Consider the following 41,324-nt stretch of genomic DNA (forward strand, 5'->3'; position numbering starts at 1 on the left):
ACAGCTTGACGCCAGCAACGGGCGCCAGGACCACACGGTTTTGCCGTACGCTTATCCACGCCGTCGTCGAGGCGTAAACCAGCGTCCACCGCAACCCGTCCAACGTCCGTGACGACGGCCGACGCCCTTCTGAGTAGGACGGGATGGCGATAGATGCGCACTGATTTGGGCCGGTCGACAACAGAAATATTTTTGATTTACAGAAATTTTCTTCTTGACACGATTTCTGAAACTCAGAATTGATTTGCCCGTCGGGTTGATTTGTCGCACCTTACCTGCCGTAGCGATATGGCACAGCGCGATGAGCGACATTCGAGTGCGAGTTCTCCGACGTCACGCGCTCATATACCGGCACAGGTGCCGTGCGCTGCGCGTGGTCATGAACTTTCAATGTTCAGCGTAGGCCGGATCATCCGGCATGCGACATCTGATCACAATTTGTGAAGCTCGGTCTCGCCCGAAAGGCGATCGCCCGCAATTCCCGTGGCGAGGGGGCCGTCGGCCCATTTGGCCGCCTCCATCCTCAGCGGATCGAGTTTATCGCAGAACACGCATTTCAGTTCGGCCCTGCCGCTCAAGCCGGAGGTGCGGACCATTCTTTTTCCGCAGCGCAAACACCGCGTCACCCGATCCATCTTCTGACTCCTGTTGCACCCGGTAATTCCGCTGGGGAACTTTCGTTCCAATCGGAGGTTCCCTTCTGAGGGGCGTCAGGAGAGTGCCATGCAAACGGCGATTGACCGTGTGATGAAGACCTACGGGATGATGGTCAATCTCACTTCGGAGCAGGAACGGCAGGCCAGGGACGAAGTCGCCCGATTTCTCGAAAGCAAGCGCTTCGATGAACGCACGCTGGCCGTTGAGGGCCTCAAATATCTGAGAGCCCGTTCCTCAAGGCGACGCGAACGGATCTAGTTCAGGACGGCGTCGAGTAACTCGTCTGGCAGATAGGGTTTCATCAGGAAGCGCGTATCCTGCGGAATGTAAGGTGGGCCGCGTCCGGACACCATCACCACGTTCAAAAGAGGGAACTTACGTTTGGCGTACTGCGCCAGTTCGACGCCGGACATATCGCCCGCGAGATTTATGTCCGTTACCAGGGCTCGCAGTTCAGTGCCGGTCGCAACCAGCACGAGTTCGGCAGCCTCCGCGCTCGCGCACTCGACCACTTCGAGGCCTTGCTCTTTCAGCAGGTCAGCCAAGAACGCCCGCTGCAACGGGTCGTCTTCCACAACAAGAGCAATAAAATTCATCATGGCGGCCTCTTGGATTATCCAATCCCGGAAAGCCGTTATTGTTCAACCGGCCCTCGCTGGCCACCCGACCGGCCGTGATGGTGCTGGCTTAAGGGTTTCCCGATGTATCGCGGTTTTGTTCGACCGCCCTTATCGCCACGTTGGTAAGCCGCATGCGACTGCGTACACCTGCGCGCCAGGCGTCCGCGATGGCGTTTGCGGCCACGGTCTGCGTCTCCCGGAATTCGACGGCCTGGTCGGTGCGAATGAGATAGTCCATCGCGATATTGAGCGCGTCATCCATCACATTGTCGAATTCGCCAAACCGCCAAGGGTACATGGGACGAACCTGAACCGGAGATACCCTCATTCTTGAAGGTCACCACGCGTCGTGCCGGACGCCGGGCTGTCGATTTTCTCCAGCCTTTCGGCGTCGGCGTCGTACTGTTTGGACAAGTCTTTCAGTTTCACGGAGGCCTCAAGGTCGCTGATCGTGAGCGCGAGGCGGCCTGCTCGTCGGGCCTGTTCTCTGAGATCTTCGCTTTGCTTGCTCATCTGAGCTTACCCCGAGAGTCCGGTAACCGACACACGTGTCATTCGTTCCGGGGCGGCCGCATCTTCTGTTTTTGGGGGAGCGAAAACCGGTACCCAAGGAAACGGCCCCAGTGGGAGGCGGCTAATGGCTGGGGCCGTCATTCCGCATCGGACGCAAATCAGCGGTAATCGCCCGATGGATTGAATCAAGTTGCATCGGAAATGTTGGTTCCACATCACGACGGCCTGTTTTGGTTCCGGGAACACTGCCCGTCCCCCTCCTGTTGATTCGCTGGGCAGCAAGATTGATGCTGCCATGTGGACCTCGCTACTGGCGCTCTCCGCCGCCGCCATTGTCCTCGCGGCAATCGTGGTCGTTGGCCTGTTCCGGCTTGTGGCCTTGAAGCGGCCCGTCGACCTGAAGGCCCCGTCCCAAGCAGACGAATGGGCCTGCTCGCACGAACTGCAGACACCTAAATAGGTCAGCCGCCCTGCTGGATTCCATCGACCTTCGGGTTCCATTTACCGCGCGGTTTCCCGCGCGCTGTTGCGCCGATGCGACAATTGATTAATCGATCTCATGCTACCTCTCGGACGGCTCGGGCCGCACGTGACGTGCGATTTCTTGGTTTGTGACTCGCAGGGGAGCACCATGGAATGAACCGTTGCTTGCGTTCACTGTCCTGTCTTCTCGCCGCAACCGCGCTCGCGCTGTTCGCACCCGAGGCGACGGCGCGGACCAATCCCAAACAGCAACCCGCCAAGAAAACGCACGATGCGAAGAAAACGCTCGATGCGAAAAAGGATGCTGGTTCGCAACGCAACGCCGCGGTCGAAAAGCGCCGCCACGCGAAACTTGTGAAGAACGCGAAACATACCGATGCGCAGAAGAAGTCAAAGCGAGTAAAGGACGCCCCTGCTCCCAAGGAAACTGCCAAGGAAACTGTCAAAGAAACTGTCAAAGAGGCCGCTCCAGCGCTGACCGGCGATCTTGCACTGGTGAAGGAAGCGATCAATCTCGCGCGCAAGGCGAAGACCGACGAGGCGACCGCGACGCGCAACAGGATCGCCGATCCGGCCGCCCAAAAGCTCGTCGAATGGTTCATCCTGCGCCACTCCGAGACCACGGCGAATTTCAGCCGCTATGTCGCCTTCATCGCCGCCAATCCGGAATGGCCGAGCGCGGCGCAGCTGCGCCGGCGGGCGGAAGCGCGGCTGTGGCAGGAGCGCGCCGATGGGGCCAAGCTGCGCGGCTTCACCGGAGAGGCGCCTATCAGCGCCAGGGGCAAACTGGCGCTCGCGCGCGTCAAGCTCAGTGAAGGCGATCGCGACGGCGCGGGCCGGCTGGCGCGCGACGCGTGGCGATCGGACGAATTGTCGGAACGCGTCGAACCCGACGTGCTGGAGCTGTTCGGCGACCTCCTCACCCGCGACGACCACCGCGCGCGCATGAACAAACGCATCGGCGCCAAGGATCTCGCAGGCGCGAAGCGCGCCGCAAAACTCCTTGGCGACGACGACCTGGCGATCGTAAAGGCCTGTGGCGCGGTCAGGGGCAAATCGAACAAGGCCAAGGATGCGCTCGACGACGTCCCGGCCGAGGCGCGCGCCGATCTTGGCTACACGCTGTGCCGGATCCAGTGGATGCTCGCCGAGAAGCGCATTGATGACGCGGCCCGCCTGATGCTGGCAGCGCGGCCCGAGACGATGGCGCTGCAGGACACCGATCAATGGTGGCGCGAGCGGCGTTCGCTCGCCCGCAAGCTGCTCGACGAAGGCAAATTCCTGACCGCCTACCAGGTCATCCAGCCCGCGGCCGCGCCTGCCAACGAGTACTACCGGTCCGATTACCACTTCATGTGCGGCTGGATCGCCCTGCGCTATCTCGATGAACCCATCAGCGCGCGCGAGCATTTCGCCCGCATCGACGAGGGCCAGGCCAATCCCACCGTGATGTCGCGGGCGAATTACTGGCGCGGGCGCGCCGCCGAAACCCTTGGCAACAACGACATGATGCGCGCAAGCTATGAAGCAGCCGCGCGCTACCCGACGGCCTATTACGGCCAGCTCGCGCACGCAAAACTTGGCCGCGACAAGATCGAATTGCGCCCGCCCTCACCGGCTCTCGCGGCGGCCGACACTTCGAGCATCGACGAACGCGTTCGCGCCGCCGACATGCTGTACGAAATCGGCGAGCGCGACGTCGTGCTCTATTTCGTTACCGATCTCGGCGAACAGAGCTCCGACGTCACCCTGCTCGAAGCGCTCGGCGAACTCACCGGCCGCCGCAACGATGCCCGCGCGATGCTGCAGATCGGAAAACCCTCGCTCGGCCGCGGGCTGGCGCTCGACCATTACGCGTTCCCGACCATCGGAATTCCGCCGCACAAGCAGATCGCGCCCGAGATCGAGCACAGCATGATCTATTCGGTGGCGCGCACCGAGAGCGCGTTCGACCAGCGCGACAAGTCTCACGCCAATGCGGTCGGGTTGATGCAGATCACCCCGGAGGCCGGACGCGATACCGCCAAGCGCTTTGGCGTCAAATATGATTGGGACCGGATGGTTTCCGATCCCGTCTACAACACGCAAATGGGCGCCGGCGAACTCAGCGCGCTGCTCAGCGAGTACAAGGGTTCCCACATCATGACCTTCGCCGGCTACAACGCCGGCCGCGGCCGGGTGCGGGACTGGCTCAAGGCGTATGGCGATCCGCGCGACCCCAAGGTCGATCCGGTCGACTGGGTCGAGCGCATTCCGTTCTCCGAGACGCGAAACTATGTCCAGCGCGTGATCGAGAATCTGGCGGTCTACCGCGTCCGCTTCGACAGCGGCACGGCGATGGCGGCGAAGACCGGCGAGCGCGTCGTGACGCAGGAGACCAATGCGGCACCGCTTCCGGCGGCAGCGGCAAGCGCGGCGCAATAAATCTCACCGTCGTCCCGGACAAGCGAAGCGCGATCCGGGACCCATACGCCGTGGCCGATGTTGTTAGAAAAGGAAGATAGAAAAGGAAGATACGACCAGCACGCAAAACAATTGCTGCCGCGGCGTATGGGTCCCGGCTCAAGGCCGGGACGACAGTGAGCCTCAATCCACCTTCACATTCGCGGCCTTGATCATCGGCCACCATTTTGCGATTTCCGCCTGCTGCCAGGCGCCGAGCGCTTCGGGCGTCAGCTTGTCCTTCGGCGTCATTTGCAGGCCGAGGTTTTCGAGCTGCTTGCGCACCGCCGGATCGTTCAATGCCTCGACGGCGGCGGCATTCAGCCTGGTCACGATTTCCTTCGGCGTACCCTTCGGTACCCACAAGCCCGACCACAGCGTCATGTGAAATCCGCCCAGGCCCGCCTCTTCGGCGGTCGGGATGTCGGAGGCGGATTCCGAGCGCTTGGTATCGGTGACGGCGTAGCCGCGAATGTTTCCGGCGCGCACCTGGTTGATCGAATTGGAGAGCTGATCGACGATCATATCGATCTGTCCAGCGACGAGATCGTTCATGGCAGGCCCGGTGCCGCGATACGGCACATATTGCAGCTTGATGCCGGTGACGTTCTCGAAATAGAGCCCGGCGATGTGACTGCCCGATCCGGCGCCGGCGGTGCCGGTCGCCGCCGGCTCAGGCCTCGCCTTGAGCCACGCCAGCAATTCGCTCAGCGATTTCGCGGGCACCGCATTCTTGCTGACGACGATCATGGTGTTGCTCGGCAGCAGCACGACCGGTTCAAGATCGGTGACGAGGTCGTAGCCTAGCTTGTAGATTGCGCCGTTGGCCACGTGGGTGCCGAGATGGCCGAAGCTGATGGTGTAGCCGTCAGGGGCTGACCGTACCGCGCGGCCGACGCCGATCGAGCCGCCGGCGCCGGTGACGTTCTCGATCTGGACGACCTCGCCCAGCGTCGCCTTCATGCGCTCGGCCAGGATTCTCGCCATCACGTCCGACGGGCCGCCGGCGGAGAACGGCACGATGATGGTGATGGGACGCGAGGGGAAATTTTGCGCGACCGCGGTGCCGCCGAACGCCAACACCGCAAGCGCCGCCAGAAATAATCTTCGCATGACAAGGCTCCATCAAAATGGCGCCGCGCGACAATCAGAATTGCGCGTAGTCGATCGGCTGATGACGATCGAGCGTGCGCGTGACCGGCGGCAACGGATACTTAAGCCCTGTCGCGCAATTGAACAGCATCACACGATCATTTTTCGTGACGCGGCCATCGGCAAGGCTTTGCTTGTACGCAGCATAGGTCGCAGCGCCCTCTGGACACAACAAAAAGCCTTCCTCGCGCGCGACTTCGTCCAGCGCAGCAGAAATCTTCTCGTCATCGACCGCAATGGCGAAACCCTTGCTCTCGCGGACCGCGCGCAGGATCAGAAAATCTCCGACCGCCTGCGGCACGCGAATACCCGATGCAATCGTGTGGGCGTCCTCCCAGCGCGGCGCGTGCTCGGTGCCGTTCTCGAAGGCGCGGACCATCGGCGCGCAGCCCGACGCCTGCACCGCCACCATCCGCGGACGTTTTGAGCCGATGAAGCCGATGGCCTCGAGTTCGGCAAACGCCTTCCACATCCCGATCAGGCCGGTGCCGCCGCCGGTCGGATAGAAGATCACGTCGGGCACTTCCCAGCCGAGCTGTTCGGCGAGCTCCAGCCCCATCGTCTTCTTGCCTTCGATCCGGTACGGCTCCTTCAGGGTCGAAGTGTCGAACCAGCCCGCCTTGGCCTTGCCTTCGCCGACGATCTTGCCGCAGTCGTCAATCAGGCCGTTCACCCGATAGACCGTGGCGCCCTGCAGCTCGATCTCGCTGACATTCACCTCCGGCGTATCGGCCGGGCAGAAGATCGTGGTCTTGATGCCGCAGGAGGTGGCGTAGGCGGCGAGCGCAGCACCCGCATTGCCGTTGGTCGGCATCGCCATGTGCTTGATGCCGAGCGCCTTGCCCATCGACACCGCCATCACAAGGCCACGGGCCTTGAACGAACCAGTGGGAAGACGGCCCTCGTCCTTGACGATGATCTCGCCGCCGCCGAGCTTTTTGCCGAGCTTCGGCAGCCGGATCAGCGGCGTCGTGACCTCGCCGAGGCTGACGATGTCGCTGACCTTGCGCACCGGGAGCATCTCGCGGTACCGCCACATGTCGGCCGGCCGCTGCGCCAGCGCGTCCTTGGTCAGCGCCTTCTTGACGCCGGCAAGATCGTAGCGCACCAGCAGCGGCTTGTTGGCTTTCGAGAGATTGTGGATCTGGTCGGCGGGATAATGATCGCCTTCCATCGCGCATTCGAGATGGGTCACGAACGTCGGACGTTCGATGGTCAGGTTGTCGTTATCTTTCACGGATTGATCTCTCGTTTGTTGGACGCGACCGGAAAGATCGTGCCTTACATATTCAGCACGCGGCCATAGGCGTCCAGCACCGCTTCCTTCATCATTTCAGACAGCGTCGGATGCGGGAAGATCGTGTGCATCAGCTCTTCTTCCGTCGTCTCCAGATTCATCGCCACGACGTAGCCCTGGATCAGTTCGGTGACCTCGGCGCCGATCATGTGGGCGCCGAGCAATTGTCCGCTCTTCTTGTCGAAGATCACCTTGACCAGGCCCTGGTCCTCGCCGAGCGCGATCGCCTTGCCGTTGCCGACGAACGGAAAACGCCCGACGCGGATCTCGCGGCCGCTCTCTTTCGCCTTCGCTTCGGTGAGGCCGACGGAGGCGACCTGCGGGTGGCAATAGGTGCAGCCGGGAATGAGGTTCTTGTCCATCGCGTGCGGATGCAAGCCCTTGATCGCCTCGATGCAGACCACGCCCTCATGCTCGGCCTTGTGCGCCAGCATCGGGGGGCCTGCGACATCGCCGATGGCGTAGATGCCGGGCACGTTGGTCTTGCCATAGCCATCGATCACCACGCAGCCGCGATCGGTTTTGACGCCGAGTTTTTCCAGACCGAGGTTTTCGATATTGCCGACGACGCCGACGGCTGAGATCACCCGGTCGACCTCGACCGTCTGCGTCTTGCCCTTGCCGTCGTCGATGGTGGCGATGACGCTGTTGCTCTTCTTCTCGAGTTTTGTGACTTTGGTATTGGTGAGGAGCTTGATGCCCTGCTTCTCGAACGCCTTGTGGGCGAACTTCGATATTTCGGCGTCTTCCACCGGCAGGATCTGCGGCAGCACTTCGACAACCGTTACTTCGGAACCCATGGTGCGGAAGAACGAAGCGAATTCCATTCCGATCGCGCCGGAGCCGACGACAAGAAGCGACTTCGGCATCTTGTCCGGCACCATCGCCTCGAAATAGGTCCACACCAGTTTCTTGTCGGGCTCCAGCCCCGGCAGCACGCGCGGCCGCGCGCCGGTCGCAAGGATGATGTGCTTGGCCTGATAAGCGCCCTCACCCAAGGTACCCTTCGGCGCCTCGACCGCGGATTTCTTCACCGTGACCTTGCCCGGCGCATCGATCGAGGCTTCGCCCCAGATGATCTGCACCTTGTTCTTCTTCATCAGGAAGCCGACGCCGTCATTGAGGCGCTTCGAGACGCCGCGCGAGCGCTGCACCACGGCCTTCGGGTCGTAGGAGACCTTCTCCGCCGACAGCCCGTAATCCTTGGCGTGCTGCATGTAGTGGTAGATTTCCGCCGAGCGTAGGAGCGCCTTGGTCGGGATGCAGCCCCAGTTCAGGCAGATGCCGCCGAGATAGGATTTCTCCACGATCGCGGTCTTGAAGCCGAGCTGCGCCGCGCGGATCGCCGTGACGTAACCGCCGGGGCCGGAGCCGATGATGATGACGTCGAAGGAAGTGTCGGCCATGCGCTCATTCTCATCATTCAACCGGACTATTGGCTTCCGTCATTGCGAGGAGCACTTGCGACGAAGCAATCCATGTTTCCGGTGGTGAAATGGATTGCTTCGCTGCGCTCGCAATGACGGGTTCACACCATCATCATGACGGGGTTTTCAATCAGCATCTTGAAGGCGCCGATCAGTTCGGCGCCGAGCGCGCCGTCGACGGCGCGGTGATCGCAGGACAGCGTCACGCTCATGATGTGGGCGGCTTCGATCTTGCCGGCCCGCACCACCGCGCGCTCCTCGCTGGTGCCGACCGCGAGGATGGTCGCGTGCGGCGGGTTGATCACGGCGGTGAAATCCTTGATGCCGAACATGCCGAGGTTGGAGACGGCCGTGGTGCCGCCCTGGTATTCGTCGGGCTTCAGCTTGCGCGAGCGGGCGCGCGCGGCGAAATCCTTCATCTCGGCCGAGATGGTCGAGAGCGATTTGGTTTCGGCCTTGCGGATGATCGGCGTGATCAGGCCGCCCGGCATCGCCACGGCAACGCCGATGTCGGAATGCTTGTGCTTGAGCATGCCGCTTTCGGTCCAGCTGACGTTGCAATTCGGAATCCGCTGCAGCGCGATCGCCATCGCCTTGATGACGAAGTCGTTGACCGAGAGCTTGTAAAGCGGCTTCTTCTCCTTGTCCTTTGGCGCGGCGGCATTGATCTCCTCGCGCGCGGCGAGCAGTTTTCCGATGTCGCAGTCCATCGTCAGGTAGAAATGCGGCACCGTCTGCACCGACGCCGTCAGGCGCTGGGCGATGGTGCGGCGCATGCCGTCATGCGGCACGACTTCGTAGGAGCCCTCCTCGAACAGCGCAAGGATCTGCTTGTCCGACATCGACGGCGCGACCGAGGGTCCGACGGCGGGAGCCGCGGCCGGCGCCTTGAGGCCCTTGCCGGACTTGGCGTCCGCGACGTCGCGCGCCACGATGCGGCCGTGCGGACCCGAACCGTTGATGCGCCCGAGTTCGATGCCGGCTTCCTTGGCGAGGCGCCGGGCAAGCGGTGACGAAAACACGCGGGCGTGGCCATTGGCTTGAGGGGCCGGCGCGGCCGCTTGTGGCGCAGCGGCTGGCGCTGGTGCGGCGGACTTAGGAGCCGGTGCTGCGGCTGCGGCCGGCGCGGCAGCAGCAGGCGGTGTCGCGGCGGGTGTTGCTTTCGGCGCTGATGCAGCGCCGGCTCCGGCGGCCTTCACATCCTCGCCATCGCCGGCCAGGACCGCGATGATGTCATTGACGGGAACGTCCTGCGTGCCTTCAGGCACCAGGATTTTCGCGATCGTGCCCTCGTCGACGGCTTCGACTTCCATGGTCGCCTTGTCGGTCTCAATCTCAGCGATCACGTCGCCGGACTTGACCTTGTCGCCCTCTTTCTTGAGCCACTTGGCAAGGTTGCCCTTTTCCATCGTCGGCGACAGCGCGGGCATCAAAATGTTGATCGGCATTGTCAGTGACCCTGTTGCGACCGCAGCGTGGTGTTACCCACGTCAGTCGGCCGATTTATCTCGGCTTCGAACATTTCGACGATACGCGCCAGCGCCTCGTCCTCGGTGTGGCCGCTTTCGCGCGCATAGGCCCTCGCCGCATGGCGCGCGATATCGACCAGCAGCAGGCCCCACATATCCGGCTCCTCGAACGCCCGCTGGAACGCGATCGAGAGCCCGCCATCGACCACGAAGGCGCGCAGCACTTCGATCGCGTCATCGCGACCGATGACATCGGGCGGTAAAGGTTGCTCCTTGGGACCGGCCATCGGAGTCTACCGGTATGAAACGGCTTTGGCGGCGGCGACCACCTCGGCGACATTGGGCAGTGCGAGCTTTTCCAAATTCGCCGCATAGGGCATCGGCACGTCCTTGCCCGACACCCGCGCCACCGGCGCATCCAGATAGTCGAAGGCGTGCTCCATGATGCGGGCGGCGATCTCGGCGCCGACGCCGCTCTGCTGCCAGCCCTCCTCCACCGTGACCGCGCGGCCGGTCTTCTTGACCGAGGCGATGATCGTGTCGGTGTCCATCGGGCGCAGCGTGCGCAGGTCGATCACCTCGGCCTCGATGCCTTCTTTTGCCAACTCGTCGGCGGCCTTCAGCGCGTAGCTCATGCCGTTCGACCAGGAGATCAGCGTGACGTGGCCGCCGGAGCGGACGATGCGCGCCTTGCCGATCGGGATCACGTAGTCGTCAAGTTTCGGGACTTCGCCGGTGTGGCCGTACAGCATCTCGTTTTCGAGGAAGATCACCGGGTTGGGATCGCGGATCGCGGCTTTCAGCAAGCCCTTGTAGTCAGCGGCCGAGAACGGCGCGACCACTTTCAATCCCGGAATCTGCGAGTACCAGGCCGAGTAATCCTGGCTGTGCTGGGCGGCGACGCGGGACGCGGCGCCGTTGGGGCCGCGGAACACGATCGAGCAGCCCATCTGGCCGCCGGACATGTACAGCGTCTTGGCCGCCGAATTGATGATCTGGTCGATCGCCTGCATCGCGAAATTGAACGTCATGAATTCGACGATCGGCTTCAGGCCGGACATCGCAGCCCCGACGCCGACGCCGGCAAATCCATGCTCGGTGATCGGCGTATCGATCACGCGCTTGGCGCCGAATTCCTGCAGCAGGCCCTGGGTCACCTTGTAGGCGCCCTGATATTCGGCAACCTCCTCGCCCATGATGAACACGTCGGGGTCGCGCCGCATCTCTTCGGCCATGGCGTCGCGCAGCGCTTCGCGGATGGTCTGGGAAATCATCTCGGTGCCCTCAGGCACTTCCGGATCGGGCTCGGCAGCGGGTGCAGCGGTCGCCTTCGGCGCCGAGATCATCGGCTTGCCTTCGCCGACCGGCGAACGGGACTCTTCGACTTCCTTGGCGACATTGGGCGCCGGAGCTGGTGCTGCGGCCTTGCCGAGATCGGCGGCGCTTTCGCCATCCGCCAAAATGGTCGCGATCGGCGTGTTGACCGCGACGTCGTTGGTGCCTTCCGGGATCAATATCCTGCCGAGCGTACCCTCATCGGTCGCCTCGACTTCCATCGTCGCCTTGTCGGTTTCGATCTCGGCGATGACATCGCCCGACTTGATCGTCTCGCCTTCCTTCTTCAGCCATTTGGCAAGGTTGCCCTTCTCCATGGTTGGCGAAAGCGCAGGCATCAATACTTGAATGGGCATATCAGCTCCCGGGATCACTCTTTAGTTTTGTTCTGCGCTACTTTGGCGGACGCGTATCAACGATAGACGTCGGTCCAGAGCTCGGACGCATCGGGCTCGGGATCGTGCTGGGCGAAATCCGCCGACTCATTGACGATCTCGCGCACTTCGGCGTCGATGTGCTTCAATTCCTGCTCGGTGACCTTGGCCGCCAGCAAGCGATTGCGCACCTGCTCGATCGGATCCTGGTCGTGGCGGACCTTTTCGACCTCCTCGCGGGTCCGGTACTTCGCCGGATCCGACATCGAATGGCCGCGGTAGCGATAGGTCTGCATTTCCAGGATGAACGGCCCCTTGCCGGCGCGGCAATGGGCCACCGCCTTGTCGCCGGCGGCCTTCACCGCACGCACGTCCATGCCGTCGACCTGCTCGCCGGGGATGTTGAAGGAAATGCCGCGCTTGGAGAAATCGGTCTGGGCGGACGAGCGCGTCACCGACGTGCCCATGGCGTAGCGGTTGTTTTCGATGATGTAGATCACCGGCAGCTTCCACAGCTCCGCCATGTTGAAGCTCTCATAGACCTGCCCCTGGTTGGAGGCGCCGTCGCCGAAATAAGCGAGGCTGACGAAATCATTGCCGCGGTAGCGGTTGGCGAAGGCCAAACCCGTCCCGAGCGAAACCTGGGCGCCGACGATGCCGTGGCCGCCGTAGAAATTCTGCTCCTTGCTGAACATGTGCATGGAGCCGCCCTTGCCCTTGGAATAGCCACCCTGGCGTCCGGTCAATTCGGCCATCACGCCCTTGGCTTCCATCCCGCAGGCCAGCATATGCCCGTGGTCGCGGTATCCGGTTATGACCTGATCGCCTTTTTTCAGGGCCATCTGCATGCCGACCACGATGGCTTCCTGGCCGATATAGAGATGGCAGAAACCGCCGATCGCGCCCATGCCGTAGAGCTGGCCGGCCTTTTCCTCGAAGCGGCGGATCAGCAGCATATCCCGCAGGGCTGCCAGTTCCTGCGCCTTGGTGAATTCCGGTGGGGCGCCGAAGCCCTTCTGTTGACCCTTCTCTTTCCCATTTTCCTGCCCTGCTTCCTTGGTGACGGTTTTTTTGGGTACGGCCATGGCAATTCCGGATGAGAGAGAAGATCAGCCTCTCTAACCCAACTCAAACCGCCGTGAAAGGATTGCGTGCGCTGGAGAAAATATTGCTATGCCGCAGTGCAACGCGGCGCGACATTTTTGTAATCGATATCGCGAGATTTTGAAATTTGCGGAATCCGGACGGCCGTCATCCCGGTGTAACAGTCGGGACGCGCGAGCGGCTGAAAGCTAGTTCGGCTTGAGGACCTTGATCAGGTCGCGAGGGTTGGCGTAGTCGAGCTGGAAGCGTGCGCGCTCGTCCAGCATGTCGGGGTCGACCCGGTCTGAGCGGAGCAGCGAAACGCGCTGCTCGCCCTGGGCCCGTTCCCGCTTCAGCCGCGCCAGTTCGGACGTCAGCGCGATGATCTCCTGATCGAGCTCTTGCCGCGCGTTCAGCCCGTATTTGCCGGTATAGGCGTTGACGCCGAAATAGCCGACCATCAGCGCCGCCATCGTGTAGAGGGCGAGCCCGGTCAGTATCGATTTCAGTCGGGTGCGGGAGACCATGACGCCAAGATGCGACGGTCAGGTTAATGGAATGCTAAGATGGTCGACGCGGGGCACAAATGGCACCCCCGTCATTGCGAGCCACCGGGTCGCGCGAATGCGCGCCCGATGACAGGCTCCGCGAAGCAATCCATGGCGCGGCATAACGGACAGATGGATTGCTTCGCTTTGCTCGCAATGACGCTGAGGGTACCGCTTAGCGGTTCTGCTTCTCGATAAAGGCTGCGAATGCATCGATATACTGCTGCAGCGTCTTCTGCAGCGTTTCCTTGGTGAGGGCGCCCTTGTCGTCGAAGGCGTCGCCGACGCCATTCAGGTAGATCTCGGGCTGGCCCAGAATCGGACCGGTGATGCCCGGCAGGATGTTCTGCAGATGCTTGGCCGCGCTGACGCCGCCGAGCGCTCCCGGGGAGTTGCTGACAATGCCGACGGGCTTGCCGATGAACGAGCTCTTGCCATAGGGGCGCGAGCCGACGTCGATGGCGTTCTTCAGGACGCCGGGGATAGAACGGTTATATTCCGGCGTTACGAACAGCACGCCGTTCGACTTCTGCAGTTTTTCGCGGAACGCGAGCCAATCGGCCGGCGGGGCGGCTTCCAGATCCTGATTGAAGAAGGAAATCCCCTCCAGCGTGGTGACGTCGAGCTTCAGCGAAGCCGGCGCGAGCTTGGCCAGGGCATTGGCGATCTTGAGAGAAAAGCTCTCCTTGCGGAGCGAGCCGACGATGGTGACGATGCTGTGAGCCATTGGAATTCCCTTTTGAAGCTGAAGCGCCGGCGCTCACTTACGCCACATCGACACAAGGATGCAAGTGCATGAAATGCGCAATTTCGGAAACGCATCGTTCGCGTAATTGAGGCTAAGTAAAACAGGCCGCCCATACGGACGGCCTGTTTGTCTCTTTGCTGGCGGGAGCCTTATCAGCCCTTGTTCGGATCAGCCCTTGCTCGGATTGATCAGGAATTTCTCGCCGGTGGCGCGCTTGTTGTAGACGTCGATGTTGGCAAGATCGAGCGTCTCCTGCAACGACACCACCTTGGTGTAGTGGCTCGCAAACGTGGTCTTGAGTTCGGAGGCTACGCGCTGGCGCAATTTGCCGATGTCGGCCGGGCCGATCTTTTGCAGGAACGGCGTGAGCAGCCAGCCGCCGACCGCCCAGGTCAAGCCGAACGCGCGGCTCAACTCAGTCGGAGCGGTGTTGAGGCTGCCGTAGATATAGACCTGCTTAAACACATTCGAGCCGTAGCGGCTGTATTCCTTGGCGGTCTTGTTGGCCGCCGCCTCCATGCAAGTGAGGATCTGGCCCGCAAGCTTGCCGCCGCCGATGGCATCGAACGCGATCGTGGCGCCGGTTTCCACCAACGCGTTGGTGAGATCGTCCATGAAGCCGTCGGCGGTGGAATCGACGACATATTTGGCGCCGATCTTGTGCAGGATATCGGCCTGCTCCTTGCTGCGCACGATGTTGACGAGGCCGATGCCGTCCTTGATGCAGATCTTGTTGAGCATCTGGCCGAGATTCGACGCGGCTGCCGTATGCACCAGCGCCTTGTGATTTTCGCGCCGCATGGTCTCGGTCATGCCGAGCGCGGTCAGCGGATTGACGAACCAGGACGCGCCGTCGGCAGCGGTGGTGCCGGCGGGCAGCTCCATCACGTCCCTCACCTTCATGGTGCGGAATTGCGAATACATCGCGCCGCCGATGATCGAGACCGTCTTGCCCATCAGCGCCTTGGCGGCATCGGATGATCCGCTCCGGATCACGGTGCCGGCGCCCTCATTGCCGACTGGCAGCGACTGATCGAGCCGCGCGCCCATCATCCGCATCACCGCTTCCGGCATCTTCGCCGTGACGACGGGCTGGTCCTTGGTGCCCGAGACCTTGGCCGTCGACATGTCGGCGGGGCCGATCAGAAGCCCGAGGTCGGACGGATTGATCGGCGAGGCCTCGACGCGAACCACGACTTCATCGTCGGCCGGTTCTGGAGTCGGGACGCTGGCCAGCGATAGCTCGAGTTCGCCGCTCTTCTTCAATAGCGAACGCAGTTGCAGCCCGGTCTTGCCGTCACTCATGCTTACTTCCTCCCTGCCGGCGGTTCAGCAACCTGTTGCCGATCCGCGCTTTGTGTCAGCGATATGGTCGCGGCCAGCGGTGATGTCCACCGGTATCAGCAATTTCAATCAAATTGCGCGGCGAAGGTAGACCCGAACCAGGGTCGGCCGGCGCGTTGCACTCCGGCAACAGTTCCCGGAAACCGTGCTTCAACAGCCGTTTCCGCCCTTGCACGCCCACATTGTGAGCCGAAACATTAGCGGTGTCGCGTGCTTAGCTGTGAACTGACTCGAGCCTTGGAGGCTGGAATCATGAACCCGCGTCGGCTTGCCACCGAAATGTGGCCCACGCTCGTTTTCACGGGCGGACTTGTGGTGTGGTTTGCCGTCGTCGGTTTGACCGGCACCGAGAAGGTCAACGCGGTGCGCGTTGTGGACCGCCTCGCGCCATCTCTTGCCGCCAACGCCGCCCTGGTGGCCGCACCGCGGGCATCCGCGATGGGCCATCCAGCCGTTACGACAGGCAATCCGATCATCAAGAGTGCTGACGTGGCAAAGGCCGCCGAACTTCTGGCGGAGGTGGCGATCGACGCCCCAGTTGCCCCGGAGAAGAAGCAAACCATCGTCGTAGCGGCGCTGGGCGATCCCGCGGAAATTCTGTCGCCGATAGCCCCAACCGTCCAGGGGTCAACCGCAAGCACAGCTAATCCGGAAGTGGCCGTCGCCGCCACAGCCGCCCCGGACAAGCAGCAAACCATCGTCGTAGCCGCGTTGAGCGATCCGGCGGAAATTCTGCCGCCGGTAGTCCCGACCGTCCAGGGGCCAACCGCAAGCACGGCCAACCCGGAAGTGGCCGTCGCAGCCACAGCCGCCCCGGACAAGCAGCAAACCATCGTCGTGGCCGCGCTGAGCGATCCGGCGGAAATTCTGTCGCTGGAAATCCCGACCATCCCGGCGCCAACCGCAGGCACGGCCGCCGCCGCAACAACGCCCGGCCGCGTCGAGCTTGTCGGCGAATGCCAGGTGGCAGAGGCCTGCATCGACCAATTTCTGTGGGCGCTTTACCAGCGGACGCCCAAGGAGGACACCACCAAGGAGCGTGAGCTCAGGAAAGTGACGATCAAGAGGAAGGGCAAACTGGTGACTGTCACCAGAAGCTTTACCAAGCTCGTCGACAACGATTTCACCTGGAAGGATCCCAAGGCGGCGGAACGAGTCGGCATGCCGATGATGGACTACGTGATCGGCGGCATGGATCGCAGCTTCAAGACGAAGCTGTTTCATACGCTTTACGCCGCCGAGGCCGCCGGACTGAAACCCGGTATCACCAGCGCCTTCCGCGACGACTACCGTCAATCGATCGCAAGCGGCCTGAAGGCGGCAGCCAACCGGTCGTTTCACGGCGGCAGTCTCCGCGGCGGCTATGGCCGCGGGCTTGCCGCCGATATCGTAAGCGTCAATGGCGTCAATCGCGCGCAGCGATGGGCGTCAACCGAAACGCTGTGGAAATGGGTCGATGCGAACGGCAAACAGTTCGGGATCGGCCGACCGTATCTCGCCTTCGACCCACCGCATGTCGGCCCGATCGACGGCCCGGAATATGCGTCCCGCCGCGGCGGAACGAAGGTAGCGGCCGCCAATGTGAAGAAGCGGCAGAAAATCGTTCAAGCCAAGTCCGGCACAGCGAAGCGCCAGGTCGCCGCGAAACCGCCGAGCAGCAAGCCGGCCAGCCGGCTTGCCGCAGCGCGCTAGCTTTACGCCAGCGCCTTCAGCGCTGCCCGCCCCGCGTATTTCGCCTGTGCGCCCAACTGCTGCTCGATGCGCAGCAACTGGTTGTACTTGGCGGTGCGGTCGGAGCGCGCCAAGGATCCGGTTTTGATCTGGCCGCAATTGGTGGCGACCGCGAGGTCGGCGATGGTGGAATCCTCGGTCTCGCCGGAACGGTGCGACATGACAGAGGTGTAGCCGTATTTGTGAGCCAGTTCGACGGCGGAAAGCGTCTCGGTCAGCGTGCCGATCTGGTTGACCTTGATCAGGATCGAATTGGCGCGGCCGTTCTTGATGCCGTCGGCGAGCCTTGTGACGTTGGTGACGAACAGATCGTCGCCGACCAGCTGGCACTTCTTGCCGACGAGGTCGGTCAATTCCTTCCAGCCGTCCATGTCGTCTTCCGACATGCCGTCCTCGATCGTGACGATCGGATAGCGCGCGACGAGATCGGCGAGGTATTTCGCCTGCTCGGAGCGCGAACGGGTCTTGTTCTCGCCGCCATAGACGTAATTGCCGTCCTTGAAGAACTCGGTCGCGGCGCAATCGAGGCCGAGCATGACGTCACTGCCCGCGCTGTAGCCGGCCTTGCCGATCGCGCTGACGACGAATTCGAGCGCGGCATCCGCCGACGGCAGGTTGGGCGCGAAACCGCCCTCGTCACCGACATTGGTGTTGTGGCCGGCCTTCTTCAGTTCGCCCTTCAGCGTGTGGAAGATTTCAGCGCCGCAGCGCAGCGCCTCGGCGAAGGTTGCCGCACCCACCGGCAGGATCATGAATTCCTGGAAGTCGATCGGGTTGTCGGCGTGCACGCCGCCATTGATGATGTTCATCATCGGCACCGGCAGAGTGCGCGCCGAGGTGCCGCCGACATAGCGATAGAGCGGCATGTCGAAGGATTCCGCGGCCGCCTTGGCGCAGGCCAGGGAAACGCCGAGGATGGCGTTGGCACCCAGCCGGCTCTTGTTGGGCGTACCATCGAGATCGATCATGATCTGGTCGATCTGGACCTGTTCCTCGACCGGACGGTCGGCGAGCGCCTCGAAGATTTCGCCGTTGATGGCCTCGACCGCCTTCTGCACACCCTTGCCGAGATAGCGCTTCTTGTCGCCGTCCCGCAGTTCCACCGCCTCATGAGCGCCGGTGGAGGCGCCTGAGGGCACCGCGGCACGGCCGATCGAGCCGTCTTCCAGCACCACATCGACCTCAACGGTGGGATTGCCACGGCTATCGAGGATTTCGCGGCCGATGATGTCGATGATGGCGGTCATGTCTTGCACTTTCCTGGATGGTTCCGGGGCTGGATTTGGGCGCGTCTTACACGGCGCGCAAGCAAATGTGAACGCTTAGTCTGCGTGTTCGCCTGACGGGGCAATGTGGTAAGACTATGCTGTTTCGAGGTTGATCTTCGCGTCCAAACCTTCTCGTTCAAGAACCGGGGTAACGCAATGAATCGCCGCCAGTTTCTCAAGACTTCCGCTGCCGGAATTTTAGCCACGCCTGCGCTTGCGCGCTTTGCGGATGCCCAGGAGAGCCCGTTCCGGGTCAAATATTATCCGGTCGCCGCCGGCATGGGCTCGCGCGACGTCACGCCGGCGCCCGATGGCACGATGTGGTTCTGCGGCCAGCGCAACGGCACGCTGGGGCGGCTCGATCCGCGCGACGGGTCGTACAAGCTGGTCGACCTCGGCAAGGGCGCCGCTCCCCATGGCGTCATCATCGGCCCCGATGGCGCGCCCTGGGTCACCGAAGGCGGGCAGAACGCGATCGCCCGCGTCGATCCTAGCGATCACAAGGTGACGCTGTTTCGCCTGCCCGAGAACGAAGCCTATGCCAACCTCAACACCGCCGTGTTCGACAAGAAGGGCATCTACTGGTTCACCGGCCAGTCCGGCATCTATGGCCGGCTCGACCCGAAATCGGGCGACATGACGGTCTTCAAGTCGCCGCGCGGCCGCGGCACTTACGGCATGACCATCACACCGAAGGGCGACATCTGGTACGCCTCGCTCGCCGGCAATCACATCGCGAAGATCGATCCGGCGACCGGCAATGCCACCGTGGTGGACCCGCCGACGCCCAATCAGGGCGCGCGCCGGGTGTGGTCGGATTCGAAGGGCCGGATCTGGGTCAGCGAATGGAACAGCGGCAACGTGTCGATGCACGATCCTTCTGATGGCTCCTGGAAGGCCTGGAAGCTGCCCGGCGACAATCCGCGCACCTATGCGGTCTATGTCGACGACAAGGACAAGGTCTGGCTCACCGATTTCGGCGCCAATGCGATCGTGCGCTTCGATCCCGTGACCGAGAAGTTCAACGCGTTCCCGAGCGACAAGACCGGCGCGAATGTGCGACAGCTCGACGGCAAGCCCGGCGAAACCTGGGGCGGCGAGTCCGGCAATAACCGCCTGGTCGTGATCCAGACGGTCGCGCCTGCGTGAAATGGTACGCATTCCTGTTGCTGCTGCCGATGCTGGCTGCTGCCCCCGCCTCGGCGGACGAAAACGGCGCGCGGCTGTTCGCGCCATGCCGGGCCTGCCACAGCCTTGATCCCACTGAGCGCGGCCTGCCCGGCCCCAATCTTGCCGGCGTGGCCGGACGTGTGGTCGCCGGCGATCCGGCGTTCGACTATTCGCCGGTGCTGCGCAAGGCGCGCGATGATGGCTTGCGCTGGGACATGCCGCGTCTGGAAAGCTTCCTGGCCGATCCCGCCGAGATGTTTCCGGGGCTGTGGATGTCGATGCGCGGGATCGAGGATACCGCCGAGCGAAAGGCGCTGGTGCGCTTTCTCTCAGATCCCGCCTCGCGCTGACGGTTGACGGCCACGCCTGATACGTCCATGTCAGCGGTCGCAACAGGACGATCATGATGGCCAAAAAATCACTGCAGCTCGGCCGCGCCGTGGAATGGCCCGACAGCCCGGAAAAAGCGACGCTGGACCGCGTGCCCAATCCGCAAAAGGACACCAACTATCTGGTGCGGTTCACGGCGCCCGAATTCACCTCGCTCTGCCCGGTGACGGGACAGCCGGATTTCGCCCATCTGATGATCGATTACGTGCCGGGCCAATGGCTCTTGGAATCCAAATCGCTAAAACTCTATGTCGCTAGTTTTCGGAATCACGGCGCGTTCCATGAGGATTGCACGGTCTCGATCGGCAAACGCATCGCAGCCGAGATCAAGCCGAAATGGTTGCGCATCGGCGGCTATTGGTATCCGCGCGGCGGCATCCCGATCGACGTGTTCTGGCAGACCGGCAAGCTGCCCAAGGGCGTATGGGTCCCCGACCAGGGCGTCGCGCCCTATCGCGGCCGGGGTTGAACCGAACGGCGGGTGATCCCGACCACCGCACATGCAAAAGCCCCTCGCCGCCTTCATCCGACTTGCCGCCGCGCCGTGCGTCCTTCTGATGCTTTCGAATGCCTCAGCGGCACAGCCCTCGCCCGAGGACCGCTACATCGCGGCCCGCGACGCCGCGATCGCGAAAATCACGAAACTGTACGCGGACAAGAAGGACGACGAGGCCTTCAAGGCTGCGGAATCGCTGCGCGCTGATCTGCTGGCGAAGCTCGCGCCGATTGTCGCCGAACCCGGTCGCAAGGGATTCGGAACGGCCAAGCTTAATCTCGATGCCTTGTCCAAAGGCGACATGGGCTTTGGCCTGCTCGACGGCGTGCGCTTCGACGCCGAGTTGGGCGACAACGGCGAGAAGGCCGGCCAGAATGGCCGCGACGGCAAATATGTCGAGCCGAAATCCCATATCATCGTCACGACGCAGTCGATGTTCGAGCGCTGGCTGCGCGCGCACAAGGATTGGTGGGGCAAGAAACTCAAGAACGTGCCGCAACAGATCGGCGCCGCGCTCAAGGACGAAAGCTTCTACACCCAGGCGATCTCGACGGATGCGGCGGTCGTGAACTTCAACGAATTGCCGATCGCCAAACCCGCCTCCGCCACGTCAGCCTTTGCGATGCTGGGCGGGCGAACCCAGGACGCCGTCCCCGAGGCCGCAGACGAGGTGTTCGTTTCAGCGCTGGCCAACGGCAAGGTCTACGTCGCCTATGGATCGATCAAGCCCAAGGTGGAGGTCCCGGCCTGCCTTGCGATCAAGGCGGATTACGACAAGAAGGCCGACAAGGCCGCCGACGATCTGCAGTCCAAGCGGATCGACAGGAAAGCCTACGACAAGCTCGGCGATCTCAGGCAAAAGGGCGAAGACGCCTACAAGAAATGCTTTACCGAGCGCGCGCCGCAGCAGCCGTCATTTGCCGAAGCGACCAGGCAGGCGCAGGCCTTGCTGGCGGAGGCGATGGGAAAATAACGCGAGGCGTCACAGCCAGGGCGTGAACCAATTTATCCTGAGCCGTCGCACGTGCACTCCGGCGTGCATTGCACGCTCAAGTCAGACAGCAAGCCATGCACCTCGTGCAACAAGAGACGTTGCTTCGGCACCTACCTCACTCACGTCCATATGATGTAGCCTGCCCGCAGGAAGCGCCGCGCATCTCAGACGCTGGCGCTGTTGAGGAAACGACATCATGAAATATCTATTCCGCGCTCTTGCAGCGTTCGCGCTTCTGCTGAGCTGCTCAGGCGGCGCGTGGGCACAAGGCTGGCCGAACCGGTCGATCCGCATGGTCGTTCCCTACACGCCGGGCGGCTACACCGATCTGATGGCCCGCCTCGTCGGGCAAAAGATCTCCGAGGCGCTCGGCCAGCCCATCGTCTTCGAGAACAAGCCAGGCGCCAACGCCATCATCGGCACCGACGTCGTCGCCAAGGCCGCGCCCGACGGCTACACGTTCGGCACCGTGATCGCGGCGCATGCGGCAAACGCCACGCTCAATCCAAAGCTGCCCTACGACACGCTGAAGGACTTCAGCTACGTCTCGCTGATGAGCGTCGCACCGCTGATCATGATTGCGCATCCCTCGGTGCCGGCGAACAATTTGAAGGAGCTGATCGCGCTCGCGAAGGCCAAGCCGGGCGAGCTCAATTTTGCGTCGAGCGGCATCGGCGCTGCGGCACATCTCACCATGGAGATGTTCATGAGTCGCACCGGCATCAAAATGCAGCACATTCCCTACAAGGGCACGGCCGGCGCACTGCAGGATACCGTCGGCGGGCAAATCAACGTGATGTTCGACATCGTTGGTCCGCTGATGCCGCAGGTGCGCTCCGGCAACGCCAAGGCGATCGTCGTCACCGCGAAAGAGCGCATTCCGGCGGCGCCCGACGTGCCGACGATGGCGGAACAGGGCGTGCCGGATTTCGTGTCCGGCACCTGGGCCGGAATCATCGCACCGGCGGGCACGCCGAAGGAGATCGTCGACCGCGTCTCCGCCGAGGCCAAGAAGGCGCTCGCCGACCCCGCATTGCAGGCAAAACTGGTCGAACAGGGCATCGTGCCGATGGGCAGCAGCCCGGAGGAATTCCGTGGCTTCGTCACTGAAGAGATCGCGCGCTGGCGCAAGGTGATCACCGATGCGGGAATCAAGATGGAATAGCGAGGGCTCGATACGAAGCTAGCCCGGCCGCGCGTCCGCCGGCCGGGTCTGCTTCAGCAATCGCGCGCAGACAATTCCGAGCGCGACCATGATGGCCGCGGCGGTGAGCAAGGTCGGGACCTTGCCGGCGTGCTGGATGCCGAAACCGTAGGCGATGGGGCCGAGCGTCTGGCCCATGAAAAAGAAGAACGAATGCAGCGACAGCGCCGTCGCTCGCGCTTCCACCGACAGCTCGCTGGCAAACACCTGCAGGCAGCCGTGGATCATGTAAAAGCCCCAGCCCATGAACAGCAAGCTCAAGGCCTGGAGCTTCCATTGCGGTCCCATCGCGACCGCAACGAGTTGCACCGCGACCAGCGTCGCACCGGCGAGCATCATGCCCTTGACGCCGATCCGGGGCAGGAAGCGCGAAATCGTCATGGTGTAGAACAGCCCCCCGACCGCAAAGCCGGCGATCACGATGCCGGCGATCGAGAGCGAGGTCTCGCCGAGTTCGAACAGGAAAGCGGCGATGAAGGGAAACAGGCCGAGCACGCAGCAGCCTTCGATGAACACAGCCGAATAGCAGATGCGCGCGTTCGGGTTGGTGAAGATGGTGCGGTAGCCATGTGCGAGTGCCGAGAGGCTTGTCCGCGGCGGATGCTTCAGATCGGCGCCGCGAAATCCGGCGGCGACCGCAATCGCCGCCAGCACGACCAGCGCGCCGAGGATTGCCAGCACGCCGCGCCAGCCCATAAAATCGCCGATCAATCCGGAGAACGAGGCCCCGAGCAGGTTTCCGGACATCGAGCCCATCAGCGTGCGGCCGATCGCGAGCTGGCGCTTCTCGGGCCCGACGAGATCGCTGGTCAGGCCGAGCGCAATCGGAAACACCCCGCCCGAGCCGATGCCGGCGAGAATGCGCGTTGCAAACAATTCCGGGAACGACGTCGCCATCGCGCCCAGGATGTTGGCAACGCCGAGCAGCACCAGGCAGACGATCATCAGCCGTGCCTTGCCGAACATGTCGGCGGTGGCGCCGAGCACGGGCTGGATGATTGCGAAGGTGAACGCGAACACGGCGGCAAAGCCGGCGGCGGCCGCGATGCTGACGCCGAAATCCTCGGCGACGTGCGGCAAGACCGGATCGAGCGCGCGGGCCGACAGGCTGGCCGCAAAGGTCGCGAGTGCGATGATGTTGAGGGCCGGCGGCAGGCGGTTGGTTGCTGCGGTCACGGCATGGCCCGCGCCATCAGCGCGCCGTGCTGTTGGCAGTTAGGTTTTTGGCGAGCGCATCGAACCCCATCAGGGTCTTCACCAGCGCTTCGAATTCGCGCAGCGGCACCATGTTGGGTCCGTCGCACGGTGCGTTGTCAGGATCGGGGTGGGTTTCGATAAATACGCCGGCAACGCCGGCCGCGACCGCCGCCCGCGCCAGCACTGGCACGAATTCGCGCTCGCCGCCGGATGAGGCGCCCTGCCCGCCCGGCTGCTGCACCGAATGGGTGGCATCGAAAATCACAGGCGCACCTGTGGTGCGCGCCATGATCGGCAGCGCGCGCATGTCAGACACCAGCGTGTTGTAGCCAAAGGACGCGCCGCGCTCGGTGACCAGCACATTAGGATTGCCACCGGCGGTGATCTTGCTGACGACGTTGGCCATGTCCCACGGCGCCAGGAATTGCCCCTTCTTGACGTTGACGACCTTGCCGGTCGCAGCCGCCGCCAGCAGCAGATCGGTCTGCCTGCACAAATATGCCGGGATCTGCAGCACGTCCACCGCCTGCGCCACCTCCGCGCATTGCGCGGATTCGTGCACGTCGGTGAGCACGGGCAGTCCAACCGAAGCGCGTATCTCGGCGAAGATCGGCAAAGCTTGCGCAAGGCCAATGCCTCTCGCAGCGGAGACGCTGGTGCGGTTGGCCTTGTCGAACGAGGTCTTGTAGACGAGCCCGACGCCGAGACGGCCCGCGATTTCCTTCAGCGCGCCCGCCACTTCCAGCGCGTGGCTGCGGCTTTCGAGCTGGCACGGGCCGGCGATGATCGAAATCGGCAAAGCATTGCCGAATTTGACCGGGCCTACCGTCACAATGGGCGCAGCAGAAATGTTCGCGTTCAAGGGCATTTCCTTCTTGCCTGACGCGGACCATGCCGGTCCGCGCCATCAGGATCAACCCTGTTTAACCCCGGAATATCAGGGTTGCACGCCCGGTTACTTTACCGACGAGAACGCCGTCGGCACCAGCAACTGACTGACGATGTTGTCGATGATCTGGCCGTCTTCTTCGCTTTTGGCGCGGCCGGCGATCCAATCGGGATCGGACTGAAATGCCGTCCATTTCTTTTCGCGGTCGGCGAGCGAGTCCCACGCGACGAAATAGGTCAGTTCCTGGTTGGAGGTCCCGATCAGCGTGGTGAAGAAACCGGCCTGCTTGATGCCGTGCTTTTCCCACAGTTTCAGCGTCAGCGTATCGAAGCGCTTCATCAGCGCCGGCAGGCGGCCCGGCAGACAGCGATAGACTCGCATTTCCATGATCATTGGTGGCACTCCCCTGATTGTTGTTCTTGCACGTAACGGAAGCGGTTTGTCGCAACAATCGGCGCGTTCGTCAAAGGCCGCCCGCCACTACACCAGCCGCGACTGCACCACCGCCGCCTGAATGAACGATGCGAACAAGGGATGCGGCTCGAACGGGCGCGATTTCAGTTCGGGGTGGAATTGCACGCCGATGAACCAGGGATGGTCCTCATATTCGACGATCTCCGGCAGCACGCCGTCGGGCGACAGGCCCGAGAAGCGCAGGCCGTGCTGTTCGAGGCGGTCCTTGTAGGCGGTGTTGACCTCGTAGCGGTGGCGGTGGCGTTCCGAAATCTCGGTGGCGCCTCCATAGACTTCCGACACCCGGCTGCCGCGGGTCAGCGCCGCCGGATAGGCGCCGAGCCGCATGGTGCCGCCGAGATCGCCCGCCTTCGACCGCTTCTCAAGTTCGTTGCCGCGCAGCCATTCCGTCATCAGGCCGACCAGCGGTTCCTTGGTCGGACCGAACTCGGTGGAGTTGGCGTCCTCGATGCCGACGAGATTGCGCGCGGCTTCGATGACGGCCATCTGCATGCCGAAGCAGATGCCGAAATACGGCACGTCGCGGACGCGGGCGAACTGCGCCGCGCGGATCTTTCCTTCCGCGCCGCGCTGACCAAAGCCGCCGGGCACCAGGATGCCGTTGACGTGCTCAAGGAACGGCGCCGGATCCTCGTGCTCGAACACCTCGCTCTCGATCCAGTCGAGATTGACTTTCACCTTGTTGGCGATGCCGCCATGCGAAAGCGCCTCGATCAGGGATTTATACGCATCCTTCATGCCGGTGTATTTGCCGACGATGGCGATCGTGACCGCGCCTTCGGGGTTGCGCACCCGCTCGTTGATGTCGTTCCAGCTTTGCATGGCGGGCGGGATCTTCGGCACGATGCCGAACGCGGCCAGCACTTCGTCGTCGAGGCCGGCCTCGTGGTAGGCTTGCGGCACCGCGTAGATGTTGTCGACGTCCCTCGCCTCGATCACGGCACTTTCGCGCACGTTGCAGAACAGGCCGAGCTTGCGGCGCTCTTCCTTGGGGATTTCGCGGTCGGTACGGCACAGCAGGATATCCGGCTGGATGCCGATCGAACGCAGCTCCTTGACCGAGTGCTGGGTCGGTTTGGTCTTCAACTCGCCGGCGCTAGGGATGAACGGCAGCAGCGTCAGGTGAATGTAAACCGCGTGCTCGCGCGGCAATTCGTTCTTGAGCTGACGGATGGCTTCAAAGAACGGCAGCCCCTCGATGTCGCCGACGGTGCCGCCGATCTCGACCAGCACGAAATCATATTCGTCATTGCCCGAGAGGACGAATTCCTTGATCGCGTTGGTGACGTGCGGCACCACCTGGATGGTCGCACCGAGATAATCGCCGCGGCGTTCCTTGGTGATGATGTCCTGATAGATGCGCCCGGTGGTGATGTTGTCGGCCTTGGTGGCCGGACGCCCCGTGAAGCGCTCGTAATGGCCGAGATCGAGATCGGTCTCGGCGCCGTCGTCAGTCACGAACACTTCGCCGTGCTGATACGGCGACATCGTTCCGGGATCGAGGTTGAGATAGGGGTCGAGTTTGCGGAGACGGACCTTGTACCCGCGGGCCTGCAACAGCGCACCGAGTGCCGCTGAAGCCAGACCCTTGCCGAGCGAAGAGACCACGCCGCCGGTGATGAATATGTACCGCGCCATGGGACTCAACCTTTAAGGCCACTGCTCCGATTCGCCAAAACGAATCGCTCGCCAGAGCGAACATTTTGCCGGGCTGTGGGTGACGTGAAAATTAAAGCGATTTCAGAGCATTGATGGGAAGTTCTGATGCAGGACGGTAGTCGCCGTCCTGCATAGCCACCCTGCTTTATTGCGAACGCGGAGCTTGCGGGCCTGACGGCGCCGGCGGGCTCTGCTGTTCGTCGACCTTCTTCAGCGTATCCAGAACGCCGCCGCTGGTCGGCGGCGCGATCGGCGTCCCTCCGGGCTGGGACGGCGTCGCCGGGCCCGTGAGAATCGAGGCGGGCTTGCGATCGAGGCCTGCGGACCAGGCCAAATACAGGCTGGTGACAAAGAAGCCAGCTGCCAGAATCGCGGTCATCCGCGTCAACAGATTGGAGGTTCCGCGGCTCGACATGAAGCCGGCGCCGCCGCCCATGCCAAGGCCGCCGCCTTCGGATTTCTGCAGCAATACCGCGCCGATCAGCACGGCGACGATCATGAGGTGAACGACAATAACGACGGCCTGCATTTCTAACCTTCCGTCACAAGCGATGAGCGCCGGGCTTCGGCTGCACTATTGAGCTTGCGGGTTTTCCTGAAGTTGCGCGGTGTTACACGATCGGACGGGGCATTGTCACCCCCAACAGCTGCTCCGGAGATAATTGCCGCAGGCTTTCCAACAAGCTGCGAAGCAGCACGAAGTCGCGACATTTCGAGCTTGCGAACGGCGGTCGACTTCTCTTATAATGGACATATGGATACTATTATAGACGATTTGAGCGGCCGGCTGGCGCAGCGCCTGCGTCTTGAGCGCGACAGCCGCGGCTGGTCGCTGGCCGATCTCGCCGAACGCTCGGGGGTCTCGAAGGCGACCATCAGCAAGATCGAACGCGCCGAGGTCAGCCCGACCGCGGTGGTGCTGGTCCGGCTCGCAAGCGCTTTCGACCTCACGCTTGCCGGCCTGATGCTGCGCGCCGAGGGCCAGGGCGAGCGCCTTTCGCGTGCCGGCGAACAGCCGGTCTGGCGCGATCCCGAAACCGGCTACCTGCGCACACAGGTATTCAATCGCCCCGATCATCCGCTCGAAGTCATCAGGGTCGAATTACCGGCACGACAGCGCGTGACGCTGCCGGCCTCATCCTACGCCCATATCCGACAGGTGGTCTGGGTACAGGCGGGCGCGCTCGTGATCATCGAGGCCGGTGAACGGCATTTGCTCGGCACCGGCGATTGCCTCGGATTCGGTCCGCCCGCTGAAACGACCTTTGCCAACGAGAGTGCCGCACCCTGCACCTATGTCGTGGCGCTGGCCCGGAGCTAGCAACGATGCCGGAGGTCACCCTCAAGAGCACCGCGATCGAACAAGCGTCCGCCGACAACACTATTGCGGCCGGCCACAATGGCGGCCCACCACTCGACGATAGGCACAGGCCGGAATGGGGTGATGGGGGAATCGGAAATTATTTCTACTGGAAGGCCGCGCACCGCAGGGCGTGGCACAACCCCTCGCCCGGCATCGTCGCCTTTCGCATTCAGAAGGCCGAACGGCTCGGGCTCACTTATGAAGAGTACACGTTGGAAATTCTCGAACGCGGCCGCCATCTCCAGATCGAGGATGTCGAACGGATTGCAGAGATCAAGCAGGCCCGTGCGGCCAGGAAACGAGGCTGAACGACATGCCTGATATCAAAATAAAACCCTTGAGCCCGTCGCCCGATATCCGCGCGAGCCTCAGCGAGATGCTGATCGAGGCGGTGGCCCATGGCGGTTCGGTCAGCTTCATGCACCCGCTGCCGCAGGAGATCGCAAATGCCTTCTGGGAGAAGTCGCTGGCCGCGGCGGCGCGCGGAGAACGGATCATTCTCGGCGCCCTCGACGGCGATCAACTGGTCGGAACGGTAACGCTGGTGCTGGACCTTGCACTCAACCAGCCGCACCGGGCGGAAATCGTCAAGATGATGACGCGGGTCAGCCATCGCGGCCGCGGCGTGGCGAAGGCGCTGCTATACGCGGCCGAGCGCGCCGCCGTCGAACGCGGGCGCTGGCTGCTGGTGCTCGACACCGCCGACGACGAAGGCGCGTCCGGATTATACGAGCGCGTCGGCTTCAAGTTGGCCGGGATCATTCCGGACTACGCGTACAAGCCCCTCGGCGGGATGACGGGCACGATGTTCTACTGGAAGCGCCTACAGGACGCCGCGCCCACCTGAGCTCAACACCCCGCGGCGATCGCCAAAAAATCCGACGCCTTCAAACTGGCGCCGCCGACCAGTGCGCCGTTGACGTTGGCGACCGCCATCAGCTCGGCCGCATTGGATGGCTTGACCGAACCGCCATAGAGAATCCGGATCTTGCCGCCCTCGGCCTTAAATCGGTCAGTGAGAACACCCCGGATAAACGCATGAACTTGCTCGACATCTTTTGCCGTCGGGGTCAGCCCGGTGCCGATCGCCCAGACCGGCTCATAGGCCACCACCAGATTGGCTGACGTCGATCCGTCCGGCAGCGAGCCTTTGAGCTGGCCACCGCAGACGTCCAGCGTCTGCCCGGCGTCGCGCTGGCCCTGCGTTTCGCCGATACAAACGATGGCAGTCAGCCCCGCCCGCCAGGCGGCTTCCGCCTTCTGCCGGACCAGGGCGTCGGTTTCGCCATGGTCGGCGCGGCGCTCGGAATGGCCGACAATGATGGCGCTGGCGCCGGCATCGGCCAGCATTTCAGCCGAAAGATCGCCGGTATGGGCGCCCGAGGCCTTCGGGTGGCAATCCTGGGCGCCGACGGCGAGTTTTGAGCCCTTCGCCTTGTCGGCAAACGTGGCGATCAGGGAGGCCGGCGGGCAGACCAGCAGGTCGGCCTTGGCGGCCACCGCTGCGGCACCTTCGCGCATCGCTTCAAATTCGGCCAGCGAGGACTTGAGGCCGTTCATTTTCCAGTTGCCGGCGATCAGGGGCCGAATGGCGTCGGGCATGTCGATTTTCTCTCGAATATGGGGTCCCCATCCGCTAGCAGAGGCGCGCCACCAGTTCCAGATGCCGGCTCACGTGATCTCTGAGCCCGTTAACCGCTTCAATTGGCGAGGTTACGGGCACGCAACCGAGGTTGCGAGGGCCCGAACCGAGGTTGCGGGGGGGCGACTGCCACTTTATGATGCGATATCAACTCGGGTAGACGCCCTGTTGCGGTATTCCAATCGGAAACCGCCTTGGGTATGACCCGGTTCCCCTCCTACAAAACAAGTTGGACCCATGCTTCGAGGAATACGCAAAGCCTCATCAAACTGGCTCGGCAAGGCCATCATGAGCGTCGTGATGGGCGTGCTGATTCTCAGCTTTGCTGTCTGGGGCATCGCCGACATCTTCAAGGGCTTTGGGCAGTCGACGCTGGCCAAGATCGGCAAGACCGAGATTTCGACCGAGCAATTCCGCCAGATCTACACCGACAAGCTCCAGCAATTGGGCCGTCAGTTCGGCCGTCCGCTGACCCAGGAGCAGGCCCGCATGTTTGGGCTCGATCGTCAGGTGCTGCAGCAGACCATCGCGGAAGCCGCCCTCGACGAGGAGGCGCGGCGCATGGGCCTTGCACAGTCGGATGCCGAGGCCATGCGGGTCATCTACAGCGACCCCGCGTTCAAGGGATTGGGCGGCAATTTCGATCCGGCGCGCTTCCAGGCCGCGATCCGCCAGGCCGGTTACACCGAGCAGCGCTACCTCGCCGAGCGGCGGCGCCTGGGCTTGCGGCGCCAGATCGCGGACACCGTCACGGCCGGGCTCGAGCCGCCGAAGCTCATGATCGATGCCTTGACCCGGTACCAGAACGAGCAGCGCTCGGTCGATTACATCAAACTCGACGCCGCGCAGGCCGGCACCATCGACACGCCCTCGCCCGAGACGCTCGCCGCCTATTTCGAAGACCACAAGACCCAGTTCCGCGCACCCGAATTTCGCAAACTGTCGTTCATCGTGGTCAGCCCCGAGGAACTGGGCAAATGGTCCGAGGTCTCCGACGAGGATGCGAAGAAGGTATTCGAGCAGAGCCGTAACCGGATCGGTACGCCCGAGAAGCGCGAAGTGCAGCAGATGGTGTTTCAAAACGCCGAGGAAGCGCTCACCGCGCGCAGCCGCATCACATCCGGAATGTCATTCGACGACGTCGCCAAGGAACACAACGCCAATCTTGTTGACCTCGGCATGACGGCAAAATCCGCCATCATCGATCCGGCCATCGCCGACGCGGCGTTCGCGCTGCCCTCCGGCGAGGTAAGCCAGCCGATCAAAGGCCAGTTCGTCGTGGCGCTGGTCAAGGTCGGCAAGATCGAACCGGCTACGACGCCTTCCTATGAAAGCGTCGCGGCGCAGATAAAAAAGGAAATCGGGACCGAGCGGGCGCGCGGCAAGGTCGCCGAACTCCACAACAAGATGGAAGACGAGCGTGGCGGCGGCGCCAGCGTGGTCGAAGCCGCCCAGAAGCTCGGACTGACCGCAGTCACCATCGAGGCCGTCGACCGCTCGGGCCGCGGCCCTGACGGCCGGCCGGTCGGCAATATTCCGCGCGGTCTCGAAGTGGTCTCGCAAGCCTTCGCAAGCAATGTCGGCGTCGACAACGATCCGATCCAGTTTGCCGGCGGCTATGTCTGGTACGACGTTATCGGCGTTACGCCGTCGCGTGAACGCAATCTCGACGAGGTCCGCGCCCAGGTCGAAACCAAGTGGCGCGAAGACCAGATCTCGAGCAAGCTGCGCGCGAAGGCGACCGAGATGGTCGGCAAGCTCGAGCGTGGCGGCACCTTGGCCGAAGAAGCCGCGTCGATCGGCTCGAAGGTCGAAACCGCAACCGGTTTCCGGCGCGACGCCGCTCCATCCGGCGTGCCCTCGAGCCTCATCACCGCAGCGTTTCGCACCGCCAAGGATGGCGTCGGACAAACCGCCGGCGCCGGGGGCAGCGAGTGGATCGTGTACCGCGTCACTGATGTCAGCATGCCCTCGGTCAACGTCGCTGCCGACGAGGTCAAGAAACTGAAGGAGACATTGCTGCGGGGCCTCACCGACGAACAGGTCGCGCAGTACGTCACGAAGATCGAGTCAGAGATCGGCACGACAATCAACCAGGCGGCCTTCGCACAGGTGACGGGCGCGAACAGCAACTGAGCATGATCCGGGACGTGGGCACCGGTTTTCCCTCGACAAACGCGTAGCGTTTGCTCGAAGGTCATGCTCAAGAAATTAAAGACGTCCCAATCCTGAGAGCAACGCGATGGACGACCTCAAATCTATCATCGGAAAAGTCGCCACCGGTGCGACGCTGTCGCGTGAGGAGGCCGCCTCCGCCTTCGACAGCATGATGTCCGGCGAAGCGACGCCTTCGCAGATGGGCGGATTGCTGATGGCGCTGCGGGTGCGCGGCGAGACGGTCGACGAGATCACCGGGGCGGTGTCGGCGATGCGCGGCAAGATGCTGCGGGTCAAGGCGCCGGCGGAGGCCGTCGACGTGGTCGGCACCGGCGGCGACGGGTCCGGTTCGGTGAACGTGTCCACCTGTGCCTCCTTCATTGTCGCGGGCGCCGGCGTGCCCGTCGCCAAACACGGCAACCGCGCGCTGTCTTCGCGCTCGGGGGCGGCCGACGTATTGGCCTCGCTCGGGGTCAGGATCGATCTTTCGCCCGACCAGGTCGGCCGTTGCGTGCGCGAAGCCGGCATCGGATTCATGTTCGCGCCCGCGCACCATCCGGCCATGAAGAACGTCGGCCCGACCCGGGTCGAACTCGCCACGCGCACGATCTTCAACCTGCTCGGACCGCTGTCCAACCCGGCCGGCGTCAAGCGGCAAATGGTCGGCGTATTCTCAAGGCACTGGGTGCTGCCGCTGGCGCAAGTGCTGAAGAACCTCGGCTCCGAGTCAGTCTGGGTGGTGCACGGCTCCGACGGTCTCGACGAAATCACCCTCACCGGCCCGAGTTTTGTCGCAAGCCTCGAAAACGGCAATGTCCGTACCTTCGAGGTGACGCCGGAAGAGGCCGGCCTCGCCCGCGTCGGTGGCGAAGCGTTGAAGGGCGGCGATGCCGACGCCAACGCGGTGGCGCTGCAAAGCGTGCTCAACGGCAAGCCGGGCGCGTATCGCGACGTCGCTCTCCTGAACGCCGCGGCGGCGCTGATCGTCGCCGGCCGCGCCGGGGATTTGAAGGAAGGCGTCGCGCTGGGCACCAAATCGCTCGACGGCGGTGCTGCCGCTGCAAAACTCAAGCATTTGATCGCGGTGTCCAACGGCTGACCGCGGGAGCGCCTGACATGTCCGACATCCTGAGCAAGATCGAGACTTACAAGCGCGAGGAGATCGCCGCCGCCAAGCGGACGCATCCGCTGGCAAGCCTTGAAGCACTGGCCAAAACCGCGCCGCCGCCGCGCGGCTTTTTGCACGCGATCCGTGAAAAGCTTGATCGCGGTGACTATGCGCTGATCGCGGAGGTGAAGAAGGCTTCGCCCTCCAAAGGGCTGATCCGAGCCGATTTCGATCCGCCGGCATTGGCACAAGCCTATCAAGCCGGCGGGGCGGCGTGTCTGTCGATCCTGACCGATACGCCCTCGTTCCAGGGCCATCTCGATTTCATGGTTGCGGCGCGTGCGGCGACCAATTTGCCGGTGCTGCGCAAGGATTTTCTGTTCGACACCTATCAGGTGGTCGAGGCCCGCGCCCATGGCGCTGACTGCATCCTGATCATCATGGCCGCACTTGATGACGACACGGCCAGAGATCTGGAAGATGCCGCCATCGCGCATGGCATGGACGTGCTGATCGAAATCCACGACCGCGCTGAGCTTGATCGCGCGCTAAAGCTTCGCTCGCCGATGATCGGCGTCAATAACCGAAATTTGCGCACCTTCGAAACCACGCTGGTGACCAGCGAGGCGCTCGCGCCGCTGATCCCTGGGGATCGCCTGATGGTCGGTGAAAGCGGCATCTTTACGCCGGCAGACCTGGCGCGCCTCGCGCGCGTCGGCATGGCGACCTTCCTGGTCGGCGAAAGCCTGATGCGCCAGGCCGACGTCACTGCGGCAACGCGGGCGTTGCTGGCCCGTACCGACGTGCCGCGCGCCACCGGGACGCGCTAGGCGATGGCGCGGAAGGCTTCCAAAGGCGGCGCCCTCACCCACATCGATGCATCGGGCGAAGCGCGGATGGTCGACGTGTCGGCCAAACCCGCCACCGAACGCATCGCCGTTGCCGAAGGCCGCGTGGTCATGAGCAAGGCGACGCTCGAACTGATCGTCTCCGGTAACGCCAAAAAGGGCGACGTGCTCGGCACCGCCCGTATTGCCGGCATCATGGCGGCCAAGCGCACCTCGGATTTGATCCCGCTGTGCCATCCGCTGGCGCTCTCGAAGGTCACACTCGACATCACGCCCGACAGGAAATTGCCCGGCTGCGTCGTCCGCGCCACCGTGAAGGTCACCGGGCCGACCGGCGTCGAGATGGAAGCGCTGACGGCGGTGTCGGTCGCGTGCCTGACGATCTACGACATGATCAAGGCAGTCGAGCGCGGTGTGCGGATCGAAGGCATTCATCTGGTCGAGAAAAAGGGCGGCAAGTCCGGACATTACCGCGCCGGGGACTGATCGCAATCGGCGAGAAAACACCGTTCAGTCCGCCGGTCGTGACCGAGTCACAATGATTTATCCGGCGTTGCGTTGCCGCTCGCGATAGCTGCGTGTTTTCATCCGGTTCCCGCACAGCGACGACATGCACCAGCGCCGTGTCGATGGTTTCGAGCGGTCGAAAAACACCCGGCGGCATTCGTCAGACGCGCACATTTTCAGCCGATCAAGCGTTCCATTTCTCGAGCCGTCATAGAGTTCTGCGACAATCGGCGACAGTCCTGCGAGCGCATCTTCGCGCGCCGCCCGCAGCACCATGCCGTCATCCCCTGCGGTCACGACCAGCGGAAAATATTTCAGCGCTTTGCTCAGCGCGCGAACTGCATCCTTGTTTCCGCGCCGCTCCAGCGGATCGCACTGCAGATAGTCGCGCACCAACGTCCGCAGTTCGATCGCGGTTGCAAACATCGCCGGCGTGATCTTCGCGCTGGTCGGCGCCAGCCCGCGCTGCGACATCCACCTCGCGAGCTCCCGCGCGCTGGTCAGTTCATCGCCTTGCGGATGCGGCGCGCCGTGATGCGTGAAGTGCCTGACGTCGAGCGTATTGGCGAAATCATAGAGATTGGCCAGCTCGTCCGGAACGCCGAACTTTTTTGATTCCCGCGACATCGACACCAGTAAGGCAGATTTACCGGTTGACAGCAAGAGACACCGGTATAATCAATATACCGGTGTTCTACCCGCAACCGTTTCGAGAGGAACCCGCCATGAGCCAAGACGCAACCTGGCCCCGTACGGGGATTTTCTACGGCTGGTTCGTCGTGGCCGCCGCATTCGCGGTGACCTTTGTCGGCTTCGGCTGCGCCTATACGTTCAGCGCGTTCCTGGAATCGCTGCAGCGCGATTTTGGCGCCTCGCGCGGCTCGGTCTCGCTGGTGTTTTCGCTCGCGGGCTTTCTCTATTTTGCCTTGGGCATCGTCAGTGGCCCCCTCGCCGACCGCTACGGCTCCCGTCGCCTCGCGCTGGCAGGCATGCTGCTGATCGGCATCGGGCTTGCCGCGGCGGGTGCCGCACGCAATTTGCTCGAGGTCTATGCCGCTTACGGCCTCGGTGTCGGACTTGGCATCGGCTGCGCCTATGTGCCCGCGGTCGGCGCGGTGCAGCGGTGGTTCGTGCGACGGCGCGGCTTTGCCTCCGGTCTTGCCGTGAGCGGCATCGGCGTTGGCACACTGGTGATGCCGCCGCTGGCGACGCTCCTGATCGAGACGCTGGGGTGGCGCGGCGCTTACCTGGCGCTCGGCGCCATCGCCGCTATCGTTGGCGGCGGGATGGCGCTGCTGCTGGAGAACGATCCGCGCGCGCGCGGTCTCAACCCCGACGGCGATGCGGTCCTGCCGGGCGCCATCCCGGCGCAGGCGCAGGGCGCCACGGTCAGCGAGGCGATCCGCACACCACACTTCGTTGCGCTTTATGCCGCCTGCCTGATCTGCTCGTTCGGCCTGTTCGTGCCGTTCGTGCACCTCGTTCCCTATGCCGGGGATCACGGCGTTGCGGCCTCCTCCGCGGTGCTGCTGCTCGGAATCATCGGCATCGGTTCTACCGCCGGCCGCTTCTTCCTCGGCGGGCTCGCCGACCGGATCGGCCGCCAAACCGCCCTGCTGCTGCTGTTCATCGGCATGGCGCTAGCTCTCGCAATCTGGTTGATCTCGACGAGTTTCTGGCAGCTTGCCGGATTCGCCTTCATCTACGGCATGATCTACGGCGCGTGGGTTGCGGTACTTCCGGCCGTTGTGATGGATCATTTCGGCGGGCGCCATGTCAGCGGCATCATCGGCATCCTCTACACCAGCGTCGCGTTCGGCACCCTGATCGGTCCCAGCACCGCCGGCTACGCATTCGATGTCACGGGCGATTATACGCTGCCGATCCTGGCCGGCGTCGCCGCCAACGTCATCGCCGCCGCCATCGTTGCGATCATGTTCCGCCCACCCCACGCACCCCTCCGGAACTAGGCCCTGCCGAGGTTGTCATCGGCAGCATTCGCTACCTGGCTAACGTTTCGTTAACCAGGCTTGCTAACGTCAATTCCATCTCGGCGCGGTAGCAAAGTCACGGGCCGGAAGCACGCAATGCTGCTTCCGGGATTATTTCCTGGCAGCGATCTCGTTCAATGGGTTCCATCAACACCGCCTCACTCAAGATCAGGCCCATCTTTCGCGGCGGTCCGATTCGATGGCTGATCCTGGGCGGCGTGCTGCTGATCGCCGCGATCGCGATCGGCGCGACCATCATGGCCGGCAATTTCCGCGAACGCGCGCTGCGCAACAGCGAACGCGAGCTGGAAAACACCGTGCTGCTGCTGGCCCGCCATTTCGACCAGCAGCTTGAGGATTTGGAGGTGGTCCAGAAGGACCTGATCAGCTTCATCCGATCCAGCTTGATCACGACGACGGAACATTTCCGGCGCGGGATGTCGAGCGAGGAAATCCATCTGATGCTGAAGTCCAAGATCGAGGCGGTGTCCTATGTCGGCGGCGTCAACGTCTTCGACGTCGAGGGCAGACTGATCAATTCTTCGGCGGCCTGGCCCGCCCCGCCCGTCAACGTCGCGGACCGGGCCTATTTCAAGACCTTCAAGTCCGGGCCGGAATCGCCGACCGTGGTGATCGAGCCGGTCTACAGCCGTGTCACCGGCGTCTGGACCACAGTGATCGCGCGCAAGGTCACGGGGCCGAACGGCGAATTCCTCGGCGCCATCGGCCGCGGCATCGAACCCGCCAATTTCGAGAAATTCTTCGCTTCGGTGGCGCTCGGATCGGATGCCGCGATCGCCATGCACCACCGCGACGGCACGCTGCTCGCCCGTTATCCGCACGCGCAGGATTTGATCGGCAGGAACTTCAAGACCGGCCCGGCCCGCCAGCAACAGGTCTTCGACCAGGACCATACGACGTCCCGCCTGACCAGTCCGCTCGACGGCAAGGACCGCGTGATCTCCTCCCGCGCGCTGAGCAAGTTTCCAATCGTGATCGTCGCGGCGACGACGACATCGGCCGCGCTCGCCGACTGGCGTGAGCAGATCAGCCTCCTGATCGCGGTGGCGGGCCTGTCCGTGCTGGCGATTGCCGTGCTGTTGTTTCTGGTGGTGCGCAAGCTCTCGCAGCAGCACCGCGCGTCGCGGCAGCGGCTGACGCTGGAAAAACAGCGGCTCGACACCGCCGTCAACAACATGACGCAGGGCCTGCTGCTGTTCGATTCCTCGCAGCGCCTCGTGATCTGCAACCAGCGCTATCTCGACATGTACGGCCTGTCGGCCGAGATCGTGAAGCCGGGCTGCAGTTTCCGCGACGTGATCGCGCATCGAAAACAGACCGGATCGTTCACCGGCGACGTCGACCGGTATGTCGTGCGGGTTCTGCGCGACGTCGGGCAACGCAACGCGATGATCATCACGACGCCCGACGGACGTTCGGTCCAGGTCGTCAACGAACCGCTGGCGGACGGCGGATGGGTGGCCACCCATGAAGACGTTACTGAACAGCGCCAGGCCGAGGAACGCATCACCCACCTCGCCCATTACGACGCGCTGACCGACCTGCCGAACCGCACGCTGTTCCACGAACAACTCAAGCAGGAACTGCCTCACGTCGCAGCCGACCGGCAGCTTGCCGTGCTCTATATCGACATCGACGAGTTCAAGAGCATCAACGACTCGCTCGGACACATGATCGGCGACGAGTTGCTCAAATCCGTCGCGGTCAGCCTGCGTGCTTGCGTGCGCGAGACCGATTTCGTGGCGAGGCTCGGCGGCGACGAATTCGCCATCGTGCAGACCGGGGTGACGGGCGCCGACGATGTCACCGAACTCACCCGCCGCATCTATGATGCGATCCGCGCTCCTTACGAATGCCTCGGCCATCAGGTGACCACCGACGCCTCGATCGGCATCGCGCTGGCGCCGCAGGACGGTTCCGACCTCGACCAGATCCTGAAGAACGCGGATCTGGCGATGTACGCCGCCAAGGCCGCCGGCCGCCGCACCCATCGTTTCTTCCAGCCGGAAATGGACGCCCAGGTGCGCGCCCGCCGCGTGCTGGAAATGGACCTGCGACAGGCCATCGTCGATGGCGGCTTCGAGGTTTATTACCAGCCGTGTCTGGACCTGCGGGACGGCAGGATCACCGGCTGCGAAGCGCTGGTGCGCTGGCGCCATCCGGAGCGCGGCATCATCTCGCCGGCCGACTTCGTGCCGATCGCCGAAGAGACCGGCCTGATCAATCAGCTCGGCGAGTGGGTGCTGACCACGGCGTGCGCCGAGGCAGCGACCTGGCCCGACGATGTCCGTCTTGCGGTCAACGTTTCGCCGGTACAGTTCAAGAGCGGCACGCTGGCGCTGAAGGTGATGGCAGCGCTTGGGGCGTCGGGCCTGGCCGCGGGCCGGCTGGAACTCGAGATCACCGAAGCGGTGCTGATCCGCGACGACGATGCGGCGCTTGCCATCCTGCACCAGCTTCGCGCCATCGGGGTCAGGATAGCGCTCGACGATTTCGGGACCGGCTATTCCTCGCTGAGCTATCTGAAGCGCTTCCCGTTCGACAAGATCAAGATCGACCGCTGCTTCGTCACCGATATCGGCGAGCCGGAAGGGTCGGCCAGCATCGTCGAGGCGGTGGTGAACATCGCCGCCGCGCGCCACATGACGACGACCGCGGAAGGCGTCGAGACCGAGCAGCAGCGCGAATTGCTGCGCGCGCTCGGCTGTTCGGAGATGCAGGGCTATCTGTTCAGCCCGCCACGACCGGGCGCCGACATCAAGCCCCTGCTGCTCGCGCACCGGCCGATGCCTGCCGCCGCAAGCCCGGTGCGTTCCCGCAGGCGCAAGCCCGCCGCCTAGAGCGAGCGCGCTAGTTCGGCACCGCCCGCTTCGACGCCGCAACCGCCGGCGCATTGGCGTTGACCGTGACGCCGCGCAGCAGATTGAAGGCGGCACCGAGCGCCTTGTCGTCCTTTTCGGACGGCGGCACGTAGGATTGCGAACCGGTCTGCTCGGCGCCGTCGGCCGCCAGGTGGCCGCGCATCGACGCTTCGCCCTTCAGCTCGGCACGGCTCTTCAACTCGTCCGGCACGTCCTGCAGCACCTCGATGTCAGGCGTGACACCCTGGGCCTGGATCGATTTTCCGGACGGCGTGAAATAGCGCGCGGTCGTCAATGCCAGCGCGCCGTTGGACTTGCCGAGCGGGATAATCGTCTGCACCGAGCCCTTGCCGAACGAACGCGTGCCGATGATGGTGGCGCGCTTGTGGTCGCGCAAGGCGCCGGCCACGATCTCGGACGCCGATGCCGATCCGCCGTTGATCAGCACGACGAGCGGCTTGCCTTTGGTCAGATCGCCGCCGCGCGCGACGAAACGCTGGGTTTCCTCCGGCGTCCGGCCACGGGTCGAGACCACCTCGCCCCGCCCCATGAAGGCGCTCGACACCGACACCGCCTGATCGAGCAAGCCGCCCGGATTGTTGCGCAGGTCGATGACGTAGCCGACGAGCTTGTCGGACGGGATCGTCTTTGAGATATCCGCGATCGCCTTGCGCAGGCCGTCGGTGGTCTGCTCGTTGAAGCTGGTAATCCTGACATAGCCGATATCGCCGCCCTCGGTGCGGAAGCGCACCGGCCGCACCCGGATGATTTCGCGGACGATCGCGACCTCGACCGGCGTGTCCGCGCCCTTGCGAACGATCTTCAGGCGGATCTTGCTGTTGGCCGGCCCCTTCATCTTGCTGACGGCCTGGTCGAGCGTCATGCCCTGAATGGAATCATCGTCGATCTGCGTGATCAGGTCGCCCGACATGATGCCGGCCTTGGCGGCGGGCGTGTCGTCGATCGGCGCCACCACCTTGACGAGGCCGTCATCCATCGTGACCTCGATGCCGAGCCCGCCAAATTCGCCATGCGTGGTCTCCTGCATGTCGTTCCAGCCCTTCGCATTCATGTAGCGCGAATGCGGATCGAGCGAGGAGATCATGCCGTTGATGGCGCCCTCCATCAGCTTGGAATCGTCGGGCTTCTCGACATAGCTGGCGCGAATGCGCTCGAACACGTCCCCGAACAGATTGAGCTGCGAATAGGTGCCGTCGGTGCGGGCCGCAGCCTTGGCGGCCGCAACCAGATGCGTCCCCTGCGGTCCGGCGACCAGAAAGGTCAAACAGGCGCCGGTGACCGTGCCGAGGAGAAAGGTGAGATTCCTGCGCATTTGCGATCCTTCTCGCTATCATCAGCCAAATTCAGGTGAATCGGCGTCCCGGGCTCCGGCGCGGTCAACCAACAACGGCTTTTTGGTCGGATCAAGGCGGTTTGGGCCCGGGCCATTACGGGTTTGTTAAGTATGGGGTTTTGGCGGGAATTGGCCTGTTTTTGGGGGGCATATGGCACCCTGTGAATCGTCGTCCCGGCGAACGCAGATGCGCAATTGCGCATCGGGGGACCCATACCGCGTGATCTCTCTATGAAACTCGGTAGTAGAGACCTTCCGCAAAACTACTCCCTGGGGTTATGGGTCCCGGCGCAAGGCCGGGACGACGCAGATATAGTTTCGCATTCTCGCGGCGAATTGCGCCCGAGGTTTGCAGGAAATCTTCTCGCCCTCTCAATTCAGAGGGCGCAGGGAATGCCGGATGCGCGCTGCACCCGCGGTCTCATGTGCGTTTGTGCATAAGAATGCTGCACATGAGCATACAGGGCAGCGGAGAACATCCGACATTCCCTGCGCAGTGGCTTTACGG

Annotated in this window: 41 protein-coding genes; 18 read left to right on the top strand and 23 right to left on the bottom strand. The window is 63.3% G+C overall.

All coding sequences use genetic code 11. The annotated features are described in order from the left end of the window. Positions 1-431: 431 nt before the first annotated feature. Positions 432-596, bottom strand: a complete 165-nt coding sequence (locus JQ611_RS38850; protein ID WP_212269621.1) for a hypothetical protein — start codon at positions 594-596, stop codon at positions 432-434. Between the two features lie 127 nt (positions 597-723). Between JQ611_RS38850 and JQ611_RS38855 the strand changes: the two genes are divergently transcribed. Next, the gene (locus tag JQ611_RS38855; RefSeq protein WP_212468499.1) at positions 724-915 is read left to right on the top strand and encodes a hypothetical protein; all 192 of its coding nucleotides are present in this window, start codon (positions 724-726) and stop codon (positions 913-915) included. On the opposite strand, the gene JQ611_RS38860 is transcribed toward JQ611_RS38855, so the two are convergent. The 3 genes from JQ611_RS38860 to JQ611_RS38870 form a co-directional block, all read right to left on the bottom strand. Continuing rightward, complete coding sequence (locus tag JQ611_RS38860) at positions 912-1,256, bottom strand: response regulator (protein ID WP_212269623.1); 345 nt, start codon at positions 1,254-1,256, stop codon at positions 912-914. The genes JQ611_RS38855 and JQ611_RS38860 overlap by 4 nt on opposite strands. A gap of 88 nt (positions 1,257-1,344) precedes the next feature. Next, positions 1,345-1,575: a hypothetical protein gene (locus JQ611_RS38865; RefSeq protein WP_212468501.1), complete on the bottom strand. Its 231-nt coding sequence runs from the start codon at positions 1,573-1,575 to the stop codon at positions 1,345-1,347. Positions 1,576-1,601: 26 nt separating this feature from the next. Further along, the gene (locus JQ611_RS38870; RefSeq protein WP_212269625.1) at positions 1,602-1,790 is read right to left on the bottom strand and encodes a hypothetical protein; all 189 of its coding nucleotides are present in this window, start codon (positions 1,788-1,790) and stop codon (positions 1,602-1,604) included. 295 nt (positions 1,791-2,085) lie between these two features. On the opposite strand from JQ611_RS38870, the gene JQ611_RS38875 reads away from it, so the two are divergent. Continuing rightward, positions 2,086-2,250 carry a hypothetical protein gene (locus JQ611_RS38875; protein WP_212468503.1) on the top strand — a complete coding sequence of 55 codons (165 nt, stop codon included), beginning with the start codon at positions 2,086-2,088 and terminating at the stop codon, positions 2,248-2,250. Positions 2,251-2,426: 176 nt separating this feature from the next. After that, the gene (locus JQ611_RS38880; RefSeq protein ID WP_212468505.1) at positions 2,427-4,697 is read left to right on the top strand and encodes a lytic transglycosylase domain-containing protein; all 2,271 of its coding nucleotides are present in this window, start codon (positions 2,427-2,429) and stop codon (positions 4,695-4,697) included. Between the two features lie 162 nt (positions 4,698-4,859). Here JQ611_RS38880 and JQ611_RS38885 read toward each other — a convergent pair whose 3' ends face one another. The 10 genes from JQ611_RS38885 to JQ611_RS38930 form a co-directional block, all read right to left on the bottom strand. Continuing rightward, positions 4,860-5,828, bottom strand: a complete 969-nt coding sequence (locus tag JQ611_RS38885; RefSeq protein ID WP_212468507.1) for a tripartite tricarboxylate transporter substrate binding protein BugD — start codon at positions 5,826-5,828, stop codon at positions 4,860-4,862. 34 nt (positions 5,829-5,862) lie between these two features. Beyond that, positions 5,863-7,104: a threonine synthase gene (locus JQ611_RS38890; protein ID WP_212468509.1), complete on the bottom strand. Its 1,242-nt coding sequence runs from the start codon at positions 7,102-7,104 to the stop codon at positions 5,863-5,865. 44 nt (positions 7,105-7,148) lie between these two features. Next, the gene (gene lpdA, locus JQ611_RS38895; protein WP_212468511.1) at positions 7,149-8,570 is read right to left on the bottom strand and encodes a dihydrolipoyl dehydrogenase; all 1,422 of its coding nucleotides are present in this window, start codon (positions 8,568-8,570) and stop codon (positions 7,149-7,151) included. 122 nt (positions 8,571-8,692) lie between these two features. Further along, positions 8,693-10,039, bottom strand: coding sequence for a pyruvate dehydrogenase complex dihydrolipoamide acetyltransferase (locus JQ611_RS38900; RefSeq protein WP_212468513.1), 1,347 nt, complete (start codon positions 10,037-10,039; stop codon positions 8,693-8,695). 2 nt (positions 10,040-10,041) lie between these two features. Continuing rightward, entirely contained in the window at positions 10,042-10,347 is a 306-nt protein-coding gene (locus JQ611_RS38905; protein ID WP_192739539.1) for a DUF5076 domain-containing protein, read from the bottom strand. A 6-nt stretch (positions 10,348-10,353) separates the two neighbouring features. Further along, entirely contained in the window at positions 10,354-11,751 is a 1,398-nt protein-coding gene (locus JQ611_RS38910; protein ID WP_212468515.1) for a pyruvate dehydrogenase complex E1 component subunit beta, read from the bottom strand. A gap of 56 nt (positions 11,752-11,807) precedes the next feature. After that, the gene (gene pdhA, locus JQ611_RS38915; protein ID WP_212468516.1) at positions 11,808-12,854 is read right to left on the bottom strand and encodes a pyruvate dehydrogenase (acetyl-transferring) E1 component subunit alpha; all 1,047 of its coding nucleotides are present in this window, start codon (positions 12,852-12,854) and stop codon (positions 11,808-11,810) included. Between the two features lie 207 nt (positions 12,855-13,061). Further along, positions 13,062-13,379: a septum formation initiator family protein gene (locus tag JQ611_RS38920; RefSeq protein WP_192739542.1), complete on the bottom strand. Its 318-nt coding sequence runs from the start codon at positions 13,377-13,379 to the stop codon at positions 13,062-13,064. Positions 13,380-13,575: 196 nt separating this feature from the next. Beyond that, entirely contained in the window at positions 13,576-14,127 is a 552-nt protein-coding gene (locus JQ611_RS38925) for an NADPH-dependent FMN reductase (RefSeq protein ID WP_212269635.1), read from the bottom strand. Positions 14,128-14,316: 189 nt separating this feature from the next. Then, positions 14,317-15,453, bottom strand: a complete 1,137-nt coding sequence (locus JQ611_RS38930; protein WP_212392235.1) for a zinc-binding dehydrogenase — start codon at positions 15,451-15,453, stop codon at positions 14,317-14,319. A gap of 750 nt (positions 15,454-16,203) precedes the next feature. Here JQ611_RS38930 and JQ611_RS38935 point away from each other — a divergent pair. Continuing rightward, positions 16,204-17,184, top strand: coding sequence for a hypothetical protein (locus JQ611_RS38935; protein WP_409363354.1), 981 nt, complete (start codon positions 16,204-16,206; stop codon positions 17,182-17,184). A 2-nt stretch (positions 17,185-17,186) separates the two neighbouring features. Here the strand turns inward: JQ611_RS38935 and eno are convergent, their stop codons facing one another. Beyond that, positions 17,187-18,470: a phosphopyruvate hydratase gene (eno, locus tag JQ611_RS38940; RefSeq protein WP_212269637.1), complete on the bottom strand. Its 1,284-nt coding sequence runs from the start codon at positions 18,468-18,470 to the stop codon at positions 17,187-17,189. 177 nt (positions 18,471-18,647) lie between these two features. Between eno and JQ611_RS38945 the strand changes: the two genes are divergently transcribed. The 5 genes from JQ611_RS38945 to JQ611_RS38965 all read left to right on the top strand — a co-directional run bounded on the left by JQ611_RS38945 (position 18,648) and on the right by JQ611_RS38965 (position 22,706). Then, positions 18,648-19,640, top strand: coding sequence for a lyase (locus JQ611_RS38945; RefSeq protein WP_212468518.1), 993 nt, complete (start codon positions 18,648-18,650; stop codon positions 19,638-19,640). After that, on the top strand, positions 19,637-20,011 hold the full coding sequence (locus tag JQ611_RS38950; protein ID WP_212392238.1) for a c-type cytochrome: 375 nt from the start codon (positions 19,637-19,639) through the stop codon (positions 20,009-20,011). The genes JQ611_RS38945 and JQ611_RS38950 overlap by 4 nt, the downstream gene beginning before the upstream one ends. 56 nt (positions 20,012-20,067) lie before the next feature. Continuing rightward, positions 20,068-20,520 (top strand): preQ(1) synthase, encoded by a 453-nt coding sequence (gene queF, locus JQ611_RS38955; protein ID WP_212392239.1) that lies wholly within the window; start codon positions 20,068-20,070, stop codon positions 20,518-20,520. A gap of 31 nt (positions 20,521-20,551) precedes the next feature. Beyond that, on the top strand, positions 20,552-21,520 hold the full coding sequence (locus tag JQ611_RS38960; RefSeq protein ID WP_212468520.1) for a hypothetical protein: 969 nt from the start codon (positions 20,552-20,554) through the stop codon (positions 21,518-21,520). Between the two features lie 217 nt (positions 21,521-21,737). Beyond that, a complete protein-coding gene (locus JQ611_RS38965; RefSeq protein WP_212416139.1) occupies positions 21,738-22,706 on the top strand; it encodes a tripartite tricarboxylate transporter substrate binding protein in 969 nt (322 codons plus the stop codon). Between the two features lie 18 nt (positions 22,707-22,724). Here JQ611_RS38965 and JQ611_RS38970 read toward each other — a convergent pair whose 3' ends face one another. The 5 genes from JQ611_RS38970 to secG all read right to left on the bottom strand — a co-directional run bounded on the left by JQ611_RS38970 (position 22,725) and on the right by secG (position 27,493). Next, positions 22,725-23,921, bottom strand: a complete 1,197-nt coding sequence (locus JQ611_RS38970; protein ID WP_212443119.1) for an MFS transporter — start codon at positions 23,919-23,921, stop codon at positions 22,725-22,727. A 16-nt stretch (positions 23,922-23,937) separates the two neighbouring features. Then, on the bottom strand, positions 23,938-24,810 hold the full coding sequence (gene kdsA, locus JQ611_RS38975) for a 3-deoxy-8-phosphooctulonate synthase (protein ID WP_409411334.1): 873 nt from the start codon (positions 24,808-24,810) through the stop codon (positions 23,938-23,940). Between the two features lie 87 nt (positions 24,811-24,897). Then, entirely contained in the window at positions 24,898-25,224 is a 327-nt protein-coding gene (locus JQ611_RS38980) for an NIPSNAP family protein (protein ID WP_212443121.1), read from the bottom strand. Positions 25,225-25,311: 87 nt separating this feature from the next. Next, a complete protein-coding gene (locus JQ611_RS38985) occupies positions 25,312-26,943 on the bottom strand; it encodes a CTP synthase (protein ID WP_212468524.1) in 1,632 nt (543 codons plus the stop codon). A gap of 166 nt (positions 26,944-27,109) precedes the next feature. Continuing rightward, entirely contained in the window at positions 27,110-27,493 is a 384-nt protein-coding gene (gene secG / locus JQ611_RS38990) for a preprotein translocase subunit SecG (RefSeq protein ID WP_211994656.1), read from the bottom strand. Positions 27,494-27,718: 225 nt separating this feature from the next. Here secG and JQ611_RS38995 point away from each other — a divergent pair, with 225 nt between their 5' ends. Genes JQ611_RS38995 through JQ611_RS39005 form a run of 3 tightly spaced genes read left to right on the top strand, consistent with a single transcriptional unit; the run spans position 27,719 to position 29,174 of the window. Then, positions 27,719-28,285, top strand: a complete 567-nt coding sequence (locus JQ611_RS38995) for an XRE family transcriptional regulator (protein WP_212468526.1) — start codon at positions 27,719-27,721, stop codon at positions 28,283-28,285. A 5-nt stretch (positions 28,286-28,290) separates the two neighbouring features. Next, the gene (locus JQ611_RS39000; RefSeq protein WP_249133810.1) at positions 28,291-28,635 is read left to right on the top strand and encodes a hypothetical protein; all 345 of its coding nucleotides are present in this window, start codon (positions 28,291-28,293) and stop codon (positions 28,633-28,635) included. A 5-nt stretch (positions 28,636-28,640) separates the two neighbouring features. Beyond that, the gene (locus tag JQ611_RS39005) at positions 28,641-29,174 is read left to right on the top strand and encodes a GNAT family N-acetyltransferase (RefSeq protein ID WP_212468528.1); all 534 of its coding nucleotides are present in this window, start codon (positions 28,641-28,643) and stop codon (positions 29,172-29,174) included. Between the two features lie 2 nt (positions 29,175-29,176). Here the strand turns inward: JQ611_RS39005 and tpiA are convergent, their stop codons facing one another. Further along, complete coding sequence (tpiA, locus tag JQ611_RS39010) at positions 29,177-29,929, bottom strand: triose-phosphate isomerase (protein WP_212468530.1); 753 nt, start codon at positions 29,927-29,929, stop codon at positions 29,177-29,179. A gap of 277 nt (positions 29,930-30,206) precedes the next feature. On the opposite strand from tpiA, the gene JQ611_RS39015 reads away from it, so the two are divergent. The 4 genes from JQ611_RS39015 to moaC all read left to right on the top strand — a co-directional run bounded on the left by JQ611_RS39015 (position 30,207) and on the right by moaC (position 34,568). After that, entirely contained in the window at positions 30,207-32,105 is a 1,899-nt protein-coding gene (locus JQ611_RS39015; protein ID WP_212468531.1) for a peptidylprolyl isomerase, read from the top strand. Positions 32,106-32,211: 106 nt separating this feature from the next. Further along, complete coding sequence (gene trpD, locus JQ611_RS39020; protein ID WP_212468533.1) at positions 32,212-33,225, top strand: anthranilate phosphoribosyltransferase; 1,014 nt, start codon at positions 32,212-32,214, stop codon at positions 33,223-33,225. 17 nt (positions 33,226-33,242) lie between these two features. Next, the gene (trpC, locus tag JQ611_RS39025) at positions 33,243-34,064 is read left to right on the top strand and encodes an indole-3-glycerol phosphate synthase TrpC (protein ID WP_212468535.1); all 822 of its coding nucleotides are present in this window, start codon (positions 33,243-33,245) and stop codon (positions 34,062-34,064) included. A gap of 3 nt (positions 34,065-34,067) precedes the next feature. After that, a complete protein-coding gene (gene moaC, locus JQ611_RS39030; RefSeq protein ID WP_212392251.1) occupies positions 34,068-34,568 on the top strand; it encodes a cyclic pyranopterin monophosphate synthase MoaC in 501 nt (166 codons plus the stop codon). A gap of 57 nt (positions 34,569-34,625) precedes the next feature. Here the strand turns inward: moaC and JQ611_RS39035 are convergent, their stop codons facing one another. Further along, the gene (locus JQ611_RS39035; protein WP_212468537.1) at positions 34,626-35,216 is read right to left on the bottom strand and encodes a CGNR zinc finger domain-containing protein; all 591 of its coding nucleotides are present in this window, start codon (positions 35,214-35,216) and stop codon (positions 34,626-34,628) included. Between the two features lie 98 nt (positions 35,217-35,314). Here JQ611_RS39035 and JQ611_RS39040 point away from each other — a divergent pair, with 98 nt between their 5' ends. Further along, entirely contained in the window at positions 35,315-36,559 is a 1,245-nt protein-coding gene (locus tag JQ611_RS39040) for an MCT family MFS transporter (protein WP_212468538.1), read from the top strand. Between the two features lie 158 nt (positions 36,560-36,717). Beyond that, entirely contained in the window at positions 36,718-39,441 is a 2,724-nt protein-coding gene (locus JQ611_RS39045) for an EAL domain-containing protein (RefSeq protein WP_212468540.1), read from the top strand. A 10-nt stretch (positions 39,442-39,451) separates the two neighbouring features. Here the strand turns inward: JQ611_RS39045 and JQ611_RS39050 are convergent, their stop codons facing one another. Next, positions 39,452-40,795 (bottom strand): S41 family peptidase, encoded by a 1,344-nt coding sequence (locus JQ611_RS39050; protein WP_212392255.1) that lies wholly within the window; start codon positions 40,793-40,795, stop codon positions 39,452-39,454. Between the last annotated feature and the right edge of the window lie 529 nt (positions 40,796-41,324).

Origin of the sequence: Bradyrhizobium sp. AUGA SZCCT0182 (assembly GCF_018130185.1) — a bacterium.
In the GTDB taxonomy this organism is placed as follows: Bacteria; Pseudomonadota; Alphaproteobacteria; order Rhizobiales; family Xanthobacteraceae; genus Bradyrhizobium.

What these genes read in the sequence shown, in the direction of transcription:
- JQ611_RS38850 (WP_212269621.1), bottom strand. Translation starts at nt 596, where the DNA reads ATGGTCCGCACCTCCGGCTTGAGCGGCAGGGCCGAACTGAAATGCGTG.
- JQ611_RS38855 (WP_212468499.1), top strand. Translation starts at nt 724, where the DNA reads ATGCAAACGGCGATTGACCGTGTGATGAAGACCTACGGGATGATGGTC.
- JQ611_RS38860 (WP_212269623.1), bottom strand. Translation starts at nt 1,256, where the DNA reads ATGATGAATTTTATTGCTCTTGTTGTGGAAGACGACCCGTTGCAGCGG.
- JQ611_RS38865 (WP_212468501.1), bottom strand. Translation starts at nt 1,575, where the DNA reads ATGTACCCTTGGCGGTTTGGCGAATTCGACAATGTGATGGATGACGCG.
- JQ611_RS38870 (WP_212269625.1), bottom strand. Translation starts at nt 1,790, where the DNA reads ATGAGCAAGCAAAGCGAAGATCTCAGAGAACAGGCCCGACGAGCAGGC.
- JQ611_RS38875 (WP_212468503.1), top strand. Translation starts at nt 2,086, where the DNA reads ATGTGGACCTCGCTACTGGCGCTCTCCGCCGCCGCCATTGTCCTCGCG.
- JQ611_RS38880 (WP_212468505.1), top strand. Translation starts at nt 2,427, where the DNA reads ATGAACCGTTGCTTGCGTTCACTGTCCTGTCTTCTCGCCGCAACCGCG.
- JQ611_RS38885 (WP_212468507.1), bottom strand. Translation starts at nt 5,828, where the DNA reads ATGCGAAGATTATTTCTGGCGGCGCTTGCGGTGTTGGCGTTCGGCGGC.
- lpdA (WP_212468511.1), bottom strand. Translation starts at nt 8,570, where the DNA reads ATGGCCGACACTTCCTTCGACGTCATCATCATCGGCTCCGGCCCCGGC.
- JQ611_RS38900 (WP_212468513.1), bottom strand. Translation starts at nt 10,039, where the DNA reads ATGCCGATCAACATTTTGATGCCCGCGCTGTCGCCGACGATGGAAAAG.
- JQ611_RS38905 (WP_192739539.1), bottom strand. Translation starts at nt 10,347, where the DNA reads ATGGCCGGTCCCAAGGAGCAACCTTTACCGCCCGATGTCATCGGTCGC.
- JQ611_RS38910 (WP_212468515.1), bottom strand. Translation starts at nt 11,751, where the DNA reads ATGCCCATTCAAGTATTGATGCCTGCGCTTTCGCCAACCATGGAGAAG.
- pdhA (WP_212468516.1), bottom strand. Translation starts at nt 12,854, where the DNA reads ATGGCCGTACCCAAAAAAACCGTCACCAAGGAAGCAGGGCAGGAAAAT.
- JQ611_RS38920 (WP_192739542.1), bottom strand. Translation starts at nt 13,379, where the DNA reads ATGGTCTCCCGCACCCGACTGAAATCGATACTGACCGGGCTCGCCCTC.
- JQ611_RS38925 (WP_212269635.1), bottom strand. Translation starts at nt 14,127, where the DNA reads ATGGCTCACAGCATCGTCACCATCGTCGGCTCGCTCCGCAAGGAGAGC.
- JQ611_RS38930 (WP_212392235.1), bottom strand. Translation starts at nt 15,453, where the DNA reads ATGAGTGACGGCAAGACCGGGCTGCAACTGCGTTCGCTATTGAAGAAG.
- eno (WP_212269637.1), bottom strand. Translation starts at nt 18,470, where the DNA reads ATGACCGCCATCATCGACATCATCGGCCGCGAAATCCTCGATAGCCGT.
- JQ611_RS38945 (WP_212468518.1), top strand. Translation starts at nt 18,648, where the DNA reads ATGAATCGCCGCCAGTTTCTCAAGACTTCCGCTGCCGGAATTTTAGCC.
- queF (WP_212392239.1), top strand. Translation starts at nt 20,068, where the DNA reads ATGGCCAAAAAATCACTGCAGCTCGGCCGCGCCGTGGAATGGCCCGAC.
- JQ611_RS38960 (WP_212468520.1), top strand. Translation starts at nt 20,552, where the DNA reads ATGCAAAAGCCCCTCGCCGCCTTCATCCGACTTGCCGCCGCGCCGTGC.
- JQ611_RS38965 (WP_212416139.1), top strand. Translation starts at nt 21,738, where the DNA reads ATGAAATATCTATTCCGCGCTCTTGCAGCGTTCGCGCTTCTGCTGAGC.
- kdsA (WP_409411334.1), bottom strand. Translation starts at nt 24,810, where the DNA reads ATGCCCTTGAACGCGAACATTTCTGCTGCGCCCATTGTGACGGTAGGC.
- JQ611_RS38980 (WP_212443121.1), bottom strand. Translation starts at nt 25,224, where the DNA reads ATGATCATGGAAATGCGAGTCTATCGCTGTCTGCCGGGCCGCCTGCCG.
- JQ611_RS38985 (WP_212468524.1), bottom strand. Translation starts at nt 26,943, where the DNA reads ATGGCGCGGTACATATTCATCACCGGCGGCGTGGTCTCTTCGCTCGGC.
- secG (WP_211994656.1), bottom strand. Translation starts at nt 27,493, where the DNA reads ATGCAGGCCGTCGTTATTGTCGTTCACCTCATGATCGTCGCCGTGCTG.
- JQ611_RS38995 (WP_212468526.1), top strand. Translation starts at nt 27,719, where the DNA reads ATGGATACTATTATAGACGATTTGAGCGGCCGGCTGGCGCAGCGCCTG.
- JQ611_RS39000 (WP_249133810.1), top strand. Translation starts at nt 28,291, where the DNA reads ATGCCGGAGGTCACCCTCAAGAGCACCGCGATCGAACAAGCGTCCGCC.
- JQ611_RS39005 (WP_212468528.1), top strand. Translation starts at nt 28,641, where the DNA reads ATGCCTGATATCAAAATAAAACCCTTGAGCCCGTCGCCCGATATCCGC.
- tpiA (WP_212468530.1), bottom strand. Translation starts at nt 29,929, where the DNA reads ATGCCCGACGCCATTCGGCCCCTGATCGCCGGCAACTGGAAAATGAAC.
- JQ611_RS39015 (WP_212468531.1), top strand. Translation starts at nt 30,207, where the DNA reads ATGCTTCGAGGAATACGCAAAGCCTCATCAAACTGGCTCGGCAAGGCC.
- trpD (WP_212468533.1), top strand. Translation starts at nt 32,212, where the DNA reads ATGGACGACCTCAAATCTATCATCGGAAAAGTCGCCACCGGTGCGACG.
- trpC (WP_212468535.1), top strand. Translation starts at nt 33,243, where the DNA reads ATGTCCGACATCCTGAGCAAGATCGAGACTTACAAGCGCGAGGAGATC.
- moaC (WP_212392251.1), top strand. Translation starts at nt 34,068, where the DNA reads ATGGCGCGGAAGGCTTCCAAAGGCGGCGCCCTCACCCACATCGATGCA.
- JQ611_RS39035 (WP_212468537.1), bottom strand. Translation starts at nt 35,216, where the DNA reads ATGTCGCGGGAATCAAAAAAGTTCGGCGTTCCGGACGAGCTGGCCAAT.
- JQ611_RS39040 (WP_212468538.1), top strand. Translation starts at nt 35,315, where the DNA reads ATGAGCCAAGACGCAACCTGGCCCCGTACGGGGATTTTCTACGGCTGG.
- JQ611_RS39045 (WP_212468540.1), top strand. Translation starts at nt 36,718, where the DNA reads ATGGGTTCCATCAACACCGCCTCACTCAAGATCAGGCCCATCTTTCGC.
- JQ611_RS39050 (WP_212392255.1), bottom strand. Translation starts at nt 40,795, where the DNA reads ATGCGCAGGAATCTCACCTTTCTCCTCGGCACGGTCACCGGCGCCTGT.